A 57,671-nucleotide genomic window follows, 5' to 3' on the forward strand; every position below is an offset into this window, starting at 1 on the left:
CTTCATGAGAATGCGAACAGCTGGTCTAAGATGAGTTCAGAGTATCCAGACATTAAAGTTCGTAGCTTCCCACCTGAAGTCATTAATGCTCTAAAACAAGCGAACGGTGAGCTGCTTAAGCAACAAGCGGCGAAGGATGAACTGGCAAAAGAAATCTTGGATTCACAAGCGTCATATTTAAACAAAATGCGTGAATGGACTAACATCTCACTACAAGCTTATTTGAACGAACAAACAAATTAAGCATGTCTAGTCTCGCATTAAAAACGGCTCATTTTACTCGTTGAAATGAGCCGTTTTGTCTTAGTTCGTCGCTCGACTAGTAAAGGAAATGTCTTTTCCGTGGCCGGAGCCTATCATCACTGCTTCAAATATCGGCTCCGATGCGTCATTCGGATTTGACCAGTTAACAATAAAATTGGCGCCAACCCCACCGCTTACTTCGCGCTTTTCTACTAGATACTCAGAGCTTGAAAGTGGTTCGAGTACATAACCTTTTTCAAGGAACTCTCTAACCAGTTTTCCTTCTGTGTCAAAGTAATCAATGCTATGGATCTGAATGCTCTGTTTTGGATCTGTATTTCTCACAACTAACGTGGTCTCTAGCAGAACGGGTTTACCTCCATCAGTGTAGATATGAGAGTAAGCAGGGACGTAACTGCTACGATCTGCATTGTCACTTGCAGCAAGGGTTGTTCGTTCGATTTGCTGGGCTTGATGACTCAGCTTTTCTTCAATGGTATCGACTGATTTGATCAGTGATCCAAGATAAATGGCTAAGCCGATGGCAAGGACAGTTGAGAGAATGGAAACAATTTGGCTGGCTTTACGATTTTCAGTCATGTGGTCTCCTAACAAGGCATTGAAGTAATGCATGCAGTGTACTATTTACAGCTAAAAATGGGTTATTTGTTATCAAGATCAGAGCGTTAACTAGGCCACTTTATTGTTAGTAGATATGTCTTGCCCCTCGAAAGGGCAACTCCCTTATTTGGTGCGAGTGATGCACAGACTTGGTGCTAAACAACGCCATTGAGTGCGATGACGCCCCTTTTCATTCGCCGATCCTTTGTAATTGCGAGCGATTAAACTATAGAATACGGGTATATAAATTGCTTTATTATCAACAAACTAGATTCAAGGGATTGAACATGAATTTAACGACAACAGAAAAACGCTGGCTGCCATGGTTTGGGAATACGGGGAAGATCGCGATGCGTTTGGCTTGTTTTGCCAATCGTAGTCGCATTAATGAGCTTGAGCAAACGTTCGAGAGCATTGCCCAAACTCGGGTGAAGCTGCTAGAAACATGGACGCTTAATCAATGGAGATTCTTGGAAGATGCCGCTTTCTATATCTCCTCGAAGACTCAAGATGAACAGTCTGAGGCGCTCGATCTATTGCTTAAACGCAGCAAGGACTTCACTGAGCTTTTCTTGGTCGATAGTCATGGCGTGACAATCAGCTCTAGCTATCGCGAACACAATGGACAAAGGCTGACTTCTTTAAAGGCATTAGAGCTTGGCCAAGTGAAGCCATTCTTACATGGTCCTTATGTTGATCAGAAAACGCTAACAATAGGGGCATCATCGTCCAAGTTTCATGATGCTGTCACCTTGATGTTCTACCAACCTCTCGATGCGAATCAGCCTAACTCTCCTGTACTCTGCGGGCGTGTGCCAAATGATGTACTGGGAGATTTGATTCAGCGAGAAGCGGGGCATATCTACAGTGAGTCTGGGGACAACTATCTATTTATGGTTGAGTCGAAGTTTGACCCATCCATCGCACAAGGTGTTGCGTTGTCACGCTCTCGATTTGAAGACAGCACCTTTTCTCATGGTGAGAATCTAAAGCAAGGGGTTCAAACGGATTGGGGGACAGTGCAAATTCGTCATCATACAGAATTTGAGGTGGTGTTTAATGATCCCGCAACCAACCAACTTCACCCAGGCGTGCGTGAAACGATCAAAAATGGCAGCAATATCTATGTTGATTATCCCGGATACTCGGACTATCGCCACATTCCAGTGATTGGCAAGGGTGTGACCTTTCAGTTGCCGGGCTCTATTGATCGATGGGGCATGATGTGTGAATCGGATCTTGAAGAAGTACACCGTCATCGCTCGCTGGTGGGACGTTTAACTCGCCGCTTTATGGCTTCAGCTATGTTGGTCACACTGTTACCAGTCGCTTTTCAGCATTTTCTGGGCTGGGATGCGTATTCGAGTGCGGGTGTATCATTACTCACTGCTGGTGCATTAACGTTACTGTTTAGAGCTCGCACGGCTAAACCTTTGTCACTAAGCCTCGAGCAGATGACGGGAGTGATGAAGGTGCTGGCAGAAGGGGATGGGAATCTAAAGCAACGGCTCGATGCATCGAAGTTCAAAGCGGATGAGACCGGGGATTTAGGCCGATGGACAAACAGCTTTATTGATAACCTGGAAACCGTGGTATCAGAACTGGTGTTTGCGAGTCGCGAGGTGAACAACGTCTCTGAATCGATGTTTCGTTGTAGTCAGCGACTGTCTAAGTCGAGTGAGGATACATCGGGTTCCATCTCCCAACTTATTGATCTTTCTGAGCAGCAAGTTGAAGAAATCCGTTCTGCTAATGACAATGCAAGAGAAATGCATATGTTGATGACGGAATCTGTGGAACGAGCGCATCAGGAGTATGAAACGGCTCGTAGCAGTGCCGACAATATTAAAGAGATTGTTCAGTCTTCGTCTGCCAGCGTGAATGACGTGAACAATGAAATGGAAAGGATTAGTGACATTGTCACACTTATCACAGATATTACGGCGCAAACCAATCTACTGGCACTGAATGCAGCCATTGAAGCGGCGAGGGCGGGTGAGCACGGTAGAGGCTTTTCTGTGGTCGCCGATGAAGTGCGAACTTTAGCGATAGAACCGCCGCTGCCGCTAAGGATATTGGTGATTTGATGGAACAATTACGGCAACAGTCTGAGAAAGCCGTGAATACCATGCGTGCGGGGATTGAAAATGTGGAAAGCAATGCTTATTTAGCTGATACATCGAAGCAGAACGAACAGTTACAACAATCGGTAAACTCTTTGTTTGCTGCAATTACTGGGCTAGCGAACATGAGTAACACCAATTCACAGACAGCGGAGCATGCTGCTGAGTCGACAAGTTCACTGCAATATCAATCCAAGCAGCTAGCACGTCGAACATCACTTATGCAAAACTCTATCTCAAGGCTAGATCAATTGGTTGGCCGATTTGAAGTGTAAGCGCAATGACAAAGGAGGCACATGCCTCCTTTTCTGTTTTTTAGCTCTTTAAGCCGCTCTATTAATACCGTTCGCTTCTATTAGCTCCGCCAACTTAGCTTTGTCTACGATAACACTCCGAAGATCCTGGTTTCTTTTTGCTTCATACATAGCAAAGTCAGTATAGATGAGTAGCTGCTTAATGCTTAGCTCGCTGCTGTCTGGTAAGAACACGCCTACTGCTGCGTGAAGTCGCAATGTTTCATCTTGGCCACGAAGCTTAAATTCAAAACTTTCGAGTTGTGGTAGTAGTTCAGACAATTTACTTCTACTCAGTGGCGTAATAGCAACAAACTCATCACCACCAATTCGATAGCTTGTCCCTTTTACTGTTTGGCGAAGCAACTTGGCGTAGCATCTTAGTACTTGGTCGCCGACCGTGTGACCGTAAGTGTCATTAATTTGTTTGAACCCATTGAGGTCAATGTAAATAAGTCCGTTTCCTTTACCTAATGATTGCTTACGAATACGATTCAACGCATAACGATTCTTTAGCTTAGTTAGAGCGTCGTGGTTTGCTCTATGGTTAGTAAGATAACCAAATACGATGGTAACTAATATAAACAGCCCGAGCAGAACATTGATTATATTTAGGCGCCTTTTATCTAACTCTTTTTTATTGAGCTCCCGCCAGTTTGCTGGTGGTTGATATTTCTGGTGAATCGCTTCTGTATCGACAAAGTCCAAGGTGCGATTGAACAGTTTTGCCAATGTCTCACCACGTTCTGTTTTCGGAAAACCAAAACTAAGATGTGATTGATAAAAAGGTTTAAAGTAATGGTCTTCGGTAATTTCCGACAGCACTTGCTCATAGAGCAAAGTATTAAGTGTGACGCGGTTAGTGACGGCGTAGTCAATCGTCCCAGCAATTAAACCTCGTACCATGGCTTCGGTGTCTTTGAAATAAACCAGTTCTTTGTTTGGTAGTAATCGCCTGGTAATAGTGGCAAAAACATCGTTTTCTACAACACCTACACGCTCAGCAAAAAGCTCAGAGATGTGCCTGTAGACTTCTTCTTTAAACCCAACACGTTTCGCAATGACTCCATCAATGGAGGCAAAAGGCCGACTGAAAATCATATGTTTTTGCGATGCCTGAGATCGGCAATAGGGGTCATGACGTCGTGCTCGGCAAGCATGAGCTTTTGCAGCGATGTTGCCCAGGCTTTGTTGGGCTCGTAGATAAGTTCACATTGCAAAGAGCCTAGACGACAGATTTCGTTAACCAGTTCTACGGCAACGCCTTTTACATCGCCATCTTTGGATTGATAGACATAAGGTTTTCTGTGGTTGAGATGCACCTCTAGAGGAGCTCTAAGGTCTAAGCCAGAAGACTCAATGTCACTTTTTAATTGCTTGATTGCTATGTTGGTAATGTAGCTTTCGATATAACTACGTATCTGCTTTTGAACCGAATCTTGTGAAATGATTTGACTGAACTTCGCCAACAAAGGCACGTTCTCTTGTTTATTGGTAATAATAGAAACAGGCGGTATTGAGACCCTGTCATTAATTAGAGCCGCTTTAAATCCAGCATTTAAAAACCATTCTAGCTGCAAAAATGTGCCAATGTAGCCATCAATATCGCCGCTGCGCATGCTTTCAAAGGCCACGTCATTATCGTTAAAACTTAAGACTCGTTTTTCAGGGTAGTAGCGTTGAATAATATCGTTAAACGCTGTCCCCATTGTGGTCCCAATTACAGTCAGCTCGTCAAAGCTTTGACCGGATTGAGTAAACAAGTAAGTGGGCTCTATATTGATTGGTTGCGAGAAAATAAATCGTTGGGAGCGAGCCTTGGTAAAAGTGATATTGGCGACAAAATCCAGTTCACGATTTTCAACGGCATTGAGGCGTTCAGTAAAATCTGATGCCGCAACATATTCGAAGCGAAAGTTTGATTGGCTCTCAATGGTTGAAAAAATAAACCTAGCCAAGAAGTCCCGCTCATGAGCGGAGACTAAAAAGGTTTTATTTTCCGTGCTTGCGGCATGTGCACTTTGAAAGGCATTAATGACGACTAGAGCAGTGGAGATAACAATGACAACAAGGTGATGCATACAGCGAACTCTCAACTCCAGTGACTCCTTCCATGGCATTATTGGGTAGAGGTAAGTGACCATTCTAGCCGCTGTATGCCATATTGCAATGTTAACCAACTGAAAACAAAATAGAAGTCGAGAAATGGTATTGAAACGCAACGATATGTCGAGTTTAGTCTATTTTTTGCGGTAAAAAGGCGACGTTAAACGTCGCCTTGTGAGGTAATTCTGTCAATGAATGCACTAGACCATGACCGCATTATTGCTATTGTCATGACCTCTGTCACGATTGGCAATATGAAGTCCCCACATCGCCAGTAGCGCCATGATAAGCATGATTGCCCCGAGCGGAAGTTGACTGCTAGCAGGAATAACCGATGCGCCAAGTGTGGCAAGTCCAGCTCCAAGGTTTTGCATGCCGCCCAATACCGCACCACCTGTACCCGCATGATTCGGGAATGGCGTTAATGCGCCCGTGGTTGCCGCTGGAAATAAGACACCAGCACCCAGAAAATAGACAGTGGATCCAAACGTTAGTGTCCAAGCGTCGGTTGCACCTTGTAAACCTGGTAGTAATACCACCACAGAGCCAAGTACAATAGCAGCTAAGCCAAATTTGAATGCCGCTTGTGTACCGTAACGTTTAGCTAGCATGGATGAGAAACCAGCGCCCAACAAATAGCCTGGGATTGGCATCACAAATAGAATGCTAACAGTCAGCGCAGATAATTTAAGTACACCACCAAATAAAACGCCAGCTGCCGCTTCGAATACTGCAACTCCGGCAAAGGTTGCCACAAGGCAAATTACATAACCTTGAAAGCGGCGATCTGATAGCACAAATCGATAGTTGTCCATTGCTGAGCTTTTGCTCCTACGCTCTTGCGGCAGCGTTTCCATCAGCTTCGATGCCATTACAATCACCACAGCAACGGCAAACAGAGTTAAGAACAGGTAGCTTGAACGCCAACCCAGTGTCTCGGTAAACACGCCGCCCAGCACGGGTGCAAGCAGAGGCGAAAAAATTACACACATGCTAATGATGCTGTTTGCACGGTGCAGTTCTTCTCCTGAAAAACAGTCACGAGAGAGTGTTCGAGACATCGCTCCGCCACTACCGATCCCCGCGCCCTGAATGAAGCTACCTAGTAAAAATAGCTCGAATGAATGGGCGAACAGACTAATAACTGCACCGACAAGGTAGATAGCCAATCCAACTAGAATGATAGGTTTACGACCTAATTTATCTGAGAGAGGGCCATATACGAACTGGGATAAACCGTAAGGGATCAAATAACACGCCATTACAGCTTGTAGCATGGCGGGGTTAACGCGAAACTCTTGCGCCATTTGCCCAATAGATGGGACATACATAGTTTGAGTCATTTGACCTACAGCGGTCAGAATAGCGATCAAAAAGGTCAGCTTTGCTAATGGAAACTTGGATGACATTTCTCAAATATCTCGTAAACAATAGGGAGTGATGAAACCTGCCTAGGAATTGCCCTGTCAGTGTCAGGGCGCAGATATTAGTGTCAGTTTGGGCTTTCATCAATAACAAAGTGTGATGTCAATCACGATAAATATTTTGATTATTGGTTAGAAAAAATAATGCGAGTATCCGGGGCTAGGTACTCGCGGATTCGCTTTATTGCATCCACAAGTAAACTTTTCTTGCAATCCAATAGCCGGCTTTGGCTACGGTTTTGATTACTATAAAGCTAAAGGTGGCGATGGAAGTGATCAGGCCACCCGTGCCTACCATAAGTTTGTATACGTCGGTATGCTGAAAATCTCTATAAGTCATTTTGTCTGCTTTACCTTTTCTGCTCAGCCTTGTCTGGAGCACATAGTAGCGGGATATATTTTGTAAAGTTGCCATTTTGTGCCACAGGTGTTGAAAAGACGAAGAGACTACTTGAGCTGTGTATGGAGAGCGATAGCGTGTACGATGAAGCAGGTATTTTTTTACTCAATATCAGAGTAACAAGATGTAACTAATTGATGCCGAGTACCAAATAAGCCGACGTTTCGTCGGCTTTGGAATCTTAGTTAGGCAAAAACCACGTCAGTGATATCGTGGTAAGTGTGTTAAGAGTGGATGTCCGCTTTTAGCTGGCCTTTACGAGTTCGAAGCCCGGCTTCCAGTTTCTTTAACGATGCCGCGATTGCGGGGTACATGATGTCGTGAGTAGCTTTGGCTGAGACCCTTACGCCTTCGTAGTTGGTGAATATTTCCACCTCATGCTGGTCATGCTCTTTTCTAATGATGATGTCGCTACTAATGAGCTGCGGGAAGTGAGCCGCAATTTTGTCGAACTTGCTTTCTATCTCTTCTCTTGAGTCGTCGCCGATAGATACGTGATGGGTCTGAATGTTTATTTTCATTAATGGCACCTCTCCTTTCACTACGTATTTTAAACCTAGCAAAGGAGAGGAGGTTTGACAAAGCCGTTACCGTTACCACTTTAAGTGCAAGAGGTTACTGTAACAATGTTTTCTCTAGCTGCTTAACCGAATAACTGTATGTAAACCAGGCGCTTATCCCCGCTAGGATGTTACCAATTAGCGCACCATAAAAGAGCCCTTGAATTCCCCCAAATTGTGCACCGAGCCACAAACAAGGTAAGAAAAATGCGAATAATCGAAGGGTTGAAATGGTCAGCGCTGTCTTCGCTTTACCCAGTGCATTAGAGATAGAGACCATCAGCATACAGACTCCTAGCGGGCCGAGACTGAAGGGAACTAAAATTAGGTGGTAGTTGAGTATCTGATACACATTGTCTTCACTGGTCATCAGAGACGAGAGTTGGTTGGCAAACATTAAAGTGATGAGCGCCACGACAAACTGGAAGCCAAGGATATACGCTACGGCGATATTCACTAGCTTCTTAATGTCGACCAGATTTTTAGCACCCAATAGCTTACCCACCATAGGTGGCATCGACATAGTCAGTGCGAGCACGGTCACAATAGCAAAGAACTCATAACGAGAGCCAAGTGCCCACGCCGCCACTGCTGCAGTGCCAAATGTCGCGAGTAGCTTCGTTGCGAGCATAGAAGAGAGAGGCGGTAAGAGCTGACTTACCATGGCTGGCGCATGATTTTCCAGATAGATCTCAGGCTCTCAGCAATATCGACGTTGGACCAATTGAATGACGCCCAGTTTTTGGATACAACCTTAGGTGCAACTACCAAAATACCGATACCAAACGCCACCACGGTCGCAATGGCAGCGCCATTGATGCCCATCTCAAAGGTAAAAATAAACAGAGGGTCTAGGGCGAGGTTAATAATACTAGTGATGACCATCATCATGCCGGGTAGAACAGTATTACCATTCGCACGACAAACGCTGTAGTAGAAATAAAGCACAGCGCCCACCCAAGAGCTCAGCAGCCAATACGGCCAATAGCTATCGATAACAGGGTAAACCGATTCTGGTGCGCTCAGCATGGCAAGAATAGGATGCCTAATAAACCAAATCACTATGCCAATGATGGCGATGCCTAAACTACCGAACACGAGAATTAATCCGCCGAGCTGTTTCGCATACTCTTCATTGTTGGCACCGAGTGCACGAGAAATAATGGCAGTGGTTGCGATACCTAGGCCGACTTGAATCCCAATGATGACCATCTGCATAGGTAGGGTAAAACCTTGAGCTGCCAGAGGTAGTACGCCGAGCTGACCAATGAAGGCACTATCGACTAATTGGAAGCTCATCAGCGAAAGCACACCCAGTACCATAGGTAATGTCATGTTGAACAATTGCTTGGCTAACTGTTTAGAATCTTTATCCACGTTGCTCTCTTATTTTGTGTTCCGACGTCTTGTCACGAACGATGGCTAAAAAATAGGAAAGACGGGCAGTGTGCCCGTCCTTGATTGAATTACGGCTATTCCTTAGCACGTGACCTAGAGCCTGATAGGCTATTCTTCGAACTTGTCGGCATAACCTTTTGGCGGAGGGGTCCAGCCGCGTTCGCGCGAGTGTTTGTCATTGCGGTCTATTTGCATCGCGTCACGAATGAGCCCTTCTAATTCAATGAACAAGTCTCGGTAGTTATTGTCGAAGCGCTCGCCTTCCGCGCCACCTTTCCATCCCTCATATAAACGATCTGACTGTTTGTCTTCGATTGATTTGTAGGTGGCTTTCTGTTGTTCAACAAAGAAAGGATGGAAGCCCAGACAATTCATGGTCTTCGCACCTAGCTCAAGAGCAGAATGATAGGTTTCAGACTCAATATAGTCTGCTCCAGCCTGTTTCAATTGGTAACCATGACCGCGGTCAAATGCTCTGGTAAGAATTTTGACATGAGGGTACGTATGTTTGACGTATTTTACAAGCTCGATACTGGCTTCTTGATTATCAATGGCGACAACCAAGAGCTTGGCCTCTTCGATACCAGCGGTGTGCAGAATATCGGGTTTAGAAGCATCACCAAAGAAGGCCTTTGTACCAATCTGACGCATGTTATCGACTTGGTCAGCTCGAACATCCAGCGCGACGGTCTTTACGTCATTCGCAACCAGTAGACGGTTGACGATTTGGCCAAATCGACCCATGCCTGCGATCATCACCGTGCCGCGTTCATCGACGGTATCGGCTTCGCGATCATTACTCTCTTTCTCGTAACGCGGCAATATCACCTTATCAAACAGGATAAATAATCCCGGCGTTAAGAACATAGATAGAGCGACGACAAGCGATAGCGTTTGAGCGATATCGTTCGGCAGAACGTGGTTTTGAACCGAGAAACTAAGAAGAACGAAACCGAATTCGCCTGCTTGAGCTAAGCTGAGCGTGAACAGCCATCGAGCACTATCTCGGATCTTGAAGATGATAGCGAGTCCATAGAGCACTGCTGCCTTTAACAGCATGACGCCTAATGTTAACCCAATGATGACGAAGAAATCATTGAACAAAATTCCAAAGTTGATACCCGCTCCAACGGTAATGAAGAACAGACCAAGAAGCAGGCCTTTAAACGGATCGATATTAGACTCAAGCTCATGTCTAAACTCACTGTTCGCCAATACTACGCCCGCCAAGAAAGTACCCAGAGCAGGAGAGAGCCCGACTAGACTCATCAAGGCCGCAATACCAATAACAAGCATTAGCGCGGTGGCAGTGAAAATTTCGCGAAGACCAGACGATGCAACGAACCTAAACAATGGTCGGCTCAAATAGTGACCGCCAACTACGACGACCGCGATAGAGGCTGTGATTACCAAGCCATAAGCCCAACCGGGTAAACCTGCCACTAAACTGAGCTCTTCGTGATGATCGGCGGCATGTTCAACGGCGTTTTGAGCCTGTTCAACCAGTTCCGGTATTGCCAGTAGCGGGATAAAGGCCAGCATAGGAATGACCGCAATATCTTGGAATAACAGCACTGAGAAGGAACTTTGGCCACCCTCCGTCTTGGCAAGGCCTTTTTCATGGAAGGTTTGCAGTACGATTGCTGTCGAGGATAGGGCGAAAATCAAACCAATGGTCAGTGCTATGCTCCAAGTTTGACCGAAGACAAGAGCAATACCCATGACAGCCGCCGCGGTTCCGCCAACTTGAATGCCACCCAAGCCAATTAGTTTGTGACGCATGTTCCAAAGCATTTTTGGCTCAAGTTCTAGACCCACCAAAAATAGCATCATTACCACACCAAACTCGGCAAAGTGTTGGATGGTCGTCGTCTCTTCACCAACGAGACCAATGATCGGTCCTATAACAACGCCCGCGATCAAATAACCAAGTACCGAACCAAGTCCAAGTCGTTTAGCAATCGGTACAGCGATTACCGCGGCAACTAAATATATGAACGCCTGAAGAAAATAACCTGTCATGATGCTCCCTCATCGGATTGAACTTCCTGTTCTTGTGGCCAGTAGTGATTGAGCTTATCCATTGGCTTTGCACGTTCTATGTCAAAATCACCGGTGACTAATAGGTTGAGCAACTCGCGCCAACGTTCCCTATGTTCGGGTATTCTGCGCTCTTCTTGTGCCGTCCTTGAACCAAATAGACAGAAGGGCGGGAGGTACGTCATACCCGTCATGGTCGCGGTTTGCTCTAAGGGTTGCAGTAATTCCCGAATGGTGAAGTGGTTGTAACCGTCGGTTTGATAGGCATCCGCCTTACCACCAGCAGAAATCGCACATAGAAAGGTTTTACCGTGTAGAGCTTTCCCGTCTTGGCCATAAGCAAACCCATATTCCAAAACCAGATCTTGCCACTCTTTTAAAATCGATGGAGTTGAGTACCAGTAAAGAGGAAACTGAAAAATGATGACATCGTGATCGATAAGTCGCTGCTGCTCTCGGTCGATATTGATGTTATAGGTTGGATACTCATAATATAGATCTACGGCCGTCACGCCTTTGATGGAGCCTGCATCTCGGAACATTGGCGCGTTGACTTCGGAGCGCCGCTGAGAAGGGTGTGCATAGAGCACAAGAACTTTATTGTTATTTTCTGGCATAATTGCGTCCGGATAGCTTTGTCTATGAGCTTTAATATCTAGTACACAAAAAGAGATTTTTCAATTGGTTACCATCTAGTGACCTATGTGGCTTTCAGAGTTTTTTCAACCAGTGACAGTATTAACGCTGTTTCCAAGTTGCTGAATCCTAAGGAGTATTTTTAGTGTCATTATCAGTGAGACCCGCAAAACAAGAAGATTCAGAACAACTGCTAGAGCTTTATCGGAAAACAATTCGCACTGTAAATTGTAATGATTACAATGAGATGCAGGTCGATGCTTGGGCTCCTCTCGATCTTACTAAAGAGGTATTTGAGGGTTACATTTCAAGATGCTGCCCGTTTGTCGTCGTAGAAGGTGAGCAGATCCTAGGTTATAGCGATCTACAACCCGATGGATTGATTGATCATTTTTATTGTCATCATCAAGCTCAGCGGAGAGGCGTGGGTTCTTTGTTGATGGACACTATTTTCGATAAAGCGAAGCAAGCCAAACTCGATAGGTTGTATTCCTTTGTGAGCATTACGGCAAAACCGTTCTATCTCCATTTCGGCTTCACGGTGGTTCGTCCTAACGAAGCGGAAATAAGGGGTGTTTTACTTAACAATTTTCTGATGGAAAGGTTACTTGATAATGAGCAATAGTATGTTTGATGTGCGAGAGGTAAAGCAGTCAGAATTACCGCTCGACATATTGCTGATAGCGGATCCTGAAGAAGTCGCAATTAATGTCTATCGTGAGCGCTGCAGCGGCTTCGCGGTGTATATGCAAGGCGCTTTGATTGGAGCATTGCTGGTGGAGATTGACAGCAATCACTGCTCCGCAGAGCTTTTCAATATTGCTATTTATGAACAGTATCAAGGGAAAGGCTTTGGTGGTGTTTTGCTTGATGAGACGTTAGCGTTACTCTCTAAGAAAGGTATCAAGTGTGTTGAACTAGGGACGGGTACTTTTGGCTATCAGCTTTCTTTCTATCAAAGGCATGGCTTCAGAGTCGATTCAATCGTTAAGAACTTCTTCTTAGATAACTATGACGAACCAATCTATGAGCATGGTATTCAGCACAAAGACATGCTGCGCCTTGTGTGGCGCAGCGAGAAGTAGTCATCAGCGTTTGTTACTTTATGTCAGAAAGGCGATGTAACCTTGAATGACCACGAGATTAATGAGGTCGATAAAGAAAGCACCAACAAGAGGTACGATGAAATAAGCTTGAGGTGAAGGACCGTAGGAGCCCGTGATGGCTTTTAGGTTCATCATTGCAGTGGGTGTCGCGCCCATGCCAAAGCCAACATGGCCTGCTGCGAGAACTGCTGCATCGTAAGATTTACCCATAATACGGAAGGTAATCCAATACACAAACGCAAGAGTTAGCATAAGCTGCGCCATTAAAATAACGAGTAGAGGCAACGCTAAGTCAAATAAATTCCATAGCTTTAAGTCCATCAGCGCCATCGCTAGAAATAGCCCCAATGAAAGGTTCGCACTCTTATCGGCTTCAAAGCGAATCGTGTCCAACTTGCGTCTCACCAACGGCACGTGACCAAGCACAATACCAAGCATGATTGCGTATACGAAGTTTGGAACCAATGCCAAACCCTTAATACCTGATGATTGGACGACTTGATGAATGTGCCCACTCAACACGGCACAAACCAGTATCACGGCAACAGCGATAACATAGCCGGCGATGTTACTTACGTCCGCTCGTGAATGACGCTTTGGTTGCGTTTTACGTGTATTTGAGCTTGGCTTTACTGTCGAAGTTAGTTGGTAACGCTCTACTAATCTGGTACCGATTGGACCACCGAAAATCCCACCTGCAACCAAGCCAAATGTGGCACATGCCATTGCGATCTCCAGTGCTCCGGGGATATGCAGTTGATCATTGTAGACTGACGCCCATGCTGCGCCTGTACCATGTCCACCAGAGAGCGTTATCGAGCCCGCCAATAGGCCAAGTAGAGGCTCAAGGTCTAGCACACTCGAAAGTGCTACGCCTAATATGTCTTGGAATAGAATGAAAACAGCAGCGCAAACGAGGAAGCTAACTAGGGCGGTTCCCCCGTGTTTTAGAAGACGTAGATCAGCTGATAAGCCAACACTAGCGAAAAACATCAACATCAAGGTGTCTTTGAGCGGCAGTTCAAACGTGACATTGATACCAGCGTAATGTAGGGCCATTGTGACTAAAGAGACCAGAATACCGCCTATGATAGGAGAGGGTATATGGTATTTACTGAGTGTTTTGAAACAGCCTAATAATTTCGAGCCAACCCATAGGATTAGGAAGGCAAGAAGCATAGATTCTACGCTGTTTAAAGTAATGTCAGACATAGTGGGTAATTGCTTTTGGTTGTGATGAGGCCTTCAAACTGTGAGGCAAGAGTTTGATTGGGATCCTATGGGCGAACGCTCAAACCTCAAACTCGACTTTGAAGGATGTCATCCTACTTGCAGCACATAAGCATTGACGCTTGCTCATTTGGTCGGTAGATTTCCCGCCCTTACTGATGAATTAATAGACTGATAGTTGGAGGTTTTCTATGGGTGAGATGTATACCAAACATGCGAAAAAATACGCAGATGCTATTGAGAACAATGCATACAATGCGTTATATGAGCGTCCTTCAACATTAGCTTTGACCGGTGATGTGAATAACAAACAGGTACTTGATTTAGGCTGCGGCCCCGGCGCTTATGCAGAGCACTTTGCTCAGGCGGGAGCATGCGTGACAGCAGTAGATCTTGCTGAAGAAATGGTTGCCATTACTAAGGAAAGAATTGGTGACAACGTCACTTGTTATGTTCAAGATTTGGAGAAGGGGTTGCCTAGAGAGCAAGACGATACGTTTGATCTCGTTGTCTGTCCTTTGATGCTTCATTATCTCAACGATCTCGTTCCGCTGTTCAAAGAAGTTCATCGAGTATTGAAACCCGGGGGCATGTTTGTTTTCTCTACTCATCATCCTATCGTTGATTTTGAGGATGACGCGTTTAACAACTACTTTGATGTCGAACTGCTGACCGAAGAATGGGATACGGTAGGTGAACCGGTGGAGGTTTCATTCTATCGACGCTCGTTCACTAATTTGTTTGACAGTTTAATGGACGGAGGTTTTGTCCTAGATAAGTTCTCTGAGGGTAAGCCTAACCCTGCGATGAAAGTGACGTCACCTGAAACGTTTGAGAGGCTATCTCGCCGACCAAACTTCATATTTATCCGTGCCAAAGCCAATTAGTTCTCTTTAGTTAACACTAAATAGTCATCGTTTCCTGCTAGATTTTCATCAAAAGGGCAAAAAACGTGTTTTTTTTGCCCAATAACCCGTTCAATTTACAAATCAATTTGGCATTGGCGGCGGGTTTTATTAGTATGTACAGCTATCAAAAAACACCCTTATGGATACTACCGGACGGTAGACGAGGAAACGATGCAACATCTAGAAGAGATCATTGCTAACGCGGGCACGGCTATTGAAGCTGCAGACTCGCTAGTCGCACTTGACGAAGTGCGTGTTCAGTATCTAGGTAAAAAAGGTGAGCTAACAGCTCAACTTCAAAGCCTAGGTAAACTACCACCAGAAGAGCGCCGCAGTGCTGGTCAAGAGATCAACAAAGCAAAAGGCGTGGTTCAGCAAGCTATCGCAGCACGCAAAGACGCACTGCAACGTGCAGAGCTTGAATCCAAGCTAGCGGCAGAAACTATCGACGTAACCCTACCAGGTCGTCGTATCGAGAACGGCGGTCTACACCCAGTTACTCGTACTGTTGAGCGTATTGAAAAGTTCTTTGGTGAGTTAGGCTTTAGCACTGAGTCTGGACCTGAAATTGAAGATGCATTCCACAACTTTGATGCACTGAACATTGCAGAAGATCACCCAGCTCGTACTGACCACGATACCTTCTTCTTCAACCCTGATCTGATGCTACGCACACACACGTCTGGTGTACAGATCCGTACGATGGAAAATGGCAAACCACCATTCCGCTTCATCGCACCGGGCCGTGTTTACCGTAACGACTACGACCAAACACACACGCCAATGTTCCACCAAGTGGAAGGCATGCTGGTTGACGAAAATGTTAACTTCGCACAGCTGAAAGGTATCCTGCACGATTTCCTAACTAATTTCTTCGAAGAAGATCTTGAAGTTCGTTACCGTCCGTCATACTTCCCATTCACCGAACCTTCAATGGAAGTGGACGTTAAGCGTAAAGATGGCAAATGGCTAGAAATCCTAGGCTGTGGCATGGTGCACCCAAATGTACTTCGCAGCGTAGGCATCGACCCTGAAAAATACTCTGGCTTTGCATTTGGCATCGGTATTGAGCGTCTAGCTATGCTTCGTTACGGTGTTAATGATCTACGTTCGTTCTTCGAGAACGACCTACGTTTCCTAAAACAGTTCAAGTAATCCAGAGGGTTCATCACAATGAAATTCAGCGAATCATGGCTTCGTGAGTGGGTAAACCCTTCAGTTTCTACTGACGAGCTTACGCACCAAATTACAATGGCTGGCCTAGAGGTAGACGACGTACTGCCTGTAGCGGGCTCTTTCACTGGCGTTAAAGTAGGTAAAGTGGTTGAGTGCGGTCAGCACCCAGACGCAGACAAGCTACGCGTCACTAAGGTTGATGTTGGCGCCCAAGACGAAAATGGCGAAAAGCAACTGCTAGACATCGTTTGTGGCGCTCCAAACTGTCGTGAAGGTCTGAAAGTAGCAGTAGCAACCGTTGGTGCTGTTCTTCCAGGCGATTTCAAAATCAAGAAAGCAAAACTACGTGGTCAACCTTCACACGGCATGCTGTGCTCGTTTACTGAGCTAGGTATCGATGTTGAATCTGACGGCATCATGGAACTGGCTGAAGACGCTGTTATCGGTACTGATTTCCGTGACTTCCTAGGTCTTGATGATGTGACGGTTGACGTTGACCTAACAGCAAACCGCGCTGACTGTTTCAGCATCCGTGGTCTTGCTCGTGAAGTAGGCGTTCTAAACCGTGCTGACGTAACTGCACCAGCGGTTAACCCTGTTGACGCATCTATTGCTGACGTGGCGTCTATCGAAGTTAAAGCAACGCAGGCGTGTCCTCGTTACCTTGGTCGTATCGTTAAGAACGTGAACGTTCAAGCAGAAACACCACTATGGATGCAAGAGAAACTGCGTCGTTGTGGTATTCGTTCAATCGACCCTGTTGTAGATATCACTAACTATGTGCTTCTAGAGCAAGGTCAGCCAATGCACGCGTTCGATCTAGCTAAGATTGAAGGTGGCATCGTTGTTCGTATGGCAGAGCAGGGCGAGAAACTGACTCTTCTAGACGGCACTGAAGCTGAACTAAACGCAGACACACTTGTTGTTGCTGACCACAACAAAGCACTTGCTATTGCGGGTATCTTTGGTGGTGAAGAGTCTGGTGTAACAACTGAGACAAAAGATGTGCTTCTAGAGTGTGCGTTCTTCGCACCTGACCACATTCGTGGCCGTGCACGTAGTTACGGTCTTCACACGGATTCTTCAATGCGTTTCGAGCGTGGTGTGGACTATGCACTGCAAGCAAGCGCAATGGAGCGTGCAACAGAGCTTCTAGTTGAGATCTGTGGCGGTGAAGTGGCACCTGTGGTTTCTGTTGAGTCTGACGCAGACCTGCCTAAGCCAAACACAGTTGAACTGCGCCGTACTAAGCTAGATTCACTTCTTGGTCACCACATCGCTGACTCTGAAGTTGTTGAGATCCTAGAGCGTCTAGGTCTAACAGTAACGACAACTGATACAGGTTGGACGGGCGTTGCGCCAACATGGCGTTTTGACATCGCAATCGAACAAGACCTGATTGAAGAAGTGGGTCGTATCTATGGTTACGACAACATCCCAAACCAACACCCTGCTGCAACACTTAAGATGCACAATCACGTTGAAGCGAATCTTCCGCTGAAACGTGTACGTGACCTACTTGTTGACCGTGGCTACCATGAGGCGATTACTTATAGTTTTGTTGAGCCAGAGCAGCAAAAGCTTGTCGTACCAGACGTTGAGCCATTGATTCTGCCATTCCCAATCTCTGCGGAAATGTCAGCAATGCGTCTTGGTCTTATCCAAGGTCTTCTCAATACGGTTGTTCACAACCAGAAGCGTCAGCAACCACGTGTTCGTCTATTCGAATACGGCCTGCGTTTCATCCCTTGCGAAAGCGCTGAAAACGGCATGCGCCAAGAGCCTATGCTTGCAGGTGTGATTGCGGGTACTCGCAGCGAAGAGCATTGGGACATTGAAACCAACACCGTTGATTTCTTTGACCTAAAAGGTGACCTAGAAGCGATTCTAGAACTGTCTGCAAACGAGAAAGCCTACTCATTTGCTGCAGCGAAACATCCAGCACTTCACCCTGGTCAATCTGCAGCAATCGTTGTAGATGGCAAAGAGGTTGGTGTCATCGGTACTATTCACCCAGAACTAGAGCGTAAGTTCGGTCTAAACGGTCGTACTATTGTATTCGAAGTAGAATGGTCAGCAATCAACACGAAAGTGATTCCAGAAGCGGCAGGGCTTTCTAAGTTCCCAGCAAACCGTCGTGACATCGCTGTTGTTGTTGATGAAGCGGTAGCTTCTGGTGACATCGTTGCAGCTTGTCTAGAACAAGGCGGCGAGTTTCTGAAAGATGCGAAGCTATTTGACGTTTACGTTGGTAAGGGCGTTGAAGAAGGTAAGAAGAGCCTAGCAATTGCGCTTACTCTACAATCTGTTGAGCGTACGCTTGAAGATGCTGATATCGCCGGTGCAGTAGACGCAATCGTTGCCCATGTTTCTGAGAAATTTGGAGCATCACTGCGTGACTAATCGCGTTTAGCTATCAACGTGAATTGCCTGAAAAAGCGAGTTACTGAAAAGTAACTCGCTTTTTTTATGCCTCGACATAAAAGGGAAGAAAAACCCAGTTTCATATCGAATATATGTTGCAACTCGCTGTTTTTACACAATAAATTATAACTCATCTGCATCAAGGTCACTATTTTTAATTTTGTTTATAACTTTATTAAAGTCTGCTTGATGTGTGTTTTGTGGGATAAAACTCCGTTCAATCTTGTTTGGGTAACCTATATCTCTAACATGTGCTGCAAATCCGACAACTTGCTAAAACTTAAAGCAAAATCCTGACATAGTTCTGAAATAAAAAAGTTGGCGAAAATCAGAAGGTTGGCTTACACTTTTCAAAGTTGACCTGTTATGTTGTTGATTGGTCGAACGAAATCTTAAGCGTTATCACTGCGATAACAAGGTATGAATTAGCTTTGAGGGGAGTTTTATGGCGCTCACAAAAGCCGATCTGGCTGAGAACCTATTTGAGAAACTCGGATTCAGTAAAAGGGATGCCAAGGAAACGGTAGAAGTGTTTTTCGAAGAAATTAGAAAATCACTTGAAAGTGGCGAACAGGTAAAACTGTCGGGTTTTGGTAATTTTGACTTGCGTGACAAGAACGAACGTCCGGGTCGAAATCCCAAAACTGGTGAAGACATTCCCATTTCCGCTCGACGCGTAGTGACATTCCGTCCGGGTCAGAAACTGAAGGCTCGAGTCGAAAATATCAAAGTAGATTAATGTCCTACTGTTAAACAAAAAGACCACCAAGTGTGGTCTTTTTTGTTGTTTAGAGGTTTGATATTTAGAGGTTTGATATTTAGAGGATATCGAGCGCCAAGCTATTGCTCTACATGCGTTCAATCAAGAGCGGACTACGCCGCTCGAATGTTGGTAGTAATGTAAGGTTGCCAAGCGTTTTGATACAGCTCCATTGATTGGCGTCGTAGGCTGGCAATTTGTGCAGTCTCAAACTCATTAAGTGTGCGGTTTTCAGCGGCTGCTCTGCGCTCAATTCCTTGAACGATTTCATACAAATCGTGCTCAGGTCCACTTTTCACATCAGCGATGTCTTTAAGGTGAAGTTGTACTTCAGCGATAATTCCGGTTTTGGGTAACTTAACCAAGATGTTGAGGTCACGATATCCAGACGCTGCTGGGCTTTTAAAGCGGTTTTTAACCCTAACTACTTGAGCTTCACGGCTAAGCGTTTCATAAGCGCCTACAAGGCTCTCTACGTCCGTGGCGACGATGGTGCCACGCGCTAGGTCTGTGATTTGGTTAACTTGGCCGTTGAGTTCGGTGTCAATCTTCACTTTTGCTCGTTCAGCAGATTTCACACCAGCAAAGTACGCATCGGTGTCAGTCAGTAGAGCGGTGGTTTTACAAAGCGCTTCGAGTTCATGCTGAGCTTGGTGGGCTTTGCTGTACAAGATGTCAAAATCGTTATGGGGTTGGAAGGCAGCGCTTGAACAGCATCAATGCCGTACAAGCCACTAAGACTGTGTTTGAATACAGATGGACAAATTTCGTTTTGCTCTTGCTTTCCTTTTGTTGGGGTGGAATCGGATTGATTAAGCGTAGCCGCAAATGCAGGTGCGCGGCTGAGTACCAATAGCATTAGTGCTGCAGTACGAAGAAACGTGCTCATTCTCTCTCCTAGTTACGTTATAAAAACGGGTACAAAAAAAGGCGTTAACGCGCAGGAGTGTTGCTAACAATGATATGGGGTTCCTTATGGAAAACCCAACACAAACTGTGTAACAGAGTTTGTAAACTGTGATGCCTATCGTGTAATAAAATCTACGTGAATGGGTGTGACATTTTGTCTGCACTCTGTAAACTCTACGTTAACCATTATCTACAGCGAATATGAACGATAAATGAACGATTTTGAACTTTGGCACGACAAATGGGCTGCAAACAAAATAGGTTTTCACTTAGAAGATGTGAACCCGTTGCTGATTAAGTATTGGGAGCGAGTATCCCCAAAACGCGAAGACAAGGTTTTTGTCCCACTTTGTGGCAAATCCGAAGATCTTGTCTGGCTTGCCCAACGCCATGAAGATGTTCAAGGTGTTGAACTTAGCCAAATCGCCGTACGTTCATTTTTCGCTGAACATTTCTACACACCGATGGTGACACCGATTAACGGTCAGTTTGAGCTGTATCAGTTTGATGAGCTTAACATCTATGTCGGCGACTACTTTTCCGCACCGATTCAACCTGTAGAGCTTATCTATGACCGCGCTGCTCTTATTGCGATGCCTGAAGAGGTCAGAGCGCTTTATGTTGAGAAACTAAAACAATCTCTGAAACCGGGTGGTCGTATTCTTCTTATCACGCTTGATTATGTTCAAAGTGAAATGTCGGGTCCTCCTTACAGCGTACCAAGTTCAGAGGTGGCTCAGCACTTTGGCGACGAGTTTGAAGTGACACTTCTAGAGCATGATGAAGCAGATAGTAATCACCGTCGTATTCAGCAAGGATTGACCCGCTTTGCTGAAGAGGTTTGGTTGATCACGCATCAAGGTTAACCTATTTGGGAGCGGCAATAACCATCGGATTGCCGCTCTAGTTTCTGCACTTTTACTGCTTCACTAACTCTCTAGCGCCCAGTTCAGCTTCTACTGCGGCTTTCAACATGTTGTGGATGACTTTCGATGCAACGAGCGCTACACCAATCATGACAACCGCCATAACAGTTAGCAACTGAAAGTATTCCGCGTACACAGTTTGAGCGATATCTTGGGTAAGTTGTTGCCCCTTTTCTAGTGCGATATTGGTGGATAGTGCTGCACCAACAATCCCGCTTAAAGCGATCGCGACGGAAAACAAACTTACAGAGAAGTTCTCGATGTGATGTGGTGCAACCGACAAGATAAAGGCCACAACCATAGAGCCAACCACGACTTCAGCCATTGCTTGGAAGAAGTGAACTACGAGGAAAACTTCAGGTCTGATGGCAACGTCTTCGCCAACGGTTGAGATAAAGTAGGTTAAGATACCAAATGCAATCGCAGTAAAGACAAACGCTGCGGCGATCTTGGTCGATGTCGACAAGTGAATATTGTTTTTTTCTAGGCGGCTAAATAGGGTCGCGATAATCGGACCACCTACCATACACCACAGTGGGTTCATTGCCATTGCGGCTTCTGGTTCGAGTGGAATGAAACCAAACAACTCACCTTTAAGTGTGTTCATGGCAACAATGTTCATCGATGTCATCATTTGACCGTAGTAGACGAAAAAGCATGTCGTCAGAAACGTCATAATGAGGATGGTGCCCATTTTTAGTCGCTCAGAGCGCGTCACCTTAAACATCAAAAACACAAAGTATCCAATGGCAGCGACTCCAATGGCATACACAATGTTCTGGCCGACATCCATGTTGGAGAACATAAAGAACACCAATGCAATCATAGCGGCCGATAGAGCAAAAAAGACCCCCCAAGCTCTGAGCGATACGTGTTCGGTATCAATTGGCTTCCCAAGTGGTTTGAACTTTCTGTTCAGCGTTATCAGCACAAACAAAGCAACAACAGCCATCAGAGCAGATAGCGCAAATCCGCCGCTAAATCCGATATAGAGTGTGATCATTGGGAACAGGTATTGTCCTAAGAACGCACCGATATTGTTGACCGAGTAGTTAATCGGAAAACCATGCTCAAACTCTTTTTGAGTGGCAAATGTGCGCTTATAGAGGCTAGGGTAAGACGGAGACATCAAGCCACGTCCGTAACTTGCCAGCGCGATACCTGCCATCGCCATAGGAACATGGAGCGTCGTAGCGCCCAAGACCAAAAGTAGATAACCCAGTGTAAACGCGGCATAGCTGATGGTGAGCGAGCGGTAGGCGCCTAGTAACTTATCGGCAATAAACCCGCCAGCGATGGCGAAAAGGGGACCAATAGCGGCGAAAGCGCCAACTACCATCATGGTATCGGCTTCACTGTAGTTAAGGTCTTCTAGAAAGAATCGCGTCAGGCTGACTAAAACGCCATAGAACGATAGACCAAATAGCATCTGGCAGACCATCATGGATTTGTTTAGCTTGTTCCACATAGTTGGCTTCTTAAGGTTGGAAATAGAGGCCGGTATTTTAGAAGAGATGCCAGTGACGCCTAACTCGCCTATGTAGGATGGGACCCTGCAAAGCGATGTTGTATAAAGCGATGCAAACGTTCGGCTTGATGCATAATTGGTAGACGAAAAAATGCCAGAGTTTACACCCTGGCATTTGGTTTACTGTTAGTTTGTAATCAGCTTAAATAGTGGAGCTACTCAGTCTGATTATTTCGCTACGTTGCCTAGTTTCAACCAAGTATCAATCACCGTATCTGGGTTTAGTGATACAGAGCTAATACCTTGCTCCATTAACCACTCTGCTAGATCATCGTGATCCGATGGACCTTGGCCACAAATACCAACGTATTTGCCCGCTTTGGTGGCAGCATCAATAGCCATCTTCAGCATCGCTTTCACTGCTGGGTTACGCTCATCAAATAGATGCGCCACGTCGCCAGAGTCGCGGTCAAGACCAAGCGTTAGCTGAGTCATGTCGTTTGAGCCAATCGAGAATCCATCGAAGTACTTCAAGAACTCTTCAGCAAGAACGGCGTTTGATGGCAGTTCACACATCATGATGACCTTGAGGCCTTGCTCACCACGACGTAGGTCGAACTTAGCAAGTAGGTCGATAACTTGAGCTGCCTCGCTTGGCGTACGAACGAATGGGATCATGATTTCAACGTTTTTTAGACCCATCTCATCACGAACGCGTTTGATCGCTTGCGTTTCAAGCTCAAAGCAGTCTTCAAACACAGGAGAGATGTAACGAGAAGCACCACGGAAACCAAGCATTGGGTTTTCCTCGTGTGGTTCAAACTCTTTACCGCCTACTAGGTTGCTGTATTCGTTTGACTTAAAGTCCGACATACGAACAATTACACGCTTAGGCCAGAACGCTGCCGCGATGGTTGAAATGCCTTCTGTCAGCTTGCTCACATAGAAGTCGATAGGATCTTTATAACCGCGAATACGCTGAGTGATCTCAGCCTGCAGCTCAGGAGACTGCTGGTCAAAGTTCAGTAGCGCTTTAGGGTGAATACCAATCATCTTGTTGATGATGAACTCAAGACGAGCAAGACCCACACCTTCGTTAGGAATTTGAGCAAAGTCGAATGCACGATCTGGGTTGCCCACGTTCATCATCACTTTGGTTGGCAGCAGTGGTAGTTCATCGACAGCGGAGCGGCGGATCTCAAAGTCCAGCTCACCTTGATAAACATAGCCCGTTTCACCTTCAGAACATGAAACAGTAACCACTGCGCCATCTTCCAAGCTGTCGGTAGCGTTGCCACAACCTACGATAGCTGGAATGCCAAGTTCACGAGCGATGATCGCTGCGTGACAAGTACGGCCGCCACGGTTAGTCACAATCGCCGCTGCTTTCTTCATCACTGGCTCCCAATCTGGGTCTGTCATGTCTGTAACCAGAACATCGCCTTCTTGAACAAGTGACATCTGGTCAAGTGAATCAACCAGACGAACGGTACCCGTACCGATACGTTGACCAATCGCACGACCTTCAACCAACACATCAGCTTTGTTGTTTAGCTGGAAGCGTTCAATCACGTTTTGCTCGCTTTGAGAGCACACGGTTTCAGGACGAGCCTGTACGATGTATAGCTTGCCATCGATGCCATCTTTCGCCCATTCAATGTCCATTGGACGCTGGTAGTGCTTCTCGATGATCATCGCTTGTTTCGCGAGCTCTTTGATCTCTTCGTCGTTTAGAGAGAACTGGTTACGTTCTTCATCAGACGTATCGATGATGTCTACCTGTTTACCAATCTCTTGGTTGTCAGAGTAAACCATCTTGATGAGCTTAGAACCAAACGTCTTCTTAACGATAGGCGCTTGACCTTGCTCTAGTAGTGGCTTGTGAACATAGAACTCGTCTGGGTTCACGGCACCTTGTACTACCATCTCACCTAGACCCCAAGCCGAAGTGATAAATACCACTTGGTCGAAGCCAGATTCCGTGTCCAAAGTAAACATAACGCCTGAAGACGCTTTGTCTGAACGAACCATACGTTGGATGCCCGCAGATAGCGAGATACCGCGATGGTCAAACCCTTGGTGCACACGATAGGAAATCGCTCTGTCGTTAAACAGAGACGCGTAGACATGCTTAGTGGCTTCTAGAACCGCATCGATGCTTTTACGTTCAAAAAGGTTTCTTGTTGACCCGCAAAGGAGGCATCAGGAAGGTCTTCAGCAGTTGCGGAGGAGCGCACTGCCACAGAAAGCTCTTCATTGCCTTCGATGAGTTCTTGATAGTTATTTCGAATATCCTGCTCTAAATCAGCAGGGAAGGGGGCTTCTAATACCCATTGACGGATGGTCGCGCCTGTCTTACGCAGTGCGTCAACATCATCAACATCAAGTTCGTCCAATAGCCCGTGAATGCGCTCATCCAATCCTTCGAAATCGAGGAACTGGTTGAAGGCATAGGATGTTGTCGCAAAGCCGTTTGGCACTGAAACACCCGCATTAGCAAGATTTGAAACCATCTCGCCAAGCGAAGCATTTTTGCCGCCGACCTTATCGACATCGTCCATTGACAGACCATTGAACCAAAGGGTGTTGTTTTGCATGTCTTTCTCCAGAAACATTGCAGCTGTAGGATATAGCAAACGATTACGTATTCAGTGAAAAAATATTTAACTATTTTTACAAACTGTGGGGGAACGTGATTGAATGCTAGGGTTTGTTATCGATATTATGTAAAGCATCCTACTTAAATTAATTTGAAAAATTAAATAGAAAATGAAAATTTTAGGTCAAAGTCGTGACGTATTCTACGTTTCTGACGGTACAGCGATTACTTGTGAGACATTGGGGCACGTGGTGCTCGGTCAATTTCCATTCAAAGCTAAAGAAAAGACATTTCCTTTCGTAGAGAGCGCTCATAAGCTCGATGAACTCATTAGGGAAATTAATCAATCCTATGAACGTAATGGCGTGAAACCTTTGGTGTTTTTCTCCATTGTTGTGCCTGAAATTCGAGCAGGATTACTAGAGTCACAAGCGTTTTGTTACGATGTGTTAGAAAGTTTGGTGGCTCAAGTTAAAACGGATTTACAATTGGAGCCTAAGCCAAAACTTCAGCGCTCACACAGTGTTGGCAAAGATTCTGCTAAGTACTTTGATCGTATTGCTGCGGTTGAATATACCTTGCACATGATGATGGCGTCTCGCTTAAAAACCTTGAGGAAGCCGACCTGATTCTACTGGGCGTGTCTCGCAGCGGTAAAACGCCAACCAGCCTATATCTTGCCATGCAATTTGGCCTGCGAGTCGTGAACTATCCATTTATCGATGACGACATTAAACGCTTGCGCCTAATGCCTGAGTTTGAAATCCATCGTCATAAGTTGTTTGGCCTGACTATCAACCCAGAGCGTCTAACAGAAATTCGTGAAAACCGCTTAGCAGGAAGTGAATACGCCAGTACCGAACAATGTCTGCAGGAGCTGGCGAGTGTTGAAGCGTTGTTTAGGCGTGAAGCGATCCCTTATATCAATACGACGTCACTGTCGGTGGAGGAGATCTCAACGAGGGTATTAGAGCGAGCTGGATTGAAGCGGCGGGTATTCTAAGAATAGAGAACCCATTTCCAACTCCAAAAGTTACCAATGACAAGACTTCAAACAGCGCTCTGACTCACAGCGCTGTTTGCGGCCAGTCGTTACAATAGTGGCAAACTTCATTCGAATAAGAACCCAGTCATACCATGTTGATTTTCGTATTGCTAAGCATCACTGTCGTTTTTGTTGTCGCTTATGCAAGTATGAACAAAGTATCTGAAGTTAAAAAAAGAGTTGGGTACGCCACGGCGTTGAGTGCGAGTATTGTTGGCATTTCATTATTTCTCTGGAGCCAGTTTCGCACACCGTTGCCAGAGTCAGCCGCTCTCAGTCATATACAAGACCATCAAAGCGTCATGCTTGATCTTCAAAATTCACTAACAGAATCCCCAAACGATGCCGAGTCTTGGTTTAAGCTAGGTCAGCTGTATATGCAGAGTCTGGAGTTTGATTCCGCAGCAACGTGTTTCAATTACTCAATTCGTCTCTCTAGTATGCCGTATGCGGGGCAGTATGCCGCCTTAGCAACAGCGCTTTACTATCAATCCTCACAAACGATTACGCCTGACATTCAGCGCTACCTAGACAAAGCGCTAGAGCTCGATGGTGACAATGACACGGCATTGCAACTTATCGCTTCGGACTATTTCTTGAATGGAGAATACGATGAGGCGATTCGTGTTTGGACGCAGATATTGGATTCGAATCGAGTGGGTATAGATAGAGCGGCGCTTGTTGAAAAAATAAACCAAGCCAAAGGCATGCGATAGTTCATGGCTTAAAGGCTTCAAATAAAAGCCGCTAAAACCTTTAGCGGCTAACACAGGTTGTTTCATTTTAAGCGTGCGTATACACAAATCCACCATACATATACTTAGTTGCTTCGGCTCCAAGAATCACCACCTTGCTTCCTTTCGATAGTGTTCCGCTATTAACGAGTTTAGAGAAACTGCACCAAATAGCAGCAGAACCCAGGTTACCCCAGTGTTTGGCGTCGTTGATGATCTTGGCTGGATCAATGTCTAGCGCCTCTGCCAGCATAGTATCTATATGGCCGCTTGCTTGATGGGGGATGATGTAGTCAAAGTCGTTGAGCTCATAGCCACGACTTCTCAATGCCAGAATACTGGCTTGAAACAATGCCTCTCCGCTTTTTCTTACGTTGCTGGCATCGTGATGAAAACGTGCTTTACCGTCTTGGGTATATACGGACATTGAGCCTCCATCCAGTGACAAACCGGGTGATTGCTCAACCCCAATTTGACCAGTAAAGCAGTCTGATATTTTGCCTAATCCCGGTACGTCTTCTGGAGCGATAATGACCCCGCCGGCACCATCACCCATTTGCATGTAGTTGACCAACTGAGATTGGTCGAGAAAATCTGGGTGGTAATCAAAATACACGGAACCTGTTTCACTGCCGACAATCATCACTGGCTTATCTAGCATGGCCATTCGTGGGATGGCGATTTGCAAGCCACTTGAAAACCCAGTACAGGCTTGTCTTAATTCCATGAAAGGGCCGTGATAGCGAAGCTTCTCTGCCACCCATGCAATGCTAGGGGGAAGTTGAGTGTCGGGTGTCGTAGTGTGACCGATTAGATAATCGATGGAGTCCAATGCAGTGTTCGATTGCTCAAGCAGTTGTGTCACAACACTAACCACAAGATCAGAGTTGCTTGGCGTCGGTGCGCTGGTATGTGAATAAATGCTGCGTGAAAAATGGCGTCCTTCAATACCTAAAAATGGCGAAATCCGAGACGCGATTTTTGCGTAGCGTTTTCCTGCTAATCGTTCCAATGCATCTAACAGTTGTGCGTTGTCCAGATGTTGTTCTGGGAATAAATGGTGGGCGGCGAGCAGTGATACACTGCCGGGCAGAAACGTTGCACTCATATTAGCTCTCCCTAGCTTCAAAGATGTGCTCGAGCGTGATACCAAGCGTGTCAAAGGCTTCTCGCTCAGTATTGAGTAGTTTGAACAGTTTTTGTGAAATCAGTGTGTTGAGTGATCGCCATTTTGCACGGTCGTATCCTAGAGCGAGAGCATGCTTTTTTGCTGCTGTGACATGACGCGCTTCGTCTTGTTTGATAGCTCGGCACAACAGAACGAACGGATGGTGTGGGTCAAGTCGGCCCTTCTCTAGACTCAGCATAATTTTACAAACCAATGCGTCAAGACATGCGATTTGAGCAAAATGTTCTTCGAACGTGTTTCTGGAACCCAGTGAAGCAAAAAAACGCTGACTGCGGCGTTTTATTGCTACGACATCAGAAGGTTGTTCTAACTGAGATTGTACAAACTCGAGAGCATCTTCATGGTATTTCTCATCAGCGACAATGCGTTCAAAATCACTTTGGGCTGACGCGAGTGTTTGTGGAAGATCACGTTGTGACTCGTTATAGAATACCCATTGCGAGCTTTGTTCCCCGCATACCAATAGGGGGAGAAGCCTAGACAGAGCAGTTTGCTCTACTTGTGTAAATTCGAATATCGTATTTCGATACTCGTGAAGCCAGTACTTAACCGGACTTTCACTGACACCTTCAAAGGGAACAGCAGGAAAACATGGTTTCATGGGCACTCTCAACATCCTTTTACAACACACACTATACCAAGACCGAGGTAAAGCCGAATTCCTTTCTTCTACGTTAAGTTTTTTATTTAATTCATGTTTAGTCTGTCTACATCTTAGTTTATATCCTGCCGAATTTACTTCTATGCTGAAAGTGTCAAATTGGACTACTTATCGGAGATGAGACATGACAGACGTTCCAAATGGATTGGTAGAAGGCCGAGTATTGGCGAAAAAACAGTGGACTCACAATTTATTTAGTCTTGAAGTTTTAGCGCCCATAGAACAGTACGCAGCAGGCCAGTTTACAAAACTGGGTCTGCGTAACGAAGAGGGTGAGTGGGTGCGCCGAGCGTACTCTATGGTAAACCACCCCAACCATGAGTACGGCTACCAACATCTGGAGTTCCTAATTATTGCCGATAGCGATGGACAACTGTCGCCGAGACTCAATCAGCTTGATTCTGGTGATCCAGTCTTTGTCGGAAAACAGCCTTCGGGGTTTATGACGATTGAAGAAATTCCGGAGTACACCAGTGAATTGTGGATGTTGTCGACGGGCACTGCCATTGGGCCATTCTTATCAATGCTGGGCGATAATAGGTTGTCTAACAGGTTCGAAAAGATAGTTTTGGTCCACGCAGTAAGACGTGCAGATGAGCTTGTCTACAGCCAAACTATTCAAGACGCACAGACTAGACTGGGAAAGCGGTTTAAATTCGTCTCTATTGTTTCCAGAGAAGATCACGATACGAGTTTGTCTGGACGTATTCCGCAGTTACTTTTGGATGGCAAACTACAAAATCACGTGGAATTGGAACTTGATGTGGCAAAAAGCTTTGTATTTATGTGCGGCAACCCCGCCATGGTGAAAGAAACAAGCTCTGCATTAACAGAGCTTGGTTTAACAAAACATTTGCGAAGAAAGCCAGGGCATTTTTCGAGTGAAAACTATTGGTAATAGCCTAGTAGGTATAGCCTAAGCCGAAGTATGCAGCTTCTAGACCTGTGTTGTAACCAATATCTGCAGTGAAGCCAGTGACGCCCGTTTTAAACAGCAAACCTATATTACCGTTGAATCGCAAATCCGATTCATAGGTTTTAAATGGCGCGTCTGTAATTTTCTCTTCACTTCGGTTCGCTACGCCGATACCAGCATATCCGACAAAGTTATCGCTGAGTGATTTAACCAGTCCGACATTAAGGCCAAAGTCATCATTGTTCGGCCCAGTCCCTCCAGCCAAGTTAGCGTAAAAACCATAACTAAGATTTCTATCGTAATACAGACCCACACCAAAGCCACCTTCGCTGGTGGTACCGACCGACACACTATTGTAGGTGCCGGCAAACGAGAAAGTAGAGGCTAAACATAGACCAAGCAGAAGACGTTTTTTCATGAGATCCCTTTTGTGTATGTGTGCCGTTATTGATTTTGGAAACACAATGAAGTTTCAGCTACTTACGATTCTAGCAAAAAGCCCCAACCATTGGGTTGGGGCTTACGTTAATCTCGAATAGATCACATATTCAATAGTAAGAAAACCTAGTAGTTAGCCTCACGCTCAGCTGCTTCTTTATCCCATTCAGGTACTACAGTTTCCAAGAAGTGCTTTTTCTCTGCGTTCATCTTATCCATATCCATTCCTAAAGCGGCTTGCGCTTTTTCTTTAGTGGAAATATCTGGGATCTCGACAGGGTCGGTGATGCCTTTTTTCGCAAGTAAGCGAATCAATTTTGCTCGGGCATCAGCGGCTTTATCAACGGATGTACCGAGAATTTCTAGTGCCATTTCCGGTGCATGCATGTGAACGCCGTGAGACGCGATTGCGTAATCCCAGCGCCACTGAGCATGACGAATATCCGTTAGGATTGGCTTCATTTCTTCCTCAGTTGCACCTGCATCCCACGCGGCACCCGCTTCAAAGTGAGCGGCTACGATTTGCTTCTCTGCGGTGAGTTTCATGTTCAGTACTTGTGCTTTGCGAGTCGATACGATGCCTTGTAGCTGATCTTTGCTTTGAGTATGGCAGTTTGCACAGGTGTCTTCGAAGCGGTCAAACGGGTTACCGACTTTATGATCGGTATAAACAGTGCCATCTTCTTTGGTCACTTTCGGCATATGACAGTCGACACAAACAACTCCGTTTTTGCCATGGATACCGTCACGCCAAGTTTCATAGCCCGGGTGCTGAGCTTTCAACATAGGCGCTTTAGAGACGGCGTGCTGCCAGTCTTTAAAGTTGAGTGCGTCGTAGTACTGTTCCATTTCTCCAACGGTGGTGCCCATATCCCAAGGGAATTTCACGGCTTTCGTTGGGCCAGTGAAGTAGTATTCAACGTGGCACTGAGCACAAACCGAAGCTTGTTTATCTAAACGCGATTGCTCATCAAACTTTTTACCAATAGCTTCAAAGGCACGTTCAACGTAAGGACGAGTCAGTGCGAGTTCAGGTTCGCCGTTCTTGAATTTTTCACTGCGGGTGTCATGGCAATCTGCACAGCCAATAGGGTTTGAAATTTCAGCGCCTAAGCGTGCCCATTTGCCTTCAAAATAGCCGTCCTCGCCACGCTCATCGATGACGCGAGCGACGTCAGGGCTTTTACAGCTCCAACATGCCATAGGCATTGGGCCAGACTTCGGATCAGTTGGACCGCCAGTTCTTAATGTTTGGCGCACGTCATCAAGGGCATAGAAGTGCCCGCGCGCTTTGTTGTAGTCTTTAGCGAAACCGTAACCTGCCCACAGGATCACCATGTTCGGGTCATGAGCGAGTGCGTCTTCGATTTCGACGCTCTCACTGGTTTGCTTCCAAGAGTGGTATTGGTCAGGGTGGTCTTGTTCGTAGGCCTGATTTCTCGGGTCCATTAACTCTTTTTCAGAGGCAGCAAAAGCGGACACACTTGCGGTGCCTAATATAGCTAATGCAGCAACGGAACTTATAATCCAGTGCTTGTTCACGATGGTATCTCCATATTCTAATTTTTGAAATGCGTTGTGGGGCAAATTCCCTAAACAAGATTTGGAGATGTCTAAATTGTTAGACGTATTCATATTAACTCATGGATAGTAATATTTGATTACAGCTCGACCTATTTACTGTTTTAGATCAATTTAGCTAGGTGATGAAGCTCACATCTATATCCATCTAACCCTAAAGGGTTAGTGATGGTTGTTTTTGATGTGAATTTCATTGCTATTAAAAACAATGGGTTATGTAAAAATTCACACATTAATAATAGTGATATTGCTCACTAATTGAACGTAAGTGGTTAGGGGAAATACGGGAAGTCGTACTATTATTTAATCGTGAAGCGTTGTGGCTTATCCTAAATAAGAATTGATTTCATTTCTGAGTAGGTTTCGGACTTTTATTTAATAGTTCGTCGATTGAAAGGAAAAGTCATTGGTTATTAATCCGATAAACGAATGTTCAGGTTCGCAATATTGGGTTTAAGGAAAGGATACAATGGGCAATGTTAAATTGACCATAGTGATAATGCTTCAGGCTCTCCTTGCATTTACTCTCTGTGGTTACTCACTCAATGCCTTTGCCGACGATGCAGCCCTCGTGCAAGAAGGGGACTCTACACGGCATAAGGTGGAGTTGATACGTGACAAGGATTACAAGTGTATCCAATGTCACAAAGACTCGAAACAAACTCTGGCAGGCTCTCATGGAGAGAATGTTGTCGAGATCAGAGGCGCGGCGCCAAGCTGTACAGACTGTCATAGCAATATCGGCCCAGACCATCGTGATGGTGCGTCGACGGTGATTAAATATCATGCTGCACAGTCTCAACTGGGTACAGATAAAACTTGGTTAGATCCAGAAGCCATTCTCAAAGCAAACAGTCGATGTACAGATTGTCATCAACCCCAATATCTGCAAAAAGATAGCTGGACGCATGACGTTCATGCAAAGAATCTAACCTGTACCAATTGTCATTCAGTTCATGCTGAGAAAGCCAAAGTGCTGTCTTACGACCACAAAACGAAAATTAAGATGTGTGTCGATTGCCACAAAGACTTCAACGAAAAACGTGAAGAGGAGGGCAAGTAATATGAGTTGTTCAAGACGAAATTTTCTTGCCGGCACGGGCGCTGTGATTTTCACCACTGGTGTAGCAACAACGTCAGTCGTCACTGCACGTAATTCAGTGGCAAGCGAAGAAACCGAGAAAGCGGTGCGCTATGGCATGCTCCATGACGAAAATGCATGTATTGGCTGTACGGCTTGTACCGATGCATGTCGTGAAGTAAACAACGTGCCTGAAGGGGTTTCCAGACTGGAGATCCACCGCTCAGAGCCGATAGGCGAATACCCCGATGTTGAATACCGATTCACTCGTGAGTCATGTCAGCATTGTGAGAGCCCTCCTTGTGTTTACGTGTGTCCAACGGGCGCTGCATACAAAGATGAGAAGACAGGTATCATCGACGTCCACAAAGAAAAGTGCGTGGGTTGTGGTTACTGTTTAGCCGCTTGTCCTTATCAAGTGCGCTTTTTCCATCCGGAGAATCACTCTGCCGACAAATGTAATTTCTGCCGCGATACCAACTTGGCTCAGGGCAAGCTGCCTGCATGTGTAGAGAGTTGTCCAACTAAGGCATTGGTGTTTGGTGATTTGAATGATCCCAATAGCGACATCAATAAAGATCTGAGCATTAAAGTGATTTATCGCGATAAGGAGCATCTAGCACGAAACCTAAGCTGTTCAAAGCCGCATTCCACAAGGGGGAGGTGTAGTATGAGTACGTGGGAAACAGCCTTTCATTTCGACTCCCTTGTTTGGGACTGGATCATAGCGATCTATCTGTTCTTGGCTGGCATGTCTGCAGGCTCGGCACTGATTGCCATTTACCTCAAGCGTAAGGTTATTGAAGGCGACCCAGCGCAAAATGGCATTATGAAGGCGATGGCTTGGCTAGCGCCATTTGGCATCATTGTTGGCTTGCTTATCTTAGTATTCCACCTGACCAAACCATTAGAATTCTGGAAAATCATGATTTACTACAATCCATCCTCGGTAATGTCGATGGGTGTCATCTTATTCCAAGTTTATATGGCGGTGTTGTTTGTCTGGATTGGTATGATTTTCAGGAAGCCAATCATGGATGTGCTAGGAAGCAAGTTCGATTTTGTTGAGACTATTTTGCTCAAGCTGGAGAAAATTGAAAACGGACTAGAGCTGTTTTTAGGTTTTCTGGCTATCGTATTGGCGGCGTATACAGGCTTCTTACTGTCTGCTCTTAAAACGTACCCGATGCTAAATAACCCAGTATTGCCAATCTTGTTCTTGTTCTCGAGCTTGTCTTCGGGCGCAGCAGCGAGTTTGCTGTTCGGTATTCTTGTGTTTAAAGAAGATTCACATAGTCCAAGCGTGAAGTGGGTGCACAGCTTTGAGCGTCCTGTTGTGTTGTTTGAACTGTTTGTGATTGTGACTTTCTTTACCGGTCTTATCTTCAGCGGTGGTCAAAATGAAGTTGCCGCATGGAATGCTATCGGCGGTGGTTTTTGGTCTAGCTGGTTCTGGTATGGCGTGATCGGTATCGGGATGCTGCTGCCACTGGGACTAAACTACTTTAGTCCAGGTGAGGTGAAGTTGAATCACGGCTTTATTTTTGTGGTGACTACCTTGAGTTTGATTGGGGTGTTAATGCTGCGTACGTTTGTGTTGTATGCAGGGCAGATGACCGTAGTTTAAGATGACAATAGTTTAGAACGTTTTTCAGACTAGTTCCCCCGTGTCTTGCGGGGGATCTTTGAAAGCCTGTTTCGTTAATGAAAGCGTGTTTTCAAAGGTTTGATTTATTGGGATGGAAGGCCGTCTCGTATGAGGTGTTATGCTCGGGTACATAGGGTTATTCACATTAATTGCAGTAGCAGTGACGAGTTCGCTTGCCGTTTTGCAGGGAGTCTTTCTTGCGATCAAAGGCCAGCAAAATGTTGCCAGTGCGAGTAATCTAAACCGATTTTTCAGCGCAATATCTTTTTGGTTCTCTTTCAGTGCTATCGCTGTGTTGGCTTATGCGTTTGCCGTTGACGACTTCTCTATTCGTTATGTCTCAGACAATTCCAATCACCAACTCCATTTAGGTTACAAACTCGCAGCCACGTGGGGCGGGCACCAAGGTTCGATGCTGTTTTGGGTGGTGACATTGTCACTTTGGGGCGTTGTCATTGCTTGGTCAAAGCAGCGTATCAGTGCGAAGAATCACGCAAGTTGGATCATGCAGTGCATCGTAGCAACCTTCGCTTGGTTTACTCTGGCGGCATCAAACCCGTTCGAGTTGAATGCAGTCATCCCACTTCAAGGTCGCGACTTAAACCCGATGCTTCAAGACATTGGCCTTATCATACATCCGCCTTTGCTTTACATCGGTTATGTGGGGTTTGCGTCGGTGCTCGCGATGGCGCTGGGTGCGCTACTCACAAAACACGTCGACCTTGATTGGATTCCAAGTGCACGTTTCTATACCTTAATCGCATGGCTGTTTTTGACAGCAGGTATTGCTGTAGGCTCTTGGTGGGCCTACAACGAGTTAGGCTGGGGAGGCTGGTGGTTTTGGGACCCGGTTGAAAATGCATCGCTGCTTCCATGGCTTACCGCGACTGCGTTACTGCACACCATGATGGTTGCTCGTAGCAAACAGCTTGTTTTTTGGACCTACTCTCTCGCGTTTATCACTTTCTGTTTGAGTATTCTTGGCACCTTCATTGTACGCTCTGGGGTGCTGACATCGGTGCATGCTTTTGCTGTAGACCCTACCAAAGGCTTTAGCTTGCTGGCAATTTTAACCTTGGTGTTTGTATTCGCGTTTGTCGCTTTAATTGTTAGAGCCGACTCCATCAAGTCGCTTAGTATTACAAGCTGGGTGACTAAACCATTTCTAGTTCTGATGTCAGCCAATTTGTTTGTATTGGCTACCGCCGTCGTTGTGTTTGGTACCTTCTATCCGATGGTTTACGAACTCGCAGGGCTTGGGAATATCTCCGTTGGTGCTCCTTACTTTAACTTGATGTTTGGTCCCATCGCGATAGTGAGCTTATTTGTCATGGGAGCGGTACCGTTTCTTAGCTGGTCGCGTAACAGTCAGAAGCTGAGTATTGGGCAGCCCTCTATATTGTTGGTTGTTTCACTGATAGTGGCCTTTGCTGTCGTGATCTATTGCACCACGCACCATGAGTCAGTCGGCGCGCAGTGGTCGACCTGGGCGCTCTTTACGGTTTGGGCAAGCCTTTGGGTGTTAATGTCACATATTGCTGCAGTTTTCGCCAAGACTAAGCAGACATCGCTCTCTGCATGTATTGCGCACATTGGTATTGCTATCGCGGCGTTTGGCTGTGTGATGAATGCTGAATATTCTTACGAAATCACCAAGAGACTTGGTCCTGGCAGCCAAGTTGATTTTGGTGATTATCAAATTACCTACGTTGATACCCATCTATACGTAGGTCGAAACTTTACCGCCGAGCAAGCCGTTATTGATATCACCGACAAAACCAACGACCAATATACTAGAGTTGCTACGCCCGAAAAACGTCACTATTCGGTGCGAGTTATGACCATGACAGAGCCTTCCATGACACCACTTTGGCACGGTGATATTTATATCTCTTTGGGTGATAAAGTGGATACAACAGATTACGCCGTGCGCATTCAATTCAAAGCGTTTGTGCGTTGGATTTGGTTTGGTGCACTATTGGTTTGCATCTCTGCATGTACCGTATTGCTGAGTTCGTCCAAGAATGTGGTAGCTTCAAAAAATACGTCATTGATGTCGTCATTGAGGGAGATTGCGAATGATTGATAAATTGCGTTTGGCTTTCTCAGCAATCACCTCACTAATCACGCTGCTGTTTGCACTCTTGCTATGCTCAAGTCATGCATTCGCGACACAAGCGCACTCCGTTGACCTGTTTGAGTTTGATACGCCCAATCAGCAGAAGCAAGCTATCACTCTCGCCAAAACGCTTCGTTGTCCCATGTGCCAAAACCAAAACCTGATCGAGTCTAACTCTCCAGTCGCAAAGGATATCCGATTACGAGTGTTTGAGTTGGTCAAATCAGGGAAAAGCAATCAGCAAGTAAAAGACTACATGGTCGAACGCTATGGAGAGCACGTCCTTTATCAGCCCTCATTGACTGGTAAAAACATGATCCTATGGGGAATGCCCATCGTCTTCGCCTTATTACTCGGCGGTATGATGGTTGTGACTATTCGTCGAAATTCCCTTAAATAGCTTGCTCGATATAAATAGACTATTGATATTAAAGCCTAAATTGTTTATCTCTATAACAAGTTCAAGGATGAAGGAGATAAGCTGCTATGCCGTATTCGGTATCTACTGATAAACAACACCTCGATATCACACTCATACACCGCTATCTCTCAAACAGCTATTGGGCGAAAGGCGTTCCTTTATCTGTGGTTGAAAAATCGATTGAGCACTCTTTGTGTTTTGGCGCCTATGACAGTGACGGTAACCAAGTAGGTTTTGCACGTATTATTACTGACCGTGCGACGTTTGCGTATCTAAGTGATGTCTTTGTCGTTGATGACAAGCAAGGGCAAGGTATTGCCAAACTGATATTAAGTACGATTGAAGAGCACCCTGATTTACAAGGCTTGAGACGTACCATGCTCGGCACTGTCGACGCGCATTCGCTCTATCAGAAATTTGGGTTTAAATCGATTCAACAGCCGGAGTTCTTGATGCAGAAAAAGGGAATTGAAGCCTATGTCTAACTTTAAAGGCTTCAGTAGCGAAGAAAGAGGCTATTCACTTTTGACAGATGCGCCTCAGCATAAGTCCACAGTCATCGATTGGTATTTTGATGCTTGGGGCAAGCGCGATCCTAACAACACTCTAGAAAGCTACTCCGAAAAGCTCGAGAGCTTTCTGCAAGATGGCTCTATCCCGGCACACGTTGTTATTTGCGATGGCGAACGGCTAGTGGCCACTGCGCATATTCGAAAGCATGAAATCCCGAGTTACGAGGATTATGAGATGTGGCTCGGCGGTGTTTATGTTGACTCTGAATATAGAGGTCAAGGCGTCGCAAGAACTGTTGTTAATAGTGTGATTGAAGAAGCAAAATCCCGCGGCATTATAGCGCTTTATTTGCAAACGGAAGATCTATCTGGCGGGTTATACGCGAAGCTCGGATGGAAAAAGCTTCATCAAACTAATAATAAAGGCTGTGAGGTGATAGTCATGGTCAAGGAGTTATAGCATGACACCGATTCAACGAGAGTTTTTCCAACAGTTTCTCGATACTCTGCCGAACCCTGAAAGCGTCGATATCGACAACGTCATTGCTGAGCACTACTGCGCCGATGAATACAACGCCAACGAGTGCGCCAGACTGATCAACGAAGGGATCAAAACCGCATCATGTGGACTAAAAGCAGGTTGGGATGCCGAAGACGAGCCATTACCTCAAGTAGGCAGCTATTCGCTTGTCTTAGATTGGCAACAAAACCCGATATGTGTGATTCAATTAACGTCTGTTGAAGTGTGTCCGTTCAATCAAGTGAGCGAAGAATTCGCACATGCAGAGGGAGAAGGCGATCGCACCTACGCTTGGTGGAAAGAGGCACATATTAAGTTTTTCGAATGGTACGCTAACGAAATTGGTGTTGTGTTTTCGCCCGAAAGTGAATTAGTGCTAGAGCGTTTTAAAAAGGTGTATCCAAGCTAAATGAAAAGTATCACTATCCAAACTGAATGTCTTTCTATGGCGCAGATCACTCAAGCCGATCTTGACTTGTTTAAACGCTTACAGACCGAGCCCAAGGTTATTGAGCTTTGTTTCGATAAACCTAGCGATGAAGAAATTCAAGCGAGATTTGAAGAGCGTCTACCGACATGGGTCAAAGGCTCAGAACAGTGGCTCTGTTTGGTTATCTCACTAAAGCAAACTAGTGAAGCCGTTGGAGTGACTGGCTTTAAAGTCATTGATGGCTGTGCAGAAGTGGGGTATTTGCTTCTGCCTGAATTTCATGGGCGTGGGATTGGTACTGAATCGCTAGAAGCTTTAATCAAATGGGCGGAGCGCGATCTCGATCTCAACACGTTTTCCGCGATTGTGACAAAAGGAAACAGAGGTTCAGAGCGTGTGTTAGAGAAATGCGGCTTTGTGCTGACTAAGGTTGATAAAGACGCCTATCAAATTGGTGATCAAACCTATGATGACCACATCTTTCACCGCGGCTAATGTCACAAGGATTGCTCTTTGATTCGTAATGTCACCGCAGCGGATGCGGATGCTATCGCAACGATTTACAACCACTACATAGTCCATTCAACGTGCACGTTTGAAGAAGAAATTGTGTCAGCGCAGCAAATGGCGGAGCGTATTGAGATGCTGATTGACTCGCAGATGCCTTGGCTTGTGTATGAGCACCAAGGACAAGTGATAGGTTACTGTTATGCCAAGCAATGGAACGCGAGAAGCGCCTATAGGTTTACGGCTGAATCTTCTGTTTATCTCTCCCCTGAGTGCCCGATAAAAGGGGTGGGTAGTAGGCTCTATGAGCAATTATTTAGCCGATTACGTGACGATGGTATCAAGAACGTCATGAGCGTCATCACACTACCTAACGATCAAAGTACCAGATTCCACCATAAAATGGGTATGGAGCAAGTCGGGCACTTTAAACAAATTGGCTTCAAGTTTGACCGCTGGCTAGATGTTGGATACTGGCAAAAAACGCTCTAAGCCACAGTAGCAACTGTGGTTGATCCTAGATAGATTCTAGTTCTGGTAGTAACCGAGTCTCTCAAGTTGTCACCGTAAGCGATAAATCTGACCGACACCTCCATAGTTTCTTCACTTAATATCTTTCCTTCATGCAGTGTCTCTGCAGTTCAGACGTCCTATATCCATTTCCTATCAATAGGTGAGGCTTTAATCCTCTGCTGCAGAGTGTGCGTGTTTTCTTTAGTGAGGTGTAATGCATTCTCACTTTAAGAGGATTCGATATGCCACATGAAATAACCATTGGCGAAATTTACATTCCACCCTTTCTATTGGTGATTTCGCTCTCCTATATAGCTACCCATTTTGTCACTGCGATGTTCGCTAAGTTTAACGTCTATAGGCACATAGCTTACCCTGCCATCGCAGATATCAGTTTATTTATTTTAATGAGTCTGATCATTGGTCTGCTCATTCCTTTTGTATGAGGTGACTTATGTTTCACAAAACCATGACTACCGCGATTCTTGCTATAGCAGCAGGAGCTGGTGCTTACGCGTACTACACACATAGCGTTCAAAACCCATGGACACGAGATGGACAGGTGCGAGCACACATTGTTCAGGTTACTCCGCGCGTGACTGGGCAGGTTGTCGCATTCCACGTGACCGATAACCAACAGGTCAAAGCGGGCGATGTCTTGTTTAAAGTTGATGACAGCCAATACAAGGCGGGGTTAGCGAGTGCTAAAGCGGCAGAGCAACAGGCAAAAGCACTGCTTAGAAAAGCACAAAATGAGCAGCATCGAGCAGAGGCGCTAGAACATAAAGTACAAGGCTCGGTGTCGACATTGGCATTGAACAACTATGAGAGTGCAGTAGAGACTGCAGAGGCAAATGTGGCCGCCGCGAAAGCAAACACCCAAGAGGCAGAGCTGTTACTTGAATACACCGAAGTCAAAGCCCCAGTCGATGGATACATTACTAACCTGAATTATCGAGTAGGCTCTCAGGTAGTTGCTAACGCGCCTGTTGTCGCATTGATTGATGAGAATAGCTTTTGGATCGAGGGTTTCTTCAAAGAAACAGACTTAAGCGATGTTAAGTTAGACCAAAATGCACGAGTGACTTTGCTGTCTGATAGCAAACAGGCCTTAGAAGGCAAAATAGAAAGCATCGGCTACGGCATTTCAAAAGCGGATGGAAGCACGGGGAATGCGCTACTTCCAAACGTGAACCCGAACTTTCAATGGATTAGGTTAGCGCAGCGTTTACCTGTGAAAGTAAAGCTCGACCGCATCCCAGACGACCTTCAGCTGCGTGTTGGAACCACAGCTTCTGTTCAGATCTTGTCTGATTGAGGTGAGCTATGTTAAATCCGTCTATGAAAGCGGCCATTAAGTACGGGCTCGCGTTAGTTCTCGCGATGTTTTGTTCTATGTCGCTAGGGTGGTCAAAAACATCGTGGTCGATGCTTACGGTGACTGTACTTGCAACCTTAGAGATATATGGCTATTGGGCACAAAAAAGCCGCAATCGCCTCTATGGCACGGTGATAGGTACTGCTATTGCGTTTCTGATAATTGGGCTGTTTGCACAAGATCGAGTGATGTTTATCGCGTCACTCACCGCTTTCTTGTGGGTCTGTGTGTATTATCAGTCCCACCGTTCATTGGGCTATATGTTCAATATTGCGATTACTGTCTGCTTAATCATTTCTAGCTCCGTTTCGGCGGACAGTGCCTCGGTTATCAATACTGCGATATTGAGAATGCAGGATACGGTACTCGGTGTAGTGGTCTTCTCATTGGTGTATCGATTGGTTTGGCCAACGTCAACGGATGAAGCTTACATCAAACGAGCCCAAACTGGGTTGGCTGACCTCCAAACGCTTTCAACCTTGCTTAAGGCCGATAAACCCGACTTTGAAGAAATCAGCAAGCTAGCTGCAAGCGTGAAGAAGACCTCTAATGGATTAAAGGAATTGCTTTCTCTTCCGGTAGAAGATAGTGACTTTTTATCCCGTCATAGAGAGAGGCTGGTGGAGCTAAGTACGGCTGTCGACAACGCAAGCAAGATCGTTGAGCAAGCGAGTTCTGGAGATATGGCGAACGTATCTGAACTCGATCTGCAAGTTCTTGATGAATTGACTGAAAAAGTTCGAGGCTTTCTTGCAAGTAAAGGCGATGTTCCATTGCATCACATCAACAAAAAAAGTTTGTCTATGCTGTCGCAAATGTCTCTACCCAAAGAGAAAAGGATATTTTTTGCCAACATTGCAGCTTGTGTGACTGTCACGGCTTTTGCTTTGTGGATTTACATGCCAGTACCTAATGGCGTGCTGTTTCCAACATTGGCAGGTGTTTTGGCTGCGAACATATTGACGATTCCGGGCAAGGCGGTGAAATACATCATGTTGTTTTACACGATTATTGCATCGTTTTTGTTGTTGCAATACACCTTTATCATGCCTTCGCTTACTGAAGCATGGCAGATTCTGACGCTCTATTTTTGTAATGCTGTGTTGCTTTGGCGCTTGTGTGACATCCTTAAAATGAGCCACTCAAGGCGCTTGCGGGGAACATCCTTGTGAACATACCTGCTAGTGCGGTTGAGTTAGTCCCTTCATTCAACATACAGGGGCCGCTCAATATGATAGTGATGTTGTTTATGTCATTGTTACTCATTGAGTTTTACTCGAAAGTGTTCTCTATTAAAGCTTAGGTGAGGAGTCAATCCTCTACTGCAGAGTTATTGATTTTCGATTGCCATTTTACACTTCATATCGTTCCTTAACGTGATTTGGAGTTACCATGAAATTAAAAGCAATAACTATCGCACTTCTCGCTGGCACTTTGGCTTCGGGCATCGCTGACGCATGTACATCAGTAGCTTGGAATACTGAGCTTGGCACCTTTACCTCAAGAACGATGGATTGGATGGAATCGACCAAACCTGTTTTGGGTAATATCAACAAAGGCGACATCCGCGCTATCCAAGGCAACGGCTTGGGTGACAAATATACCGTTAAATATGACATGGTTGCCGTGCTTGCTTACGGCGAACTTGTCGCGGATGGCGTCAATAGCGAAGGTCTGCAGGTAAACGCGCTTTTCTACCCTGACATGACAATGAAGAAAGCGACAAAAGGCTCTGAGGTGACTCAGTTTACGGTGGCAGAGTATCTATTGGCAAGCTATGCGTCAGTTGATGAAGTCGTGAAAGCTCTACCAAATATTGAGTTCGCATCCATTGATATGGAAGGTATGCCGGTTGAAATGAAACTGCACTGGTCAGTTACCGATAAGAGTGGTGACCGACTTGTCATCGAAATGGATGAAGACGGTATCAATACCTACCGAGGTGAAGACGCTATGGTTATGACCAATGATCCGTCGATGAAGATTCAACTTGAGCAACTTAAAGAAGTGGAACCGCGCTTTAAAGACGCAACGCGTGATACTGACTATGGTTCTATCGGCAACGGTAATTCTCACAGTCGTTTCCTACACGCAAACTACTTTATGAGTCACCTAGAGCAACCTACAAGCGTCACCAATGGCATGATGAAGTTGTCAACGGTTCCGTTCCGAGTCCCAGTTGATGCGCCATACAAAGACTTTGGTCACGGTATGTCAGGGTACGCAACGGAATACACCATCACGCAGAGTCTTGAAACAGGGGACACGGTATTCGAGTACAACTTCGATGAAAACTGGAATACGGTTCAATTCAACGTTTACGACATGATGGGTAAGGATTTCAGAATGCCGCTTGATAAGTCGTATATGGCGAAGTTTTAAACCTTATTTAGGCACTCTAGGGAGTGCCTTTTTTATGACGCGTTCCATCAGTAATCCTTGATACCTTGCATATGTTATCGGTGTTAATCTTTTAAGGTTGAATAAAGTTATGAGAAAGTCTCCAATTCCTTTGCTACTTACCTCTTCTGAATCAATGCACTTTTTCACTCCCTATTTTGAAGCCAAGGGGATTGAGTGGCAGGCCACTGCCAAGGAATTCGATTTACCGATTGATTACTCTAGTTCGGAAGATTGGATTCCAGCGAAGAGTTTTTCTTTATTTCTTAACGCGATGTCAAAGTACTGCGATGACGATCTCCCTATTTGGGTAGGACAGAGAGCAGCGCAACGTTTTATACAAGGTCATTGGGACGTCGTGGAAAAGGGAGCGAAGTTTCGAGAAGTGATTGAGTCTATGATGCGACATGCTCATTCATTTACTCGCCAAAGCACCTACTGGTTGGTAGAGATAGACGGGCAATGGTGTTGGTGTAATCGCAGTGAAATGAAACCTTCTTTCCCCGGTAGCGTTGCTTATGAATGGTTCAGAGTCGCTATGCTCACTTATATATGTCGCCACTGGTTGGGTGATGATTGGGTTCCGTCATTACTGAACGTAATGACAGATCAGCACCAAGGAAAAAAGTATGCAGACATTTTGTTCCCCGATATGAATGTTCATTATGGACAGGCCTTCATGAAATTGGAGTTAAGTGGTGTTGAGGGTTTACAACCTGTAGTAAACAAGCCCCTTACTTCTCGGGATATTAAAGAAATTGAGATGCTATCGGATAGTTACTGTCATCTACCACATTTCACATTGGACTGGCTTGCCTCTTTATTCGGAGTGACAACTAAAACCCTTTATCGGTACTTTAAAGATCACAATACGACCTTTAATACCATTAAAAAACGAGCACTACTTAAAAAAGCGCAACACCTCCTTCATGCTACCGAAGATACCGTGAGTGATATTAGTTATAGAATGGGGTACAGAGACGTGTCTAATTTTAATAGAGCTATTAAATCGATGACTGGATTTACTCCGGCACAAATTAGAACGCAAATAAACTTGTAAATCGATTATTTTATCACTTTCTAGAAAATATAGAGATATTAAAGGCTATTAGCTTGTATTCTACTTAGATAGAAAGCTAATAGCCTTTTTTGTCTGCAATGTCCTCAAGTGACCTGTTAAATGTCCTTAAGTGACCTGTAATTAATAGATGATAATAGCTAATATATACTTACTGACACAGAGGGATATTCAGTTTTTATTTTATAAATAGCCACTGAATTAGAAATGGATTTTGTTATATAACATCATAGAAAAGAGACGCAATGATGAAATTTAATACAAAGTCTATGACCTCATTACTAGCCATAGCCTTCACTGCACCTTCTATAGCAGAAGAAAAAACGCCGGACCCCGCTGATTTAACAGCCACGAACCGATCCGCATACGTAGCACTTAACAATAAAGGTGGATTCAAAGGGTCGATCTCTGGAGATATGAGTTTCGAAAACGGTCAAACCGGTATGTTTACACTTGAAGCTGCAATGGATCGCGATGGGAAGTACTCCGACAGTCGATTTCAATATTTCCATGTTATTCCAAATGATAGCAAGATCCTCCCAAGGTATGCGGCATCTCTTGATGTTATTGATAATACGCTATTTACTTCAGTCTCACCGGGTGTGACTTTAGCAATTGACTCAGGTGTTAAAGGACTCAACATATTTCCTAGAGCAGGGGCATTAGCAGGCAAGCTATCAGACGATCTTAAATCGGTTTCAAACTCCAACGATGACTTTGCCTATGGCGGTTCTGCAGCGCTATATATTTTCTATACCGCCGGAAAAGACGGCACGTATTTTGGTTTTTTCCCTGAGTATAACTATCTATCAGGCGATGTTGATGTTTCCGTTTTGAATACTAACTTTGTTATGTCAACGCCATTTAGTCAAGATAGAACTCGTTGGGGACAAATTAAGGTTACCAATACAAATACAAAGATAAGCAACTCCAGTATTGATGAGTCAATGAACGACACCGTTGTTTGGGCTAACTACAAATTCTACTTCTAAAATAAATATGATGAAATATAAGATAGTATCTAACATGAGTAAAGTGATGCCACCTTACTTAGCCTTCCTAGCTGCACTATTACCTTCAACGAGCAACGCCATTGAGTTGACAGATAAAACAAAAATGGAAGTTTCAGGGAAAGTAGTTGGTGCGGTTATTGCTGATAGCGATGTTTCAGGTATCGGTTCAAATAACTTGGCAAATGTCCTTTACGGAAAAAATGAAGAGCCAAGTATTGCCATTGATACGACACTGACAAAAATTAACTTCGGTACCCAGACTGAACTTGATAGCGATGAATCGTTGAACTCGTTTATTTCTGTCGACTTCAACAACTCTAACAATAATAAGATGGATCTTCGTTTGCGTGAAGCTTATGTCAATTGGCGTATGGGAAACAGTTCGCTGTTGGTCGGTCAAACTTGGTCAACATTAATGGACATTAATCGACTGCCTGACTCGGTGTTGGAGCCAACAATTAGCGGTGTCGTGTTTACTCGTCAGCCGATGGTGCGATGGTCGCAGAATTTTGGTTCTTTCCGTTATGACATTGCGCTAGAAAGTGGTTCTAACCGAGTTCAAGTTGAAGATCCTGATGTGAGTATTGATAACTCTTCAACCTATCCGGATTTGGTCATAGGTTTGCAGACAAACACTGATGGATATTGGTTTCGTGCAGCTGGTGTCGTCAATCGCGTTACAACGACCGACTTGGGACAAGGCGAGACGCTCTCAGATACGGGTTGGGCAGCACACCTATCCGGTGGTATTAAGCTGAGTGATAAAGACCACTTTCAAATGGCGTATTTCAATAGTCGAGGGAACGATCGTTACGTTTTAGGAATTGGTCAAACCGGTCCTATCTATGATGAACAAAATGGTCAATTTCATATCCGAGATTCTCAGTCTTTATGGACGGCAATCGGACATTCATGGACGGATACTTTGAAATCCACTTTCGGTTATGGTCGCTGGCAAGCGGATCCATACGATGGCCAAGGTGACACATTCACGTCTACGGAAATGGGGCTTGCGAACCTAAAGTGGACAGCAAGAGAGAACCTTGTTCTCGGATTGGAATATAACTATACAACCTATGAACGTTCTTATTCAGAAAGTCGCGATAATCATCGTTTGATATTTGCGATGGAATATGATTTTTAACGAGACAATTTTTTAATTTAATTCTAATTTGGTAATTACAATGAAAGATCTTAAAAAGAAATCTTTAGCTGCAACAATAGCTATTAATAGTGCGTTATCAATGTCTGGTGTCGCATTTGCAAATCAAGAACTCAACACCCAGGGACCAACTTTAGCGAATAGTAGTGAGTTGAGTACCTCTATTTCTATCGATGAGATGAAAGAGATTAGTCGTTTCTTTAATCAGCCAGAGAATAAGGTGAAAATACAGTTTCCTTCTGACAAAACAGAGTTTGCATGGGTAAATATGTCTAAGTTCTACCCAAGTGTACAAGTACCTCGTAGTGGTCAGGTTTCGACGTTACCTTATGCGATTAACAAAGATATTAGCGACATTAAGTATCTTAATAATCGTGATGGTAAAGAAATCACTGTCGACCAACACTTTGAAACCAAACCTATTGATGCCATGGTAGTAGTGCAGGATGGAAACATTGTGTTTGAACGCTACAAAACAATGCGTCCTGAGGACAAACACTTGTGGATGTCTGTCTCTAAAGTAACCGGTTCAACGGTTATGGCACTGCTTGAACAAGAAGGCAAAGTTGACGTTAAGAAACCAGTGAGTCACTACCTAGAAGAGCTAGAAGGATCGGTTTGGGATACGGTGAAAGTCGAAGAAGCGTTGGACATGGCCACAGGACTGAACGGCACCGAACATGACGAGCCAAATCCTGATGCTAGAACTAACCCAGATCAAATCTGGTATCGCTGGGCTGCGACTCAAGAGGTAGGTCTTGTCGCAGATGTTCGCGAGCGTAATGAAAGTTGGGACGCTGTACTTCGTGCCATGGAAAGAACGAAACCGGGTCACCAAAAATTTGAATACAACTCAATTAATACCTTTGTTGTAAATCGCATTGTTGAGCGTGTAACAGGTCAACCTCTCTATCAAGTATTTGCCGAGCGCATTTGGAGTAAATTGGGCATGGAGCATGATGCTTACTACCTAACGAGTCCATCTGGAAACACACTTGGTTTTATGGGCGTGAACTCAACACTTCGAGATCTTGCAAGATTTGGCATGGTCTTTACACCGAGCGCAGATCAGCTCGCGGGTGAAGCTATATTATCAAAAAACATCATGAACACGCTCCATGACCGTGAATACATCAATCAGTACCCAGATGGTTTTATTGGCGAGAAGTTTACCACCTCTTTTGCTGATGATGCTGGAAAAATTAGCAATCGCTATCAGTGGGATGCAGTGACTTCCGAAGGTGATATGTACAAATCGGGCGTAGGTGGTCAAGGACTGTATGTTTCGCCTTCGACAAATACAGTAGTGGCTTGGTTCTCTACCGGTGATGGTCAAGACCAAGAAGAGTCTATGGCAAGAGCCATTGTTCAATCTATCAATTAAAAGCCTACGCAGATTCAAAAGAACGGGTTTTGATGCCTGCGTGTAAATACGGAAAAGTTATGAAATTGATGGTTTGGATATTCTTAATGGCTTTAGCACTGTTAGGTTGGATGCTCATTGAAGGGAGACATCAAGAGCATGAGATTGCACCCAAAGAGATGCATCACCAAAATGCGGTATCGACGTTGCTAAAGTGAAGCTCTGAAACTGCCAGTTATTGGTTTGGCGACAGTTCTTAAATGATTTGACGGCGTGTAGATTTCTCTACACGTCGTTTTTTTAGTTCTAGCGGCTAGAAATGTATCTATGCAAATCATGCACAAGTGTTGTTCTCATCCGCTAGTTTTTCCCAACTCCCATCTCTCTATAATGCCTCTCATCCGCTGACATGACTCGGCTAAGCGGTCTAAACAGTTTTTGAAAGAGAGTGTCGTTATGACGAACAAATATAAAAATGCGGTGCTTGATGACCAAGCATTGATTGAAGGTCTCAAATCTATCAACCCGGTATGGGGTGACATGACCGTTCGTGTTGCTGGTGAAGGTTGGGGAATGCCATTAATCGACCAAAAAACCAAAGCGCTAATCAGTATTGCTATCGATCAAATGGCGCTAAACGTCACTGGGGAAGGTAACCCATTTGGAGCGCATGTAGATATGGCATTGAAGCAGGGTGCAACTTATGAAGAACTTGAAGAGTTGATTATCTTTGCATCGGCTTACACCGGCTTTAATAAAGGCGCGACCACCATGGGTGCACTTAATAAACTTCGTCATGAAAGAGGTGATATTTAATGGCTATTCCAGGACTTAGAAAACCGGATCATATTGGCTTCACTGTGCCGAACTTAGAGCAAGCTATCGTTTTCTTTGAGCAGCACTTTGACTTCGAGCTAGCGTACCAGTTTGGCCCTTTTGCGTCTGACGACAACTGGATGGCTGAGCATCTAAATGTGGATCCTCGCGCGGAGATCACCAAGATTGCGGTGATGAGCGCTAAAGGCATTAACCTAGAGATTTTTGAATACTCAGACTCGATCGCTCGCTGCAAAACGTCGCCAAACAACGCGGATATTGGTGGGCACCATCTAGCTTTTTATGTGGAAGATATGGATGCAGCAGTTCAATACCTAAGAGAACAAGGTATCGAAGTCCTCGGAGAGCCAAGTGTGATGACCGACGGACCAACCGCTGGCGAGTCGTGGGTCTACTTTATGGCTCCGTGGGGCATGCAACTTGAGTTGGTTTCTTACCCAAAGGGTAAAGCATACCAAAGTGACAGTGCAGTCGTGTTGTTTGACCCACGATGAATTTTATCTTTATCGCACTGATTGTGCTGGCTGGTATGGGGCTTTCTTTCGAGGCGGGTCTCTTAGGGCCGCTTGGAGAGGAAGTGGGGCACTTATGGGCAACACTGAGCATTTTGGGTGGGGACGGCATTGCTTTGGTTGATTCGTTTCTTTACACCGAGTGGGAAATTTACCGATTGGAATTCCATTCCAAAGTGGCAGCTTGTCGGAGGCTACTAGGGCCGATTTATGTGGTAGTGCTGACACTCGCGACGCCATTGCTTGGTGTTGCGATGACCATGATTTGTGTCTTACTTGGGCAAATCACCAAGAGCTTCGCCATTGACTATTTTGGATGGTTTGGAGTGAAAAAGCAGGCGACGAATCTGCTACGACTAGTGGCACTAGTGTTGGTCGGTTTAGCACTTTGTTTTGTTTATTTGGGAGCACAATGATGTTTGCGATCGTAATACTCGCTATTGCTTCTGGCATGGCACTGAGCGCTCAAGCTGCGATTAATGGTCAGCTTGGCGCTAAGGTGGGGGTCATTGAAAGTTCACTGCTGACGTTTGCGATGGGCACGGTGATCACGGGTCTATTGATCTTTTTCTTTGAACCAAGCTATGACGTGACTCTGTTATCTGTGCCTAAGTGGCAACTTACTGGTGCACTGTCTGGCATCGTTTACATGGTCGTGATGGTGGCCGCTGTACCTCGAGTAGGTGTGGCGATGGCAAGCATTTCAACCATCTTAGGCCAGATGATTATGAGCTTAGTCATTGATACTCAGGGCTGGCTCGGCAACGCACAAATAGAACTAAACTACTGGCGCTTGGCTGCCATGTTGTGTATCGCGGGCGCATTGGTGTGTATCTATTTTGCCAATCGACAAAAAACACCCATTATTGAAAATGAACTGAAACAGGAACTCTCGAATGTCAGCTAAAACGTTAATTGTATTTTTCAACCTTAAACATGACGCAGATGAAAACGCGTATTTAGACTGGGCTAAGGAAGCCGATCTTCCGACAGTAAATCGACTAAACAGTGTATCGTCATTTAACGTATACAAAGGGCTGAACATGTTTGGGACGCAAAACGCTTCACCATGGGATTACTTTGAGGTAATTGAAGTGAGCTCAGAAGAGGCATTCTTAGAAGATGTCCAAACAGGGGAAATGCAAGCGATTGTCGAGCAGTTCAACTCGTTCGCTAAAGATGCTCAGTTTATTGTTACTGAGAACATTATTGGTGCTGTGAATTCATAATCGCCAAGAGTACAAAAAAGAGAGGACAAGCTTACAGAGAGCTTGTCCTTTTTCATTTTTAAGGGTTACGCTTAGGGACTAAACATAGGAGAGTTTTAGTGAATTACGATGTCACCTTGTTGGAAATCAAACTGTTTTTGATGACTACTCAGCTCGGCAATTTCTCAGCCGTCGCCCGCGCTCATGATATGACGCCGTCGTCTGTGTCTAGGAAAATGGCACAACTTGAAGAAAAGGTCGGCAGTAAACTTCTCCATCGCCATACTCGTTCCATTTCTCTGACCGATGAAGGTGTGGCTTTTAGTAAATACTGTGGGGAAATGATCCACCAGTACGAACGTGTCGTCGAGCAAATAGAACAAAGAGCCGATACGCCCCGAGGAACCATAAGAATAAGTGCGCCAGTCGCTTTTGGTCGCCTTCATATCGCCCCATACCTTTCAGAACTGCTCGAACGGCATCCTCTACTCAAAGTCGAAATTCATCAAACGGATGCTTTCATTGACCCGGCGGCAGAAGCGATTGACCTTCTTATCAGAATTGGGGTTCCGCAAGATTCCTCACTAAGGATGAAGCGATTTGCTGACCAACGTTATGTAATGGCAGCAAGCCCAAATTATATAAAATCTATGGGCTCACCTCAGACACCAAACGATCTAAAACAGCACAACTGTTTAGTGTTTCGCGGCACATCGGGTTTGCAGCGTTGGTTCGTTGGTACTGACAAGCTTGAGCCTTTTGAGGTTTCGGGAGCGGTACACAGTAACAATGCTGAGACTTTAGTGTCGGCGGCGATAGGCGGTAGTGGAATTGTTGTTTTTCCATCTTGGCTGATAGGTGAGCACCTCAAGGATGGCAGCTTGGTAGCTATTATGGAAGATTACAAAGTATCCACCAGTGCCGAGCCTCAAGTGATTAGCGCGCTTTATCTAGATACTGATAATCTAGCTGCAAAGGTGCGCGTTGTTATCGATTTCTTGGAAGAAAAATTTATCGATAACAATGCTCAAGGGTTATGCTATTGGGATGCACGTTAGTTAGCTCCAATTAGCTGCTAGTACATTGCTCGTTATCGAGATTGGACTCTAAAACACATTCTTAATTTCTATGACCACAGATACAAAAACGTTTAAACTCTGAGGGGTACGCTAGTATGGCATCGCCGAACTAACAACGACAAATAGAGCAGGGAGCCAGATTTGTTTGCCGTCATCTTTAAAGCTACTGTTCGAACTACACCGTTGAAGTCGTTGAGGTAAAAAGGAGTTACTCAAATGAACGTGTCGTATCGTGAAATGCAGGTCGCGGACTATGATGCTGTGATGGCATTGTGGAATGAAACAGAGCATATGCTAATCCGTGAAGCCGACAGCGAGAAAATGTGACGGCTTATCTCGACAAGAACCCAAACATGAGTTTCGTTGCGACGGTTCATGGCAAAGTTGTTGGGGCAGTTCTTGCTGGTACAGATGGTCGTCGGGGCTATCTTCAACATCTCGCGGTTGATGAAGAATATCGAGGTCAACGGATTGGAAAAACATTGGTTGAGAAAGTGACCGCCGCGTTTGCACATATTGGTATCAGCAAGACCCACTTATTTGTTAATACAGAGAACGAGCAAGCGCAAAAGTTCTATCAATCCATGGGATGGGAAGTGCGCCAAGAAGTAAAAATGTACTCTTTTAACTCATCCGCTAATCTGGATATCTAGCTTTCTTAGAGCGCAGGGTTAAGAGGTTAGGACGCGAGCGCAGAGTGTTAATATTGCTCTCTGCGCTGCATTCACATTAGTTTTTGAGAAAACGATTGTAGACAAACAGCAAAACAAACGCCCCTAGAGTGGCAGTAATAATACTACCGATATTGACACCACTCGCGCCGCCGAAGCCTAAAAACCCGCCGATAAACCCACCAACAAATGCGCCAGCAATGCCCAGGCACATCGTCGCAATCCAGCCACCACCGTCGTTGCCTGGCATTAACCATTTGGCGAGTGCGCCAGCAATAAGCCCAAGAATAATCCACGAGAGAATACCCATAGTTAACTCCTTCGAAGTGAGAATCTTCTTAAGCATAGTCGATATGCGTCTATTGCTTAGCCCTTAATGCCGGCTGAAGGTGATCATCTAAGCAATCTCACATTAGAGACCATTGGTAACTCGCGATAGTGTTCTATGATTAGGGAACAAATAAAAAAACTTAGCACCATCAAGGAGTTTTGAATGCGTGTTTCCTTTTCCTCGGTATTTTCTGCCTTGCCTGTGCATCGCAGATGGTCAGCCATTTTTCTATCGTTATTTTTGGTTTGTTTTAGTGGAACTCTCTTTGCAGAGAGTGAATCTGCGCAAACTGCATCTCCCGCGGCAACGAAAGCTGAAGCCGCTCTAAAGCGTGTCAACGGCGAAATTCGCGATTTATCTGAGCAATTGAAAGTCACAACTGGCGATCAAAAAGATGCCATTCAGTTTCGCTTGTTTAATAAGAACAATGAGCTTCGTGAAGTCATTGGTAGTGCGATTGATGCAGGCTCACTTCCCAAAGAGATGCTGATTGAGCAAGTGAGAGTCCAACAGCAATACACCATTGGGGCAAAAGAATATCTTGAAAAGAAAATCGACGCTGTCTCGGAGGAGTTCAACGGAGCGAAAGAAGAGAACAAGCTTTCGATTTTGAACTCCTACAGTGAGCTTCAAGACTATTTGAATTCAGCCTACGATGCTAGTTGGCAAAACTTGGAGTGGCTCGACAAACTCGATGTGCGAGACGAAGAGGCGGAGACCGAGTTTAAGCTGTTAATAGGCAATAAATTACGCCTTACCTCGGCGTCGATTGAATATTTTGGTCAACAATCCACGGCGATCAGCGCGCAAATAGCTTCCGCACCAGAAGCGGACAAAGCGGGTTTGCAAACCAGCCAACTCATTTTGAAGCAGCGTTTGAGTATTGAGACCAAAAGTCTACGAAACCTTATCGTACTAGGTGATGAAGTTGGGATAGACACGTCAGAATATAAGCGCCAAGTCTTTTCTATCACGGGGAACATTACTCAGGACATTCTCGATGGAAAAGTGATGCTGTCACTCATTAGCCATTGGTGGAGTCAGGCGGTAGATTGGCTTGCAGACAACGCGCCGCAACAGTTATTCCAAGTGTTGATTTTCCTATTAATCCTGTTTGTCACTCGCGCTATCGTTAGGCTGGTGAGGAAAGTGGTTTCCAAAGCGGTGATCAACAAAAACCTCAAGCTGTCCCACCTTATGCAGAACTTCTTTGTATCGATGTCAGGCAACATTGTCTGGGTGATCGGTATTATGGTTGGCTTGTCTCAAATTGGGTTAAACCTAGCGCCCATCCTAACCGGTTTCGGTATTGCGGGTGTGATCATTGGTTTCGCATTGCAAGATACACTGTCTAACTTTGCAGCTGGGATGATGCTACTTATCTATCGCCCATTTGATGTCGGTGACTTTGTATTTGCAGGTGGTGTCGATGGCAAGGTAAGCCACATGAGCCTAGTGAATACCACGATTCGAACATTTGATAACCAAATTATCATCGTGCCAAACAGCAAGATTTGGGGCGACGTGATCAAGAACGTGACCCACGAGCGCACACGACGAGTGGATATGGTTTTTGGTATTGGTTATGGGGATGACTTACTCAAAGCAGAAGCGGTGTTGACAGAGATTGTTAATGCTCACCCCGCAGTACTTAAGTCTCCAGAACCAAACATAAAGGTACATACTCTTAATACATCGTCTGTAGACTTTATCGTAAGACCTTGGGTTAAAACAGATGATTATTGGGATGTGTATTGGGACATTACTAAGGAAGTTAAGCTTCGTTTTGATAAAGAAGGTATTTCAATCCCATTCCCACAGCAAGATGTGCATTTGCATATGGTTAAAGATAGTTAACTAATTGATAAATAGTATCTAGTTTTCTTCGTTACACAGTGAACTGCGATTGTATTCACGAAACTTCTAACCCAAGAGAGCGGCTAAAGTGCGACCATGATGGTTGAATTTTTAGTCTATCTCTTGGGCTATATTATTGAATGAGCGATTTTTTATGAGCTGGTATCCGGTTGATATTGAAATTCGCACCTTACTTCAGTTGATGCCTCGGAGACTCATAATTGAATCTGGAGGTTATTTTGAATAAGACACTACGTCACGTGTTTGGTGGATTGTTTGGTGCTGTTCTAATAGGTTTAGCAGGGGCAGCAACGGCTCAGCCCGCCCTTTCTTGGGAGTTTTCTACAGCGCCATATAAGAAGCCGGACTTTCAACGTTATTGCCAGCAGCAGTATGGTTGGGATGCAGTAGCAAGAAAACAGGGAGAACACGTATACAATTGGCAGTGTACGCAAGGGGCTAATAACTACCCAATGAACATTGTTGCTGCTTGTAGTGACCAGTTTGGTAGTGACCATAGCCCAGTGATAGTGGGGGCGAGTGCAGAGGATTGGCGTTGTACCAATTGGCAGCAGGCCAACAACAAAGTTGTACCGGTTATTATTGTTTCGGCTAACTATTTTTACAATATAACTGCCAGTGATAGCGCAATAGAAGTCGTCGCTGGGGTAGTGGAAAAAGTCAAAGCTCATTACAAATCGCAAATGAACACAGGTAAAACATTCAGTCTTGTAGAGCCAATCATTGCTCTTTCATTGAAATCGAATCAGGCTTGGCATGATTCATCCTGTCTTACATCCCCTGTTGAACACCGAAACCTTGAATGCTCGTCTGTCTTACCAGTGACGGCCGATCGTGGTCGTCTATTCTGGGACGCAGTGAATGAAGTGAAAGCACAGTTTGCGAATAAAAGTGAGCTGACTAATGTTGTGGCTCCTATCTTTATCTTTACAGGAAACGAAGGTGAAGCATTTGGTCTAGGAGCAGCTGCATTGGAATGGGAAGGTGTTAAATACAATGTTCAACCACCAAGTGTTGCCGTGTGCGATAACAATGACACACAGTGTGGTCTGTATGCCGTAGGACATGAAATCGGTCACAATTTTGGATTAAAGCATACATGTGATGTTCAACCGCAGCTCGAAACTTGCCACAGTTCGCTCATGCAATCTGGGCAGCTTTTAATGCCGTTTGAACAGGCAACCTTAAACGAGTCGGCTTTCTTTAGTTGGTGATAAAGCGTTTTATACTTCAAGCATGAAGAAGGTTTGCTCGGGTAGAGCGCCATAGGACAATAAATTCCTTTGATATAGTGTGGTTTTTAATGTATTGAATTAATTGAATTTTCAATAGAACGGAATCATTTTATGTTAGGTAAGCATCAGGAGCCCTATGGCGCTTTTTATCGCTCCACTCACGACAACGAACATCTCGATACCAAGACGGAGCTTTTGGTGGGTTTATCCGCCGCAATGGCCATGAACTGTTTGCCTTGTACTCGTTACTATTTGCACGAGGCAAAGAAAGCAGGAATTACAAAAGGTGAGATTTCGGATGTCACGGCGAAAGTGATGGCTGTCGCAGCGGGTCAGAAGAAGTTGCAAATGCAAGAGGTTCTGACGAAATACAACATTTCGTTAGATGATTATGACTAACGCTCTCAACGGATTGTAGGTTGAGTTTTAGAGCGCCAATGGAGTTGATGATGTTCCCAATAGAAGTCTTTATCGCTTATACCACCGCTTGTCTTTTGCTGGTGCTATCACCCGGACCCGATAACCTGCTTGCTGTCGGAAGAGGGCTTAGCCAAGGCAAGCTCGCGGCTTTGGTGTCTGGCCTTGCTTCTGGTTGTGGGATCTTGTTTCATGTGATGTCGGCAACATTTGGGCTGACATTACTGATTCAAACGTCTGAGTTGGTCTTTTACGCTGTGAAACTGATTGGTGCAACGTACCTGATTTGGTTAGGAATAAAGGTGCTTTGGTCGCGAAGTTTATTCACTCTAGAGCCTGCCAAGCCAACGCCGTTAAAATCCATTTTCTCGACGGGCTTCCTATCAGCAGCACTCAATCCTAAGCCCGGCTTATTTGTGCTCGCGTTTGTGCCTCAGTTTGTTAACCCAGAACTAGGGTCGGTGACTTGGCAGATGATTGTCTATGGTTGTTGGTTTGCTTTACTTACTGCGGTCGGCTTTGCTTTGATGGGCGTGTTTGCATCACGTTGGTAACTTGGCTAAAGAATAAGCCGAAGCTGGTTTCCGGCCTTAATATTGGCGCTGGCCTTACTTTTCTTGGTTCAGGGTTTGCCATCGTACTGATGCGTCAGAGATAGTGCTAGGTGGTACTGCGCCCAGATCTTGGTTACTATCTAATGAATTCATTGCGTTAAAGTAAATTCATTAATAGGGACTTGGTATGATACGTCATATATTGCTCATCCAATTCAAACCCACGGCAAAAGAAGCTGACATCCTGGCACTCATGTCATTATTTGAAGCAATACCATCCAAAGTCGACGGTGTAGAAGCGGTAGAGTGGGGCATCAACGATAGCCCTGAAGGAAAAAATAAACAGTATACTCACTCTGTGTTGATGACTTTTCGCGATGAACAAGGCCGTCAAAACTACCTACCGCACCCCGAGCATGACGCGCTCAAAGCCGTGTTTCGACCACTACTCGAAGACATCATTGTCTTTGACTACTCTCTTTAAACTATCATGTTACATATTTCAAATACCGTTACGATTGCCGATTGGGAGATTGAGCTTACTGCCATCCGCTCAATGGGCGCCGGTGGTCAAAAGGTTAATAAAACCAGCTCAGCGATACACCTGCGCTTTGATATTAAACGTTCTACATTGCCTGACTTCTACAAAGAAAGACTCCTGTCGTTAACCGATTCGAGAATTACAAAAGAAGGCGTCATCATTATAAAGGCTCAACAGTTTAGAACTCAGGAGCAGAATCGTGAAGATGCTCTCGAGCGGCTCAAGCAAATAATACTTTCCGCGACAGTCGTTCAAAAAGCGCGTAGAGCGACCAAGCCGACAAGAGCCTCCCAAAAGCGACGTGTCGATAACAAAAAACGTAAGAGCCAAACAAAATCGCTTCGAGGAA

The 57,671-nt window shown here is 45.1% G+C and carries 53 protein-coding genes and 8 pseudogenes (2 of these 61 running past the window's edge); 44 read left to right on the forward strand and 17 right to left on the reverse strand.

Annotation, left to right across the window (positions count from 1 at the left end; translation table 11 throughout):
• Window positions 1-243 (forward strand): annotated as a pseudogene (locus TZ48_RS15910) (TRAP transporter substrate-binding protein) (it extends 839 nt beyond the left edge of the window).
• Between the two features lie 60 nt (window positions 244-303).
• Here TZ48_RS15910 and TZ48_RS15915 read toward each other — a convergent pair.
• Complete coding sequence (locus tag TZ48_RS15915; RefSeq protein WP_162674622.1) at window positions 304-843, reverse strand: DUF3124 domain-containing protein; 540 nt, start codon at window positions 841-843, stop codon at window positions 304-306.
• Window positions 844-1,151: 308 nt separating this feature from the next.
• Between TZ48_RS15915 and TZ48_RS15920 the strand changes: the two are divergent.
• Window positions 1,152-3,262 (forward strand): annotated as a pseudogene (locus TZ48_RS15920) (methyl-accepting chemotaxis protein).
• A gap of 48 nt (window positions 3,263-3,310) precedes the next feature.
• On the opposite strand, the gene TZ48_RS15925 reads toward TZ48_RS15920, so the two are convergent.
• From TZ48_RS15925 to TZ48_RS15955, 7 genes and pseudogenes are all read right to left on the reverse strand, one after another.
• On the reverse strand, window positions 3,311-4,381 hold the full coding sequence (locus TZ48_RS15925) for a GGDEF domain-containing protein (protein WP_112479874.1): 1,071 nt from the start codon (window positions 4,379-4,381) through the stop codon (window positions 3,311-3,313).
• Complete coding sequence (locus tag TZ48_RS15930; protein ID WP_162674623.1) at window positions 4,378-5,361, reverse strand: substrate-binding periplasmic protein; 984 nt, start codon at window positions 5,359-5,361, stop codon at window positions 4,378-4,380. The genes TZ48_RS15925 and TZ48_RS15930 overlap by 4 nt, the downstream gene beginning before the upstream one ends.
• Before the next feature lie 225 nt (window positions 5,362-5,586).
• Complete coding sequence (gene emrD / locus TZ48_RS15935) at window positions 5,587-6,795, reverse strand: multidrug efflux MFS transporter EmrD (RefSeq protein ID WP_112479876.1); 1,209 nt, start codon at window positions 6,793-6,795, stop codon at window positions 5,587-5,589.
• 639 nt (window positions 6,796-7,434) lie between these two features.
• A complete protein-coding gene (gene hpf / locus TZ48_RS15940) occupies window positions 7,435-7,731 on the reverse strand; it encodes a ribosome hibernation-promoting factor, HPF/YfiA family (RefSeq protein ID WP_112479877.1) in 297 nt (98 codons plus the stop codon).
• A 94-nt stretch (window positions 7,732-7,825) separates the two neighbouring features.
• A pseudogene (locus tag TZ48_RS15945) lies at window positions 7,826-9,093 on the reverse strand (MATE family efflux transporter).
• Window positions 9,094-9,276: 183 nt separating this feature from the next.
• Window positions 9,277-11,190 carry a monovalent cation:proton antiporter-2 (CPA2) family protein gene (locus TZ48_RS15950; protein WP_112479878.1) on the reverse strand — a complete coding sequence of 638 codons (1,914 nt, stop codon included), beginning with the start codon at window positions 11,188-11,190 and terminating at the stop codon, window positions 9,277-9,279.
• Window positions 11,187-11,825: an NAD(P)H-dependent oxidoreductase gene (locus TZ48_RS15955; RefSeq protein WP_112479879.1), complete on the reverse strand. Its 639-nt coding sequence runs from the start codon at window positions 11,823-11,825 to the stop codon at window positions 11,187-11,189. The genes TZ48_RS15950 and TZ48_RS15955 overlap by 4 nt, the downstream gene beginning before the upstream one ends.
• 164 nt (window positions 11,826-11,989) lie before the next feature.
• On the opposite strand from TZ48_RS15955, the gene TZ48_RS15960 reads away from it, so the two are divergent.
• Entirely contained in the window at window positions 11,990-12,469 is a 480-nt protein-coding gene (locus tag TZ48_RS15960) for a GNAT family N-acetyltransferase (RefSeq protein ID WP_112479880.1), read from the forward strand.
• A complete protein-coding gene (locus tag TZ48_RS15965) occupies window positions 12,459-12,929 on the forward strand; it encodes a GNAT family N-acetyltransferase (RefSeq protein WP_112479881.1) in 471 nt (156 codons plus the stop codon). The genes TZ48_RS15960 and TZ48_RS15965 overlap by 11 nt, the downstream gene beginning before the upstream one ends.
• An 18-nt stretch (window positions 12,930-12,947) precedes the next feature.
• On the opposite strand, the gene gltS is transcribed toward TZ48_RS15965, so the two are convergent.
• A complete protein-coding gene (gene gltS, locus TZ48_RS15970) occupies window positions 12,948-14,162 on the reverse strand; it encodes a sodium/glutamate symporter (RefSeq protein ID WP_112479882.1) in 1,215 nt (404 codons plus the stop codon).
• A gap of 209 nt (window positions 14,163-14,371) precedes the next feature.
• On the opposite strand from gltS, the gene TZ48_RS15975 reads away from it, so the two are divergent.
• From TZ48_RS15975 to ihfA, 4 genes are all read left to right on the forward strand, one after another.
• Window positions 14,372-15,067 carry a class I SAM-dependent methyltransferase gene (locus tag TZ48_RS15975; protein WP_112479883.1) on the forward strand — a complete coding sequence of 232 codons (696 nt, stop codon included), beginning with the start codon at window positions 14,372-14,374 and terminating at the stop codon, window positions 15,065-15,067.
• Window positions 15,068-15,259: 192 nt separating this feature from the next.
• Window positions 15,260-16,243 carry a phenylalanine--tRNA ligase subunit alpha gene (pheS, locus tag TZ48_RS15980; protein ID WP_112479884.1) on the forward strand — a complete coding sequence of 328 codons (984 nt, stop codon included), beginning with the start codon at window positions 15,260-15,262 and terminating at the stop codon, window positions 16,241-16,243.
• A gap of 18 nt (window positions 16,244-16,261) precedes the next feature.
• The gene (gene pheT, locus TZ48_RS15985; RefSeq protein ID WP_112479885.1) at window positions 16,262-18,667 is read left to right on the forward strand and encodes a phenylalanine--tRNA ligase subunit beta; all 2,406 of its coding nucleotides are present in this window, start codon (window positions 16,262-16,264) and stop codon (window positions 18,665-18,667) included.
• A 466-nt stretch (window positions 18,668-19,133) separates the two neighbouring features.
• Window positions 19,134-19,427, forward strand: a complete 294-nt coding sequence (ihfA, locus tag TZ48_RS15990) for an integration host factor subunit alpha (protein WP_006074250.1) — start codon at window positions 19,134-19,136, stop codon at window positions 19,425-19,427.
• Between the two features lie 134 nt (window positions 19,428-19,561).
• Here the strand turns inward: ihfA and TZ48_RS15995 are convergent.
• Window positions 19,562-20,337, reverse strand: a pseudogene (locus TZ48_RS15995) (nucleotidyltransferase family protein).
• A 232-nt stretch (window positions 20,338-20,569) separates the two neighbouring features.
• On the opposite strand from TZ48_RS15995, the gene TZ48_RS16000 reads away from it, so the two are divergent.
• A complete protein-coding gene (locus tag TZ48_RS16000) occupies window positions 20,570-21,223 on the forward strand; it encodes a thiopurine S-methyltransferase (RefSeq protein WP_112479886.1) in 654 nt (217 codons plus the stop codon).
• 52 nt (window positions 21,224-21,275) lie between these two features.
• Here the strand turns inward: TZ48_RS16000 and TZ48_RS16005 are convergent, their stop codons facing one another.
• A complete protein-coding gene (locus tag TZ48_RS16005; RefSeq protein ID WP_112479887.1) occupies window positions 21,276-22,751 on the reverse strand; it encodes a peptide MFS transporter in 1,476 nt (491 codons plus the stop codon).
• A gap of 228 nt (window positions 22,752-22,979) precedes the next feature.
• A pseudogene (gene ppsA / locus TZ48_RS16010) lies at window positions 22,980-25,348 on the reverse strand (phosphoenolpyruvate synthase).
• Between the two features lie 172 nt (window positions 25,349-25,520).
• Between ppsA and ppsR the strand changes: the two are divergent.
• Window positions 25,521-26,353: pseudogene (gene ppsR, locus TZ48_RS16015) on the forward strand (posphoenolpyruvate synthetase regulatory kinase/phosphorylase PpsR).
• 134 nt (window positions 26,354-26,487) lie between these two features.
• Window positions 26,488-27,111, forward strand: a complete 624-nt coding sequence (locus TZ48_RS16020) for a TPR domain-containing protein (RefSeq protein ID WP_112479888.1) — start codon at window positions 26,488-26,490, stop codon at window positions 27,109-27,111.
• Window positions 27,112-27,178: 67 nt separating this feature from the next.
• Here TZ48_RS16020 and TZ48_RS16025 read toward each other — a convergent pair whose 3' ends face one another.
• Window positions 27,179-28,237, reverse strand: coding sequence for a 3-oxoacyl-ACP synthase III family protein (locus TZ48_RS16025; protein WP_112479889.1), 1,059 nt, complete (start codon window positions 28,235-28,237; stop codon window positions 27,179-27,181).
• 1 nt (window position 28,238) lies between these two features.
• Window positions 28,239-28,919 carry a hypothetical protein gene (locus TZ48_RS16030; RefSeq protein WP_112479890.1) on the reverse strand — a complete coding sequence of 227 codons (681 nt, stop codon included), beginning with the start codon at window positions 28,917-28,919 and terminating at the stop codon, window positions 28,239-28,241.
• 184 nt (window positions 28,920-29,103) lie between these two features.
• Between TZ48_RS16030 and TZ48_RS16035 the strand changes: the two genes are divergently transcribed.
• A complete protein-coding gene (locus tag TZ48_RS16035; protein ID WP_112479891.1) occupies window positions 29,104-29,877 on the forward strand; it encodes a ferredoxin--NADP reductase in 774 nt (257 codons plus the stop codon).
• Between the two features lie 4 nt (window positions 29,878-29,881).
• Here the strand turns inward: TZ48_RS16035 and TZ48_RS16040 are convergent, their stop codons facing one another.
• Together TZ48_RS16040 and nrfA are read right to left on the reverse strand one after the other, a co-directional pair.
• Window positions 29,882-30,313 (reverse strand): hypothetical protein, encoded by a 432-nt coding sequence (locus tag TZ48_RS16040; protein WP_042498597.1) that lies wholly within the window; start codon window positions 30,311-30,313, stop codon window positions 29,882-29,884.
• A gap of 146 nt (window positions 30,314-30,459) precedes the next feature.
• Window positions 30,460-31,875, reverse strand: a complete 1,416-nt coding sequence (gene nrfA, locus TZ48_RS16045; RefSeq protein ID WP_112479892.1) for an ammonia-forming nitrite reductase cytochrome c552 subunit — start codon at window positions 31,873-31,875, stop codon at window positions 30,460-30,462.
• A 508-nt stretch (window positions 31,876-32,383) separates the two neighbouring features.
• Between nrfA and nrfB the strand changes: the two genes are divergently transcribed.
• The 26 genes and pseudogenes from nrfB to TZ48_RS16170 all read left to right on the forward strand — a co-directional run bounded on the left by nrfB (window position 32,384) and on the right by TZ48_RS16170 (window position 52,348).
• Window positions 32,384-32,977, forward strand: coding sequence for a cytochrome c nitrite reductase pentaheme subunit (nrfB, locus tag TZ48_RS16050; RefSeq protein WP_112479893.1), 594 nt, complete (start codon window positions 32,384-32,386; stop codon window positions 32,975-32,977).
• A gap of 1 nt (window position 32,978) precedes the next feature.
• Window positions 32,979-33,664 (forward strand): annotated as a pseudogene (nrfC, locus tag TZ48_RS16055) (cytochrome c nitrite reductase Fe-S protein).
• Window position 33,665: 1 nt separating this feature from the next.
• Window positions 33,666-34,622, forward strand: coding sequence for a cytochrome c nitrite reductase subunit NrfD (nrfD, locus tag TZ48_RS16060; protein ID WP_112479894.1), 957 nt, complete (start codon window positions 33,666-33,668; stop codon window positions 34,620-34,622).
• A gap of 139 nt (window positions 34,623-34,761) precedes the next feature.
• Window positions 34,762-36,729 (forward strand): heme lyase CcmF/NrfE family subunit, encoded by a 1,968-nt coding sequence (locus tag TZ48_RS16065; RefSeq protein WP_112479895.1) that lies wholly within the window; start codon window positions 34,762-34,764, stop codon window positions 36,727-36,729.
• The gene (locus tag TZ48_RS16070) at window positions 36,722-37,162 is read left to right on the forward strand and encodes a cytochrome c-type biogenesis protein (RefSeq protein WP_112479896.1); all 441 of its coding nucleotides are present in this window, start codon (window positions 36,722-36,724) and stop codon (window positions 37,160-37,162) included. Before TZ48_RS16065 ends, TZ48_RS16070 begins: the two co-directional genes overlap by 8 nt.
• 86 nt (window positions 37,163-37,248) lie before the next feature.
• The gene (locus TZ48_RS16075) at window positions 37,249-37,668 is read left to right on the forward strand and encodes a GNAT family N-acetyltransferase (RefSeq protein WP_112479897.1); all 420 of its coding nucleotides are present in this window, start codon (window positions 37,249-37,251) and stop codon (window positions 37,666-37,668) included.
• Entirely contained in the window at window positions 37,661-38,155 is a 495-nt protein-coding gene (locus TZ48_RS16080; protein ID WP_112479898.1) for a GNAT family N-acetyltransferase, read from the forward strand. The genes TZ48_RS16075 and TZ48_RS16080 overlap by 8 nt, the downstream gene beginning before the upstream one ends.
• Window position 38,156: 1 nt before the next feature.
• Window positions 38,157-38,624: an ASCH domain-containing protein gene (locus tag TZ48_RS16085; protein WP_112479899.1), complete on the forward strand. Its 468-nt coding sequence runs from the start codon at window positions 38,157-38,159 to the stop codon at window positions 38,622-38,624.
• On the forward strand, window positions 38,625-39,140 hold the full coding sequence (locus tag TZ48_RS16090; RefSeq protein WP_112479900.1) for a GNAT family N-acetyltransferase: 516 nt from the start codon (window positions 38,625-38,627) through the stop codon (window positions 39,138-39,140).
• Window positions 39,141-39,158: 18 nt separating this feature from the next.
• Entirely contained in the window at window positions 39,159-39,644 is a 486-nt protein-coding gene (locus tag TZ48_RS16095) for a GNAT family N-acetyltransferase (protein ID WP_112479901.1), read from the forward strand.
• A 263-nt stretch (window positions 39,645-39,907) separates the two neighbouring features.
• Entirely contained in the window at window positions 39,908-40,111 is a 204-nt protein-coding gene (locus TZ48_RS26380; RefSeq protein ID WP_112479902.1) for a DUF1656 domain-containing protein, read from the forward strand.
• Between the two features lie 8 nt (window positions 40,112-40,119).
• Window positions 40,120-40,983 (forward strand): HlyD family secretion protein, encoded by an 864-nt coding sequence (locus TZ48_RS16105; protein WP_112479903.1) that lies wholly within the window; start codon window positions 40,120-40,122, stop codon window positions 40,981-40,983.
• Window positions 40,984-40,991: 8 nt separating this feature from the next.
• Window positions 40,992-42,215 carry an FUSC family protein gene (locus TZ48_RS16110; protein WP_112479904.1) on the forward strand — a complete coding sequence of 408 codons (1,224 nt, stop codon included), beginning with the start codon at window positions 40,992-40,994 and terminating at the stop codon, window positions 42,213-42,215.
• A 220-nt stretch (window positions 42,216-42,435) separates the two neighbouring features.
• A complete protein-coding gene (locus TZ48_RS16115; RefSeq protein WP_112479905.1) occupies window positions 42,436-43,425 on the forward strand; it encodes a linear amide C-N hydrolase in 990 nt (329 codons plus the stop codon).
• A gap of 109 nt (window positions 43,426-43,534) precedes the next feature.
• Window positions 43,535-44,503 carry a helix-turn-helix domain-containing protein gene (locus TZ48_RS16120; RefSeq protein WP_112479906.1) on the forward strand — a complete coding sequence of 323 codons (969 nt, stop codon included), beginning with the start codon at window positions 43,535-43,537 and terminating at the stop codon, window positions 44,501-44,503.
• Between the two features lie 263 nt (window positions 44,504-44,766).
• On the forward strand, window positions 44,767-45,513 hold the full coding sequence (locus TZ48_RS16125) for a hypothetical protein (RefSeq protein ID WP_239670923.1): 747 nt from the start codon (window positions 44,767-44,769) through the stop codon (window positions 45,511-45,513).
• 34 nt (window positions 45,514-45,547) lie between these two features.
• Complete coding sequence (locus TZ48_RS16130; RefSeq protein WP_112479907.1) at window positions 45,548-46,678, forward strand: DcaP family trimeric outer membrane transporter; 1,131 nt, start codon at window positions 45,548-45,550, stop codon at window positions 46,676-46,678.
• Between the two features lie 40 nt (window positions 46,679-46,718).
• Window positions 46,719-48,080, forward strand: a complete 1,362-nt coding sequence (locus tag TZ48_RS16135) for a serine hydrolase domain-containing protein (protein WP_112479908.1) — start codon at window positions 46,719-46,721, stop codon at window positions 48,078-48,080.
• A gap of 59 nt (window positions 48,081-48,139) precedes the next feature.
• Complete coding sequence (locus TZ48_RS24460) at window positions 48,140-48,277, forward strand: hypothetical protein (RefSeq protein ID WP_162674624.1); 138 nt, start codon at window positions 48,140-48,142, stop codon at window positions 48,275-48,277.
• Between the two features lie 238 nt (window positions 48,278-48,515).
• Window positions 48,516-48,875, forward strand: a complete 360-nt coding sequence (locus tag TZ48_RS16140; protein WP_112479909.1) for a carboxymuconolactone decarboxylase family protein — start codon at window positions 48,516-48,518, stop codon at window positions 48,873-48,875.
• Window positions 48,875-49,390: a VOC family protein gene (locus TZ48_RS16145; protein WP_112479910.1), complete on the forward strand. Its 516-nt coding sequence runs from the start codon at window positions 48,875-48,877 to the stop codon at window positions 49,388-49,390. The genes TZ48_RS16140 and TZ48_RS16145 overlap by 1 nt, the downstream gene beginning before the upstream one ends.
• Complete coding sequence (locus TZ48_RS16150) at window positions 49,387-49,824, forward strand: DMT family transporter (protein ID WP_112479911.1); 438 nt, start codon at window positions 49,387-49,389, stop codon at window positions 49,822-49,824. Before TZ48_RS16145 ends, TZ48_RS16150 begins: the two co-directional genes overlap by 4 nt.
• Window positions 49,821-50,315: a DMT family transporter gene (locus TZ48_RS16155; RefSeq protein ID WP_239670924.1), complete on the forward strand. Its 495-nt coding sequence runs from the start codon at window positions 49,821-49,823 to the stop codon at window positions 50,313-50,315. Before TZ48_RS16150 ends, TZ48_RS16155 begins: the two co-directional genes overlap by 4 nt.
• Window positions 50,305-50,637 (forward strand): hypothetical protein, encoded by a 333-nt coding sequence (locus TZ48_RS16160; protein ID WP_112479913.1) that lies wholly within the window; start codon window positions 50,305-50,307, stop codon window positions 50,635-50,637. Before TZ48_RS16155 ends, TZ48_RS16160 begins: the two co-directional genes overlap by 11 nt.
• Window positions 50,638-50,735: 98 nt before the next feature.
• Window positions 50,736-51,674 carry a LysR family transcriptional regulator gene (locus TZ48_RS16165; protein WP_112479914.1) on the forward strand — a complete coding sequence of 313 codons (939 nt, stop codon included), beginning with the start codon at window positions 50,736-50,738 and terminating at the stop codon, window positions 51,672-51,674.
• Window positions 51,675-51,932: 258 nt separating this feature from the next.
• Window positions 51,933-52,348, forward strand: a pseudogene (locus TZ48_RS16170) (GNAT family N-acetyltransferase).
• Between the two features lie 76 nt (window positions 52,349-52,424).
• On the opposite strand, the gene TZ48_RS16175 reads toward TZ48_RS16170, so the two are convergent.
• Complete coding sequence (locus TZ48_RS16175; RefSeq protein ID WP_042498660.1) at window positions 52,425-52,676, reverse strand: GlsB/YeaQ/YmgE family stress response membrane protein; 252 nt, start codon at window positions 52,674-52,676, stop codon at window positions 52,425-52,427.
• A gap of 183 nt (window positions 52,677-52,859) precedes the next feature.
• Between TZ48_RS16175 and TZ48_RS16180 the strand changes: the two genes are divergently transcribed.
• From TZ48_RS16180 to arfB, 6 genes are all read left to right on the forward strand, one after another.
• Window positions 52,860-54,554, forward strand: a complete 1,695-nt coding sequence (locus TZ48_RS16180) for a mechanosensitive ion channel family protein (protein WP_112479915.1) — start codon at window positions 52,860-52,862, stop codon at window positions 54,552-54,554.
• Between the two features lie 239 nt (window positions 54,555-54,793).
• Entirely contained in the window at window positions 54,794-55,789 is a 996-nt protein-coding gene (locus tag TZ48_RS16185) for a M12 family metallo-peptidase (RefSeq protein ID WP_162674625.1), read from the forward strand.
• Between the two features lie 132 nt (window positions 55,790-55,921).
• Window positions 55,922-56,209 carry a carboxymuconolactone decarboxylase family protein gene (locus TZ48_RS16190; protein ID WP_112461736.1) on the forward strand — a complete coding sequence of 96 codons (288 nt, stop codon included), beginning with the start codon at window positions 55,922-55,924 and terminating at the stop codon, window positions 56,207-56,209.
• Between the two features lie 38 nt (window positions 56,210-56,247).
• On the forward strand, window positions 56,248-56,781 hold the full coding sequence (locus TZ48_RS16195) for a LysE family translocator (protein WP_239670925.1): 534 nt from the start codon (window positions 56,248-56,250) through the stop codon (window positions 56,779-56,781).
• 187 nt (window positions 56,782-56,968) lie between these two features.
• Window positions 56,969-57,265, forward strand: a complete 297-nt coding sequence (locus TZ48_RS16200; RefSeq protein WP_112479917.1) for a Dabb family protein — start codon at window positions 56,969-56,971, stop codon at window positions 57,263-57,265.
• 6 nt (window positions 57,266-57,271) lie between these two features.
• Window positions 57,272-57,671: the 5' portion of an alternative ribosome rescue aminoacyl-tRNA hydrolase ArfB gene (gene arfB / locus TZ48_RS16205; RefSeq protein ID WP_112479918.1), read on the forward strand. 11 nt of this gene lie beyond the right edge of the window; only the first 400 of its 411 coding nucleotides appear in the window; the start codon lies at window positions 57,272-57,274; the stop codon falls past the right edge of the window.

Source organism: Vibrio variabilis (assembly GCF_003263785.1).
Lineage (GTDB): Bacteria > Pseudomonadota > Gammaproteobacteria > Enterobacterales > Vibrionaceae > Vibrio > Vibrio variabilis.

Bases quoted from the DNA above. Each gene is read 5' to 3' on its own strand.
- TZ48_RS16135 (WP_112479908.1), top strand. From the start codon at position 46,719: ATGAAAGATCTTAAAAAGAAATCTTTAGCTGCAACAATAGCTATTAAT.
- TZ48_RS15955 (WP_112479879.1), bottom strand. From the start codon at position 11,825: ATGCCAGAAAATAACAATAAAGTTCTTGTGCTCTATGCACACCCTTCT.
- TZ48_RS16020 (WP_112479888.1), top strand. From the start codon at position 26,488: ATGTTGATTTTCGTATTGCTAAGCATCACTGTCGTTTTTGTTGTCGCT.
- TZ48_RS16105 (WP_112479903.1), top strand. From the start codon at position 40,120: ATGTTTCACAAAACCATGACTACCGCGATTCTTGCTATAGCAGCAGGA.
- TZ48_RS16145 (WP_112479910.1), top strand. From the start codon at position 48,875: ATGGCTATTCCAGGACTTAGAAAACCGGATCATATTGGCTTCACTGTG.
- TZ48_RS16150 (WP_112479911.1), top strand. From the start codon at position 49,387: ATGAATTTTATCTTTATCGCACTGATTGTGCTGGCTGGTATGGGGCTT.
- pheS (WP_112479884.1), top strand. From the start codon at position 15,260: ATGCAACATCTAGAAGAGATCATTGCTAACGCGGGCACGGCTATTGAA.
- TZ48_RS16065 (WP_112479895.1), top strand. From the start codon at position 34,762: ATGCTCGGGTACATAGGGTTATTCACATTAATTGCAGTAGCAGTGACG.
- TZ48_RS16120 (WP_112479906.1), top strand. From the start codon at position 43,535: ATGAGAAAGTCTCCAATTCCTTTGCTACTTACCTCTTCTGAATCAATG.
- TZ48_RS16155 (WP_239670924.1), top strand. From the start codon at position 49,821: ATGATGTTTGCGATCGTAATACTCGCTATTGCTTCTGGCATGGCACTG.
- pheT (WP_112479885.1), top strand. From the start codon at position 16,262: ATGAAATTCAGCGAATCATGGCTTCGTGAGTGGGTAAACCCTTCAGTT.
- TZ48_RS16180 (WP_112479915.1), top strand. From the start codon at position 52,860: ATGCGTGTTTCCTTTTCCTCGGTATTTTCTGCCTTGCCTGTGCATCGC.
- hpf (WP_112479877.1), bottom strand. From the start codon at position 7,731: ATGAAAATAAACATTCAGACCCATCACGTATCTATCGGCGACGACTCA.
- TZ48_RS16130 (WP_112479907.1), top strand. From the start codon at position 45,548: ATGAGTAAAGTGATGCCACCTTACTTAGCCTTCCTAGCTGCACTATTA.
- TZ48_RS16140 (WP_112479909.1), top strand. From the start codon at position 48,516: ATGACGAACAAATATAAAAATGCGGTGCTTGATGACCAAGCATTGATT.
- TZ48_RS15915 (WP_162674622.1), bottom strand. From the start codon at position 843: ATGACTGAAAATCGTAAAGCCAGCCAAATTGTTTCCATTCTCTCAACT.
- TZ48_RS16070 (WP_112479896.1), top strand. From the start codon at position 36,722: ATGATTGATAAATTGCGTTTGGCTTTCTCAGCAATCACCTCACTAATC.
- ihfA (WP_006074250.1), top strand. From the start codon at position 19,134: ATGGCGCTCACAAAAGCCGATCTGGCTGAGAACCTATTTGAGAAACTC.
- nrfB (WP_112479893.1), top strand. From the start codon at position 32,384: ATGGGCAATGTTAAATTGACCATAGTGATAATGCTTCAGGCTCTCCTT.
- TZ48_RS16200 (WP_112479917.1), top strand. From the start codon at position 56,969: ATGATACGTCATATATTGCTCATCCAATTCAAACCCACGGCAAAAGAA.
- TZ48_RS16000 (WP_112479886.1), top strand. From the start codon at position 20,570: ATGAACGATTTTGAACTTTGGCACGACAAATGGGCTGCAAACAAAATA.
- TZ48_RS16025 (WP_112479889.1), bottom strand. From the start codon at position 28,237: ATGAGTGCAACGTTTCTGCCCGGCAGTGTATCACTGCTCGCCGCCCAC.
- TZ48_RS16040 (WP_042498597.1), bottom strand. From the start codon at position 30,313: ATGAAAAAACGTCTTCTGCTTGGTCTATGTTTAGCCTCTACTTTCTCG.
- TZ48_RS16125 (WP_239670923.1), top strand. From the start codon at position 44,767: ATGATGAAATTTAATACAAAGTCTATGACCTCATTACTAGCCATAGCC.
- TZ48_RS16080 (WP_112479898.1), top strand. From the start codon at position 37,661: ATGTCTAACTTTAAAGGCTTCAGTAGCGAAGAAAGAGGCTATTCACTT.
- TZ48_RS26380 (WP_112479902.1), top strand. From the start codon at position 39,908: ATGCCACATGAAATAACCATTGGCGAAATTTACATTCCACCCTTTCTA.
- gltS (WP_112479882.1), bottom strand. From the start codon at position 14,162: ATGTCTGACATTACTTTAAACAGCGTAGAATCTATGCTTCTTGCCTTC.
- TZ48_RS16085 (WP_112479899.1), top strand. From the start codon at position 38,157: ATGACACCGATTCAACGAGAGTTTTTCCAACAGTTTCTCGATACTCTG.
- TZ48_RS16115 (WP_112479905.1), top strand. From the start codon at position 42,436: ATGAAATTAAAAGCAATAACTATCGCACTTCTCGCTGGCACTTTGGCT.
- TZ48_RS16030 (WP_112479890.1), bottom strand. From the start codon at position 28,919: ATGAAACCATGTTTTCCTGCTGTTCCCTTTGAAGGTGTCAGTGAAAGT.
- emrD (WP_112479876.1), bottom strand. From the start codon at position 6,795: ATGTCATCCAAGTTTCCATTAGCAAAGCTGACCTTTTTGATCGCTATT.
- TZ48_RS15965 (WP_112479881.1), top strand. From the start codon at position 12,459: ATGAGCAATAGTATGTTTGATGTGCGAGAGGTAAAGCAGTCAGAATTA.
- TZ48_RS16075 (WP_112479897.1), top strand. From the start codon at position 37,249: ATGCCGTATTCGGTATCTACTGATAAACAACACCTCGATATCACACTC.
- TZ48_RS16110 (WP_112479904.1), top strand. From the start codon at position 40,992: ATGTTAAATCCGTCTATGAAAGCGGCCATTAAGTACGGGCTCGCGTTA.
- TZ48_RS16195 (WP_239670925.1), top strand. From the start codon at position 56,248: ATGGAGTTGATGATGTTCCCAATAGAAGTCTTTATCGCTTATACCACC.
- TZ48_RS15950 (WP_112479878.1), bottom strand. From the start codon at position 11,190: ATGACAGGTTATTTTCTTCAGGCGTTCATATATTTAGTTGCCGCGGTA.
- TZ48_RS15975 (WP_112479883.1), top strand. From the start codon at position 14,372: ATGGGTGAGATGTATACCAAACATGCGAAAAAATACGCAGATGCTATT.
- TZ48_RS16190 (WP_112461736.1), top strand. From the start codon at position 55,922: ATGTTAGGTAAGCATCAGGAGCCCTATGGCGCTTTTTATCGCTCCACT.
- TZ48_RS24460 (WP_162674624.1), top strand. From the start codon at position 48,140: ATGAAATTGATGGTTTGGATATTCTTAATGGCTTTAGCACTGTTAGGT.
- TZ48_RS16090 (WP_112479900.1), top strand. From the start codon at position 38,625: ATGAAAAGTATCACTATCCAAACTGAATGTCTTTCTATGGCGCAGATC.
- TZ48_RS15930 (WP_162674623.1), bottom strand. From the start codon at position 5,361: ATGCATCACCTTGTTGTCATTGTTATCTCCACTGCTCTAGTCGTCATT.
- TZ48_RS16160 (WP_112479913.1), top strand. From the start codon at position 50,305: ATGTCAGCTAAAACGTTAATTGTATTTTTCAACCTTAAACATGACGCA.
- TZ48_RS15925 (WP_112479874.1), bottom strand. From the start codon at position 4,381: ATGATTTTCAGTCGGCCTTTTGCCTCCATTGATGGAGTCATTGCGAAA.
- TZ48_RS16175 (WP_042498660.1), bottom strand. From the start codon at position 52,676: ATGGGTATTCTCTCGTGGATTATTCTTGGGCTTATTGCTGGCGCACTC.
- TZ48_RS16035 (WP_112479891.1), top strand. From the start codon at position 29,104: ATGACAGACGTTCCAAATGGATTGGTAGAAGGCCGAGTATTGGCGAAA.
- nrfD (WP_112479894.1), top strand. From the start codon at position 33,666: ATGAGTACGTGGGAAACAGCCTTTCATTTCGACTCCCTTGTTTGGGAC.
- TZ48_RS16005 (WP_112479887.1), bottom strand. From the start codon at position 22,751: ATGTGGAACAAGCTAAACAAATCCATGATGGTCTGCCAGATGCTATTT.